Source organism: Paenibacillus sp. OV219, assembly GCF_900110075.1.
GTDB lineage: Bacteria > Bacillota > Bacilli > Paenibacillales > Paenibacillaceae > Paenibacillus_Z.
The window spans coordinates 230,687-288,357 of the sequence record NZ_FOCJ01000005.1 but is presented as its reverse complement, the minus strand read 5'-3'; the positions used below and the strand labels follow the sequence as shown (position 1 = coordinate 288,357).

The 57,671-nt window shown below is 49.1% G+C and carries 54 protein-coding genes, 1 tRNA gene and 1 riboswitch (2 of these 56 running past the window's edge); of the genes, 43 read left to right on the top strand and 12 right to left on the bottom strand.

The features are described from left to right. From BMY11_RS15145 to BMY11_RS15090, 12 genes are all read left to right on the top strand, one after another. A protein-coding gene (locus BMY11_RS15145; RefSeq protein ID WP_090577566.1) for a 1,4-alpha-glucan branching protein domain-containing protein crosses the window boundary here: on the top strand, positions 1-1,016 show its 3' end. 1,855 nt of this gene lie to the left of the window's left edge; the window shows 1,016 of its 2,871 coding nt (coding positions 1,856-2,871); the start codon falls outside the window, past its left edge; it ends in the stop codon at positions 1,014-1,016. Beyond that, positions 1,013-3,427: a sugar phosphate nucleotidyltransferase gene (locus BMY11_RS15140; RefSeq protein WP_090577563.1), complete on the top strand. Its 2,415-nt coding sequence runs from the start codon at positions 1,013-1,015 to the stop codon at positions 3,425-3,427. The genes BMY11_RS15145 and BMY11_RS15140 overlap by 4 nt, the downstream gene beginning before the upstream one ends. 187 nt (positions 3,428-3,614) lie before the next feature. After that, a complete protein-coding gene (locus BMY11_RS15135) occupies positions 3,615-4,319 on the top strand; it encodes a Na-translocating system protein MpsC family protein (protein WP_090577560.1) in 705 nt (234 codons plus the stop codon). A 112-nt stretch (positions 4,320-4,431) separates the two neighbouring features. Continuing rightward, positions 4,432-5,619 carry an ATP-binding protein gene (locus tag BMY11_RS15130; RefSeq protein ID WP_090577557.1) on the top strand — a complete coding sequence of 396 codons (1,188 nt, stop codon included), beginning with the start codon at positions 4,432-4,434 and terminating at the stop codon, positions 5,617-5,619. Positions 5,620-5,665: 46 nt separating this feature from the next. Continuing rightward, a riboswitch (TPP riboswitch) is annotated at positions 5,666-5,775 on the top strand. A 109-nt stretch (positions 5,776-5,884) separates the two neighbouring features. Continuing rightward, positions 5,885-6,697 carry a hydroxyethylthiazole kinase gene (thiM, locus tag BMY11_RS15125; protein WP_090577553.1) on the top strand — a complete coding sequence of 271 codons (813 nt, stop codon included), beginning with the start codon at positions 5,885-5,887 and terminating at the stop codon, positions 6,695-6,697. Then, complete coding sequence (thiD, locus tag BMY11_RS15120; protein WP_090577550.1) at positions 6,694-7,506, top strand: bifunctional hydroxymethylpyrimidine kinase/phosphomethylpyrimidine kinase; 813 nt, start codon at positions 6,694-6,696, stop codon at positions 7,504-7,506. The genes thiM and thiD overlap by 4 nt, the downstream gene beginning before the upstream one ends. Beyond that, a complete protein-coding gene (thiE, locus tag BMY11_RS15115) occupies positions 7,503-8,204 on the top strand; it encodes a thiamine phosphate synthase (RefSeq protein ID WP_090577547.1) in 702 nt (233 codons plus the stop codon). Before thiD ends, thiE begins: the two co-directional genes overlap by 4 nt. After that, a complete protein-coding gene (locus tag BMY11_RS15110) occupies positions 8,204-8,407 on the top strand; it encodes a hypothetical protein (protein ID WP_177182660.1) in 204 nt (67 codons plus the stop codon). Before thiE ends, BMY11_RS15110 begins: the two co-directional genes overlap by 1 nt. Positions 8,408-8,729: 322 nt before the next feature. After that, positions 8,730-9,779: a Gfo/Idh/MocA family protein gene (locus tag BMY11_RS15105; protein ID WP_177182659.1), complete on the top strand. Its 1,050-nt coding sequence runs from the start codon at positions 8,730-8,732 to the stop codon at positions 9,777-9,779. Between the two features lie 16 nt (positions 9,780-9,795). Next, positions 9,796-10,566, top strand: coding sequence for a sugar phosphate isomerase/epimerase family protein (locus BMY11_RS15100; RefSeq protein ID WP_090577541.1), 771 nt, complete (start codon positions 9,796-9,798; stop codon positions 10,564-10,566). A 167-nt stretch (positions 10,567-10,733) separates the two neighbouring features. Continuing rightward, a complete protein-coding gene (locus BMY11_RS15095; RefSeq protein ID WP_090577538.1) occupies positions 10,734-10,952 on the top strand; it encodes a hypothetical protein in 219 nt (72 codons plus the stop codon). Between the two features lie 317 nt (positions 10,953-11,269). Beyond that, positions 11,270-11,881 (top strand): TetR/AcrR family transcriptional regulator, encoded by a 612-nt coding sequence (locus BMY11_RS15090; RefSeq protein ID WP_090577535.1) that lies wholly within the window; start codon positions 11,270-11,272, stop codon positions 11,879-11,881. A gap of 84 nt (positions 11,882-11,965) precedes the next feature. Here the strand turns inward: BMY11_RS15090 and BMY11_RS15085 are convergent. Beyond that, a tRNA-Asp gene (locus BMY11_RS15085) sits at positions 11,966-12,042 on the bottom strand. Positions 12,043-12,185: 143 nt separating this feature from the next. On the opposite strand from BMY11_RS15085, the gene BMY11_RS15080 reads away from it, so the two are divergent. Continuing rightward, positions 12,186-13,388, top strand: coding sequence for a methyltransferase domain-containing protein (locus BMY11_RS15080; RefSeq protein ID WP_090577532.1), 1,203 nt, complete (start codon positions 12,186-12,188; stop codon positions 13,386-13,388). 19 nt (positions 13,389-13,407) lie between these two features. Here the strand turns inward: BMY11_RS15080 and BMY11_RS15075 are convergent, their stop codons facing one another. After that, on the bottom strand, positions 13,408-13,806 hold the full coding sequence (locus BMY11_RS15075; protein ID WP_090577530.1) for an SdrD B-like domain-containing protein: 399 nt from the start codon (positions 13,804-13,806) through the stop codon (positions 13,408-13,410). A gap of 275 nt (positions 13,807-14,081) precedes the next feature. On the opposite strand from BMY11_RS15075, the gene BMY11_RS15070 reads away from it, so the two are divergent. Continuing rightward, positions 14,082-15,584, top strand: coding sequence for a malate:quinone oxidoreductase (locus BMY11_RS15070; protein ID WP_090577527.1), 1,503 nt, complete (start codon positions 14,082-14,084; stop codon positions 15,582-15,584). A 58-nt stretch (positions 15,585-15,642) separates the two neighbouring features. Here the strand turns inward: BMY11_RS15070 and BMY11_RS15065 are convergent, their stop codons facing one another. Genes BMY11_RS15065 through BMY11_RS15050 form a run of 4 tightly spaced genes read right to left on the bottom strand, consistent with a single transcriptional unit; the run spans position 15,643 to position 20,607 of the window. Beyond that, complete coding sequence (locus BMY11_RS15065) at positions 15,643-16,383, bottom strand: aminoglycoside 3'-phosphotransferase (protein WP_090577524.1); 741 nt, start codon at positions 16,381-16,383, stop codon at positions 15,643-15,645. A 60-nt stretch (positions 16,384-16,443) separates the two neighbouring features. Further along, complete coding sequence (locus BMY11_RS15060) at positions 16,444-18,507, bottom strand: glucosidase family protein (RefSeq protein WP_143069279.1); 2,064 nt, start codon at positions 18,505-18,507, stop codon at positions 16,444-16,446. A 24-nt stretch (positions 18,508-18,531) separates the two neighbouring features. After that, a complete protein-coding gene (locus BMY11_RS15055; RefSeq protein WP_090577519.1) occupies positions 18,532-19,815 on the bottom strand; it encodes an MFS transporter in 1,284 nt (427 codons plus the stop codon). A gap of 42 nt (positions 19,816-19,857) precedes the next feature. Further along, positions 19,858-20,607: a PIG-L deacetylase family protein gene (locus BMY11_RS15050; RefSeq protein WP_090577516.1), complete on the bottom strand. Its 750-nt coding sequence runs from the start codon at positions 20,605-20,607 to the stop codon at positions 19,858-19,860. A gap of 735 nt (positions 20,608-21,342) precedes the next feature. On the opposite strand from BMY11_RS15050, the gene BMY11_RS15040 reads away from it, so the two are divergent. The 8 genes from BMY11_RS15040 (at position 21,343) to BMY11_RS15000 (ending at position 30,210) form a co-directional block, all read left to right on the top strand. Continuing rightward, positions 21,343-22,140 (top strand): ABC transporter permease, encoded by a 798-nt coding sequence (locus tag BMY11_RS15040; protein WP_090577512.1) that lies wholly within the window; start codon positions 21,343-21,345, stop codon positions 22,138-22,140. Between the two features lie 7 nt (positions 22,141-22,147). Further along, positions 22,148-22,960, top strand: coding sequence for an ABC transporter permease (locus BMY11_RS15035; RefSeq protein WP_090577509.1), 813 nt, complete (start codon positions 22,148-22,150; stop codon positions 22,958-22,960). A gap of 17 nt (positions 22,961-22,977) precedes the next feature. Next, the gene (locus BMY11_RS15030) at positions 22,978-23,955 is read left to right on the top strand and encodes an ABC transporter ATP-binding protein (protein ID WP_090577506.1); all 978 of its coding nucleotides are present in this window, start codon (positions 22,978-22,980) and stop codon (positions 23,953-23,955) included. Between the two features lie 152 nt (positions 23,956-24,107). Beyond that, positions 24,108-24,440, top strand: coding sequence for an NUDIX domain-containing protein (locus tag BMY11_RS15025; protein ID WP_177182658.1), 333 nt, complete (start codon positions 24,108-24,110; stop codon positions 24,438-24,440). A gap of 689 nt (positions 24,441-25,129) precedes the next feature. Beyond that, positions 25,130-27,409, top strand: a complete 2,280-nt coding sequence (locus BMY11_RS15015; protein WP_090577497.1) for a glycoside hydrolase family 3 N-terminal domain-containing protein — start codon at positions 25,130-25,132, stop codon at positions 27,407-27,409. A 136-nt stretch (positions 27,410-27,545) separates the two neighbouring features. Continuing rightward, entirely contained in the window at positions 27,546-28,739 is a 1,194-nt protein-coding gene (locus tag BMY11_RS15010) for a glycosyltransferase (protein WP_090577494.1), read from the top strand. Positions 28,740-28,859: 120 nt separating this feature from the next. Beyond that, positions 28,860-29,267, top strand: coding sequence for an NUDIX hydrolase (locus BMY11_RS15005; RefSeq protein ID WP_090577491.1), 408 nt, complete (start codon positions 28,860-28,862; stop codon positions 29,265-29,267). A 97-nt stretch (positions 29,268-29,364) separates the two neighbouring features. Further along, on the top strand, positions 29,365-30,210 hold the full coding sequence (locus BMY11_RS15000) for a phytanoyl-CoA dioxygenase family protein (RefSeq protein ID WP_090577486.1): 846 nt from the start codon (positions 29,365-29,367) through the stop codon (positions 30,208-30,210). A gap of 60 nt (positions 30,211-30,270) precedes the next feature. Here the strand turns inward: BMY11_RS15000 and BMY11_RS14995 are convergent, their stop codons facing one another. Continuing rightward, positions 30,271-31,005, bottom strand: a complete 735-nt coding sequence (locus BMY11_RS14995; RefSeq protein WP_090577483.1) for a class I SAM-dependent methyltransferase — start codon at positions 31,003-31,005, stop codon at positions 30,271-30,273. A gap of 152 nt (positions 31,006-31,157) precedes the next feature. Here BMY11_RS14995 and BMY11_RS14990 point away from each other — a divergent pair, with 152 nt between their 5' ends. Beyond that, a complete protein-coding gene (locus tag BMY11_RS14990; protein WP_090577480.1) occupies positions 31,158-31,565 on the top strand; it encodes a MerR family transcriptional regulator in 408 nt (135 codons plus the stop codon). A gap of 16 nt (positions 31,566-31,581) precedes the next feature. On the opposite strand, the gene BMY11_RS14985 is transcribed toward BMY11_RS14990, so the two are convergent. The 3 genes from BMY11_RS14985 to BMY11_RS14975 are packed head-to-tail and all read right to left on the bottom strand — an operon-like array spanning position 31,582 to position 35,060. Then, positions 31,582-32,652: a Ger(x)C family spore germination protein gene (locus tag BMY11_RS14985; RefSeq protein ID WP_177182657.1), complete on the bottom strand. Its 1,071-nt coding sequence runs from the start codon at positions 32,650-32,652 to the stop codon at positions 31,582-31,584. An 11-nt stretch (positions 32,653-32,663) separates the two neighbouring features. Beyond that, positions 32,664-33,752 (bottom strand): hypothetical protein, encoded by a 1,089-nt coding sequence (locus tag BMY11_RS28890; RefSeq protein WP_177182656.1) that lies wholly within the window; start codon positions 33,750-33,752, stop codon positions 32,664-32,666. Between the two features lie 27 nt (positions 33,753-33,779). Next, complete coding sequence (locus tag BMY11_RS14975; protein ID WP_090577471.1) at positions 33,780-35,060, bottom strand: spore germination protein; 1,281 nt, start codon at positions 35,058-35,060, stop codon at positions 33,780-33,782. Between the two features lie 130 nt (positions 35,061-35,190). On the opposite strand from BMY11_RS14975, the gene rpiA reads away from it, so the two are divergent. From rpiA to BMY11_RS14920, 11 genes are all read left to right on the top strand, one after another. Continuing rightward, positions 35,191-35,859, top strand: coding sequence for a ribose-5-phosphate isomerase RpiA (gene rpiA, locus BMY11_RS14970; protein WP_143069285.1), 669 nt, complete (start codon positions 35,191-35,193; stop codon positions 35,857-35,859). Positions 35,860-36,170: 311 nt separating this feature from the next. Then, positions 36,171-37,700 (top strand): histidine ammonia-lyase, encoded by a 1,530-nt coding sequence (gene hutH, locus BMY11_RS14965; protein ID WP_090577465.1) that lies wholly within the window; start codon positions 36,171-36,173, stop codon positions 37,698-37,700. Positions 37,701-37,721: 21 nt separating this feature from the next. Then, positions 37,722-39,395 carry a urocanate hydratase gene (gene hutU, locus BMY11_RS14960; protein WP_090577462.1) on the top strand — a complete coding sequence of 558 codons (1,674 nt, stop codon included), beginning with the start codon at positions 37,722-37,724 and terminating at the stop codon, positions 39,393-39,395. Between the two features lie 23 nt (positions 39,396-39,418). After that, positions 39,419-40,705, top strand: a complete 1,287-nt coding sequence (hutI, locus tag BMY11_RS14955; RefSeq protein WP_090577861.1) for an imidazolonepropionase — start codon at positions 39,419-39,421, stop codon at positions 40,703-40,705. A gap of 5 nt (positions 40,706-40,710) precedes the next feature. Further along, on the top strand, positions 40,711-41,721 hold the full coding sequence (gene hutG / locus BMY11_RS14950; protein WP_090577459.1) for a formimidoylglutamase: 1,011 nt from the start codon (positions 40,711-40,713) through the stop codon (positions 41,719-41,721). Positions 41,722-41,822: 101 nt separating this feature from the next. Continuing rightward, entirely contained in the window at positions 41,823-43,337 is a 1,515-nt protein-coding gene (locus tag BMY11_RS14945; RefSeq protein WP_090577456.1) for a spore germination protein, read from the top strand. Next, the gene (locus tag BMY11_RS14940) at positions 43,337-44,539 is read left to right on the top strand and encodes a Ger(x)C family spore germination protein (RefSeq protein WP_090577453.1); all 1,203 of its coding nucleotides are present in this window, start codon (positions 43,337-43,339) and stop codon (positions 44,537-44,539) included. The genes BMY11_RS14945 and BMY11_RS14940 overlap by 1 nt, the downstream gene beginning before the upstream one ends. A gap of 7 nt (positions 44,540-44,546) precedes the next feature. Then, a complete protein-coding gene (locus BMY11_RS14935; RefSeq protein WP_143069278.1) occupies positions 44,547-44,783 on the top strand; it encodes a hypothetical protein in 237 nt (78 codons plus the stop codon). A gap of 17 nt (positions 44,784-44,800) precedes the next feature. Beyond that, on the top strand, positions 44,801-45,937 hold the full coding sequence (locus BMY11_RS14930) for a GerAB/ArcD/ProY family transporter (protein ID WP_177182655.1): 1,137 nt from the start codon (positions 44,801-44,803) through the stop codon (positions 45,935-45,937). Between the two features lie 32 nt (positions 45,938-45,969). Beyond that, complete coding sequence (locus tag BMY11_RS14925; RefSeq protein ID WP_256217499.1) at positions 45,970-46,965, top strand: zinc-binding dehydrogenase; 996 nt, start codon at positions 45,970-45,972, stop codon at positions 46,963-46,965. A gap of 105 nt (positions 46,966-47,070) precedes the next feature. Continuing rightward, positions 47,071-48,375 (top strand): homocysteine synthase, encoded by a 1,305-nt coding sequence (locus tag BMY11_RS14920; RefSeq protein WP_090577444.1) that lies wholly within the window; start codon positions 47,071-47,073, stop codon positions 48,373-48,375. An 81-nt stretch (positions 48,376-48,456) separates the two neighbouring features. On the opposite strand, the gene BMY11_RS14915 is transcribed toward BMY11_RS14920, so the two are convergent. Continuing rightward, positions 48,457-49,437: a LysM peptidoglycan-binding domain-containing protein gene (locus BMY11_RS14915; RefSeq protein WP_090577441.1), complete on the bottom strand. Its 981-nt coding sequence runs from the start codon at positions 49,435-49,437 to the stop codon at positions 48,457-48,459. Between the two features lie 387 nt (positions 49,438-49,824). On the opposite strand from BMY11_RS14915, the gene BMY11_RS14910 reads away from it, so the two are divergent. After that, complete coding sequence (locus BMY11_RS14910) at positions 49,825-50,595, top strand: DUF817 domain-containing protein (protein WP_090577855.1); 771 nt, start codon at positions 49,825-49,827, stop codon at positions 50,593-50,595. A gap of 17 nt (positions 50,596-50,612) precedes the next feature. Further along, the gene (locus tag BMY11_RS14905; protein ID WP_090577439.1) at positions 50,613-51,320 is read left to right on the top strand and encodes a DNA alkylation repair protein; all 708 of its coding nucleotides are present in this window, start codon (positions 50,613-50,615) and stop codon (positions 51,318-51,320) included. Positions 51,321-51,413: 93 nt separating this feature from the next. Here BMY11_RS14905 and BMY11_RS14900 read toward each other — a convergent pair whose 3' ends face one another. Beyond that, a complete protein-coding gene (locus BMY11_RS14900) occupies positions 51,414-52,529 on the bottom strand; it encodes a GerAB/ArcD/ProY family transporter (protein ID WP_090577436.1) in 1,116 nt (371 codons plus the stop codon). 29 nt (positions 52,530-52,558) lie between these two features. Between BMY11_RS14900 and BMY11_RS14895 the strand changes: the two genes are divergently transcribed. The 7 genes from BMY11_RS14895 to BMY11_RS14865 form a co-directional block, all read left to right on the top strand. Beyond that, the gene (locus BMY11_RS14895; RefSeq protein WP_143069277.1) at positions 52,559-53,032 is read left to right on the top strand and encodes an MFS transporter; all 474 of its coding nucleotides are present in this window, start codon (positions 52,559-52,561) and stop codon (positions 53,030-53,032) included. Between the two features lie 471 nt (positions 53,033-53,503). Then, positions 53,504-54,076, top strand: coding sequence for a TetR/AcrR family transcriptional regulator (locus BMY11_RS14890; RefSeq protein WP_090577430.1), 573 nt, complete (start codon positions 53,504-53,506; stop codon positions 54,074-54,076). Between the two features lie 93 nt (positions 54,077-54,169). Next, positions 54,170-54,493 (top strand): NIPSNAP family protein, encoded by a 324-nt coding sequence (locus tag BMY11_RS14885; protein WP_090577427.1) that lies wholly within the window; start codon positions 54,170-54,172, stop codon positions 54,491-54,493. A gap of 24 nt (positions 54,494-54,517) precedes the next feature. Beyond that, positions 54,518-55,057 (top strand): NAD(P)H-dependent oxidoreductase, encoded by a 540-nt coding sequence (locus BMY11_RS14880; protein ID WP_090577424.1) that lies wholly within the window; start codon positions 54,518-54,520, stop codon positions 55,055-55,057. 92 nt (positions 55,058-55,149) lie between these two features. Beyond that, positions 55,150-55,641, top strand: coding sequence for an SDR family NAD(P)-dependent oxidoreductase (locus BMY11_RS14875; protein WP_371262840.1), 492 nt, complete (start codon positions 55,150-55,152; stop codon positions 55,639-55,641). Between the two features lie 30 nt (positions 55,642-55,671). Further along, positions 55,672-55,995 (top strand): NIPSNAP family protein, encoded by a 324-nt coding sequence (locus BMY11_RS14870; RefSeq protein ID WP_090577419.1) that lies wholly within the window; start codon positions 55,672-55,674, stop codon positions 55,993-55,995. Between the two features lie 371 nt (positions 55,996-56,366). After that, positions 56,367-57,671: the 5' portion of a spore germination protein gene (locus tag BMY11_RS14865; protein WP_090577416.1), read on the top strand. It continues 219 nt past the right edge of the window; the window shows 1,305 of its 1,524 coding nt (coding positions 1-1,305); it begins with the start codon at positions 56,367-56,369; the stop codon falls past the right edge of the window.

Genomic DNA, 57,671 nt, shown 5'->3' with positions numbered 1-57,671 from the left:
TGCAGCTGAATCTCGCCATGACCGATTATGCTTCGCATTTGATCAGCCATTATGGCGTGTTCCAACTGATTCATGCCCATGACTGGCTGGTGAATCAAGCGGCGAAGACTTTGAAGCACCAATTCGGCTTGCCGTTAGTTGCAACGATCCATGCGACCGAGCATGGCCGCAATCAAGGGATTCATACGGAGCTTCAGCATCAGATTCATCATCAGGAGTGGGAGATGACGTATGAAGCATGGCGGGTCATCGTGTGCAGCGAGTATATGGAGAGGGAATTACAGGGGCTCTTTCAACTGCCAGCGGATAAGCTTAATGTCATCCCTAACGGTGTAATCATAGACGACTTCCAAGTCTTATCAAATCCATCTGAACCTGCTGCCCAAGAGCCTTTCGCGCTGCCAGACGAGAAGATCATCTTCTATGTTGGCAGAATGGTGCGAGAGAAAGGCGTTCATGTCCTGCTCGAAAGCATTCCTGCTGTGCTTGCGGTATGTCCAGAAGCGAAGTTTGTACTAGCGGGCAGAGGACCGATGCTTGATGAGCTGAAATTCCGCGCATTCGAGCTTGGTATTAGCGATAAAGTCTTCTTCCCTGGATTTATAGACGACAGCGCAAGAAACCGACTGTTCCGATCAGCCTACGCCGCCGTTTTCCCGAGTCTATACGAGCCGTTCGGCATCGTCGCGATTGAGGCGATGGCAGCACAGCTCCCGGTTATCGTGTCTGGTGTCGGCGGGCTAGCGGAAATCGTCCAAGACGGTGAAGATGGCTTCACGGTGCTACCAGGCGATGTGCAGTCATTAAGTTCGCGGCTCATTATGATGCTGCAAGATGAGTCCAATGCCGAAGCGATGGCGAGGAATGCATTCCATAAAGTGCTTGATCACTATGATTGGAATACGATAGCACGCGAAACAATCGGCACGTACCGCCAAGTTCGACTGGAGCAAGCACAGCTGCAAGCCAGCAAGGAAGCGGCTGCCACAATTGAAATTACAGGAGGGCTACAATGAAAGCTGTCATTATGGCTGGTGGAAAAGGAACCCGACTTCGCCCATTAACGAGCAATACGCCGAAACCTATGGTTCCTCTCTTGGACCGTCCGGTCATGGAATACACGATTGCACTACTGAAGAAGCACGGCATCACGGACATCGCGGTAACGGTGCAGTTCATTCCTGAAGCGATTCGAAATTATTTTGACGATGGCTCGGATTTCGGTGTCCGTCTTCATTATTTCGAAGAGCAAAGTCCGCTCGGCACAGCCGGCAGTGTGAAGAATGCAGAGCAGTTCCTAGATGAGACGTTCGTGGTCATCAGCGGTGATGCGCTCACGGATTTCGACCTTACCCGTGCGATTGAGTATCATCGAGAGAAGAGCTCTGTAGCAACGCTAGTGTTAACGCAAGTGGACAGCCCGCTAGAGTTCGGCGTAGTGATGACCGATGAGAACGGCCTCATCAACCGGTTTTTGGAGAAGCCAAGCTGGGGTGAAGTGTTCAGCGATACGGTCAACACAGGCATCTATATCTTGGAGACGGAAGTGTTCCAGTATTCGGAGAAGAATCAAGAGTTCGACTTCAGCAAAGATCTATTCCCGATGCTAATGAAGAATAATCGTCCGATGTATGGCTATGTAGCGGATGGTTATTGGTCGGATATCGGTAACTTGAACCAATACAGGCAGACGCAGTTCGATATGCTGGATGGTAAAGTCGCGATTGAATTGCCAGGACATGAGATCGCGCCTGGCGTATGGGTAGGCGAGCGTGTGAAGATTGATCCAACCGCTTCGATTATCGGTCCAGCCTATATCGGGGAGCGCAGCGTCATCGGGAAACAGGCTATGATTGGCGAATATAGCATTATTGGCGGCGGGTCTATGATTCTGGACCATGCATCGGTAGAAAGAACCGTGCTTTGGAAGCACAATATGCTGGATAATAACGTGGAGATCAATGGCGCTACGCTATGCCGCAACGTGATTTGCCGTTACGGCGCTTCGATTCGAGAAGACGCAGTGCTTGGCGACAATTGCGTCGTAGGCATTCATAGTGTTGTAGCCTCAGGTGTGAAAATGTTCCCGAACAAGTCAGTCGAAGACAATGCCGTCTTGAAACACTCGCTCATCTGGGGTGAGCAGGCGGCGAAGACAATCTTCGGACAGTTTGGCGTCAAAGGCGCATGTAACGTCCATATGACGACCAGCTTCGTGAATCGGTTGTCGATGGCGCTCAGCACTGCGCTGCCGCCGGGGGTTACGGTCGGTATCGGCTATGACTCGGCGCCGTTCGCTGAATTAATGGCGGAAGCTTTCACTTCCGGACTTCATGCTTCGGGTATCCATACGTATCATTTTGGCGCAGTTACTTCCTCCATTGCCCGCTATGCGGCATGTCATCTCGATTGTGCTGCTGGCATCTATGTACGAATGACGGAGGAAGATGGAGAAGAGCAAGCGGTTATTGAGTTTCTGGATGAGAAGGGCTTGCCGATTACGAAAGCGATGGAGCGCAAAGTCGAGAACGCCTACGTGCAGGAGGACCAGCGCATCATCAAATTAAGCGAGGTCGGGCGTAAGCGTACTTGTCCGGAAGTGGGGCGTCTATATCGCCGCGATCTGCTCGAAGCCGTGGATACACAGCTCATCGCAAGCCGTTCGTATAAAGTAGTGACGGTATATAACGGACACAATCTGAATCATGTGCTGCCGGAGTTTCTACAGGAGCTGGGCTGCCGCGTCATTCAGCTGAACAGTGTCGTAACGGAACCGGCGGAGCTTGCACATTGGGTGCGAGATAACGGTGCTGATTTTGGTGTCATGCTCGACACGAACGGGCAGCGGATTCAGCTTGTCACGGAGCAGGGAGAGCTTATCTCGGATGAGCTTACTCATATGCTTCAGATGCGCATCCAGCTGCAAGCTTCCAAGGACGACGTCATACAGGTGCCGGTTCATTTTCCAGAGATTGCAGAACTGATGGTTGCGCAGAGCAATCGTAAGGTAGCACGGACGAAGGCGGACACGCGTTCCATCCTGGAGAGCTGTCAGCAAGGCGGCTTCCATGTCTATCTCGACGGTATCTATACACTCGTACGCAGCATGGAGATGATGGCGTTCATGGGGGCCACACTATCCGAGCTTGTCCAGACGATACCTGCTTTTGCACTGCTGAAGGAAAAGGTCGATTGTCCATGGTCAGAAAAAGGGAAGGTTATGCGCTTTTTGATGCAGGAGACGAAGGGGAAGCATGTCGAGCTTATTGATGGAATCAAGATCTTCCATGACGAAGGCTGGACGCTCATTCTTCCTGATCATGAGAAGCCGATTTTTCAGGTGTATGCGAATGCACAGTCCCAGCTGGCAGCCAAGCAGTTGGCAGCGTCTTATGCGGATAAGATTCGAAAGTATCGGAGCAGTTAATAGAGGCGGAAACAACAAACAACCACATCCTTATCGGGTGTGGTTGTTTGTCTATGATGATCTATGAATAGAAAAAGCGAAAAATATAGATAATTGATAAGAATAGTTGTCTAACTCTCGAAGAATCATTAAAATACAGGTAGGGTAGAGGATATGATGCTTCTGCCTACAGATAAGAGTGAATGTTATGGAAACAAATGACAAACAGATTCAAGCAGAGCTAACAAGCCACATTGGCAGATTGCTAAGGGATGCTTTCGGTAAAGGACCACAGTCCATTTTCGTTAGCATTAACCGGCCTTTCGTGATTATTTATTTGCGGAATTTCCTTTCACCTACGGAAAAGATTTTACTTAAGCAAGATCAAGTCTATGCGATCCAGACTACGAGAGATCTGTTAATGAAATCGTTATTTCCTGAGATGAAGGCATATATACTACTGCTCACAGGCATGAATATTCAAGAATTCTATTATGACTGGGGCTTGCACAATCAATCCGGCGTCATGGTCGGCATTGACTCCGAGGAGGACCATCCGTTCTCCACAAATGTACATGGGACGTACGCAGGCCAAGAAGAGCTTCACCAAGAAATTGACTTGATCAGTCATAATGTGGAGAAGAAGCCGGAGAAAACCTACTCCTATAAGATCAATGAAAGAACTATACTCGTTATGCGCATCGGGATTCTGATTAGTATTGAGAAAGAATTGATTCGTATCGGACAAGAAGAGACGTTGAAGCTGGCTAAACGCAATTTGGAGAAGGGCCATCTTCACCGGAACAATCGCTTCCAGAAGATACTTCATGCAGGCGTCGTTGATGCTTTTGTCGATTGGGATTTTCATCTCGATAAATCCATCATCGTCCTCATCCTGCATCCAAGTCCATAAGAGGTCTTAATGGGCCAGACACGGCGCTGGACATAAGCCTAAGTAAGAGCCAGCGAGAGCGGCTTTTATTTAGGCTTTTCTCATTTCAAACTATTCAGAAGGAGTGCTATCTTTGTACAAGAACCATTCATATGAATCTGGGCAAAATACGAGCTATACCAATAACCATATCCCGGATGAATACTGGCAGATATTCGATATCTCTCCAGGCGGGGTATCTATCGCTACGGATCGTAACTGTACATCAATCCTGCATAATCGGAAAGCGTCGCGAATGCTGCGCATTCCGGCGGGTGGTGTCTTCTCCCACTCCTCACTCAAGCCGCCGAGTGTCAAAGTGTTTCGAGAAGGGATAGAACTACTAGCGGACGAAATGCCGATGCAACGCTCCGGCCGCGACAGAGAAGAAGTGCAGGATGAAGTATTGGAATTTGTATGGGATGATGGGCATCGCACGATTTCCGTCTGGAATTCCGTTCCTATACTTGACGAGGCAGGTCAAATTCTCGGCGTGCTTGCGACATCAGAGGAGATTACGCGGTTCGTGCTTCGGGAGCGGGAGATCCAATTGGATAAAGAATATCTTGAGCATGTCGTTACGGAGAAGATCGAAGAACAAACGAGACTCCGCAGCGAGGTGGAGCGGTTGGATCGGTTCAGCCTCGTCGGTCAGATGGCAGCTAGCATCAGTCATGAGATTAGAAATCCAATTGCCACAGTTAGAGGGTTCTTGCAGTTAAATCAGCGGAATCAGACTTACAATGCCTACTATAACAATCTTATCATCAGCGAACTGGATCGAGCCAACGAGATTATAGGTAATTTCCTATCTCTCTCGAAGCAAAATGATTCCTCGGTACGAGAGATGCAGGACTTGTCGGAATCATTGGGAGTCGTGCTCCCTTTATTGGAAGCAGATGCAACGATGATGGGCAAGAACGTGGTGTTTATCGAGAAGTCCGTATCGCCGATACCGCTTAACTCGAAAGAAATTCAACAGGTGCTCATTAACTTGGTGAGGAACAGCCTCGAGGCATCTGAAATTGGCTCGACTGTCATCGTGGAAATATTCGAGGATGAGGAGCGATTAGGCTTCTTCGTTCAGGATGAAGGATCTGGTATTCCTAAGTCAATCATCGAACAGATCGGCACCCCATTCTTGACGACGAAAGAGAAGGGGACAGGTCTTGGTTTGTCGATTTGCTATGACATTGCAAGACGTCATTCCGCGGAGATTCAGATTGAAAGTGCGCCTACGGGCACTATATTTACGTTTGTATTTACCAAGTCATCGCTCTAAAAAATGTAGTTGCATTTTACGAAAAGGTAGACTACACTTGTCACAATTGAATACTCGCGGGAGCTTGCGGAATGCAGGCTGAGAGTACGGCTAACCTGTCGTAGACCGTTTAACCTGTTGGGTAATGCCATCGTAGGAAGGTACAGCTAAAGCATGCGTTAATTAATGCGCTCTGCCTGCGACTAATTTGTTGCGGACGGGGCGTTTTTTGTTGCTCAGGCATGTTAATGCTTGAACTATATCATGTGAGGGAGATGTGGGTCAGATGAATAATCAAGAAGTGGTACAGATTTGGTCGAAAATGAAACAAGTGAATCCACTCGTTCACAACATTACGAATGTGGTTGTTACGAATTTCACAGCAAATGGGCTGCTCGCGGTTGGAGCGTCGCCAATTATGGCTTACGCCAAAGAAGAAGTCGCTGATGTTGCCTCGTTCTCAGGCGCGCTCGTGCTCAATATCGGCACATTGAACAACACAGAGATCGAGGCGATGAAGTTAGCTGGCGCTTCCGCCAATGAACACGGAGTTCCTGTTGTGTTTGATCCAGTTGGTGCAGGCGCGACAGCTTACCGTACAGAGACGGCAAGAGATCTTATGAATACGCTTCGTGTTGATATAGTGCGCGGTAATGCGGCGGAGATCGCTAATGTGGTCGGTCGTGAATGGAGCATTAAAGGCGTGGACGCAGGCGTTGGAAACGGCGATGTGCTAGAGCTTGCGAAGCATGCGGCGGAGCAATTGAACTCCGTTGTCGTTATAACTGGCAAAGAAGATGTAGTCGCTGATCGGACATCCACTTACGTCGTTCGTGGCGGCGACGTGATTCTAACGCGTGTTACTGGCACGGGCTGCTTGCTCACCTCGGTGATTGGCGCATTCGCAGCGGTCGAAGCTGATTTCGCGAAAGCAGCGGTCGCAGCGCTTGTTATGTATAGTGTAGCTGCGGAACTCGCAGCAGCGAAGACGGCGGAGCAAGGGCCAGGCAGCTTCCAGATTGAGTTCTTGAATCAATTGGCCCTCGTATCGGCTGATGATATTGAACGACTTGGTCAGGTGGAGCGAGTTAACGTATGACGATTGCACGCGCTCTAACAATAGCAGGGTCAGATAGCGGAGGCGGCGCTGGCATTCAAGCCGACCTCAAGACGTTCCAGGAGCTGCGCGCATTCGGCATGTCGGCGATTACAGCCGTGACCGCACAGAATACGCTTGGCGTGCAAGGGATTTATCCGATGTCGACTGAGGCCGTGGCGAAACAGATTGATGCCATTGGTGAAGATATCGGAGCAGATGCCGTGAAGACAGGAATGCTCTTCTCCAGCGACATCATCATCTGTGTAGCTGAGAAGCTGCAGCAGTATAAATGGGAGAAAGTCGTCGTCGATCCCGTTATGATCGCCAAAGGCGGCGCGGCGCTGCTGCTTAAAGAGTCGATTCGCGCCTTGAAGCAATCGCTATTGCCGCTTGCATATGTGGTCACTCCGAATATTCCAGAGGCGGAGCTTCTCACAGATATGCAGATTATCTCTCTTGAGGACCGCAAGGAAGCAGCTAAGAAGCTAGTGGCTTATGGCGCGAAGCATGTAGTGATGAAAGGCGGGCATGATCCGGCCGAAGCAGATGAAATTGTCGATCTGCTCTATGATGGCCGCGATTTCTACGAATTCCGCAGCGACCGCAAGGCGACGCGGCACACGCACGGGACAGGGTGCACTTTCGCAGCAGCAATCACCGCGGAGCTTGCGAAGGGCCAATCGGTTCTCGATGCTGTACCGGTTGCCAAAGCATTCATCCAAGCGGCAATTGAAGATACGCTGCATCTCGGACATGGACATGGTCCAACGAATCATTGGGCTTACCGGGAGAGAAGGAATAACAGATGAATGAACATACATGGCACGATGCGGCGATCCGAGAGGCGCTGCAGGTGTATTTCATAATGGGCAGCAACAATTGTTTGAAAGATCCGCTACTTGTACTGGAAGAAGCCATCGAAGGCGGCATTACGCTGTTCCAATTCCGTGAGAAAGGAACAGGTGCGCTGAAGGGCGAGGCAAAGGTGGAGATAGCTTCTCGGATGCGTGAGCTGTGCCGGTGGCATGGTGTTCCTTTTATCGTGAATGATGACGTGGAATTGGCTATTACGATAGACGCGGATGGCGTACATGTCGGGCAGGAGGACGAAGGCGCAGCAGCGGTTCGTGAGAGAATCGGCGGTAAGCTGCTCGGTGTGTCGGCTTATAACGTTGCAGAGGCGGAAGCTGCCATTCGATCTGGCGCTGATTATATTGGCGTCGGTCCATTGTTCACGACGCAAACGAAGGAAGATGCCAAGGCTGCTTCAGGGCTGCTGGTGCTTGCTGAGATGCAAGGCAGTGATATCCGCATTCCAATTGTCGGCATCGGCGGCATAACGGCTGCGAATGCGGGAGAGGTAATCCGCGCTGGAGCAGACGGCGTTTCCTTCATCACCGCGATCTCACATGCGGAGGATCCGACTGGAGCTGCGCGAGAGCTGCTGCATGCTGTCCAATCTGTACGGGGGACTAGCGGCTATAACTTGCGAGCAGGTGAGCAGTGATGACAGCAGATCCCGAAGAGAGCAAGCTTGAAGTCGAGCAGCAAGTCGGCAAAATCCAAGGTTTATTGCTCGGTCTTCAGCATGTGTTTGTATCGAATGTATGGCTGGATCCGCTATTCATTGCAGCGATGATCGGCATGACTCCGATAGCAACGACTTCTTTTATTAATACGGTATTCGTCGTAGATTGCACTGCCTTCTAACCTTGCATCGCTGCCTGGCTTCTGGGGAACGCTGCTATCGAATGCGATTCTAGTAGGTGCGGTCAGCGTGCTCTTGCTTCAATTGCTTCTTGTGAAGCTGCCTAGATGGATCAAAGCCATAGGCCAAATAACGTAGATGGAGACGAAGAAAACCCGCTGCACCGATTGGTGCAGCGGGTTTTTCTATCGTAGTTTGTCTAGTTTTGTCAAATCTCAATTCATGTATTGAAAGCGCTATAATAATTGAGTATTCTAGTAGAGATGTTGAAACGTTTCAATTGGTTGGTTCCAGTAAATCCAGATTTAGGAGAGGATTATTGAAGTGAGCAATTCATCTATCTATCGAGTCGCTTTTATCGGCTGTGGGAAACGTGCGCATGAGCACGCCATCGGCATTAAAGCCGACAGCAGACTTGAGGTTGTTGCCTTATCGGATATCTCAGCAGCTTCTGCAGAAACATTGAGTACGGAATTTGGATTCCAAGCTAACATTTATACAGATCACAAGGAAATGCTTGCTAAGGAGAAGCCGGACGTCGTTCTGATTTGTCTTTGGACACCGCTTCATCTGCCCGTTTTCCGGGATTGTGCAGAAGCAGGCGCAAAGGCTGTTCTCTGCGAGAAGCCAATGTCGGCCACTTGGGGCGAGTGCCAGGAGATGAGCCGTATCGCGGAAGAGACAGGCTGTCAGCTGACATTCTCGTTGCAGCGCCGCTTTGCCAAAGGCAACCAAACGGTACGCCGACTCATTGGGGAAGGCCGTATCGGTCAAGTTATTCGCATGGATCTATATTCGCCGCCAAATTTACTGGACTGCGGTATTCATACATTCGATCAAGCAATCAGTTATATGAACGAGACATCGGCCAAATCGGCACTCGGCGCTGTTGATACAACGGAGATTTACAACTGGTTCAACGTACCGTCTGAGTGCGGCGCGTCTGGTCAGGTTGTTTTTGCCAATGGCGTTCAAGCAAACCTCTATTCTGGTGCCATCGATACATGGGAACCGGATGGCGACGTGTCGAAGATCTGGGCAGGTGTTCGCGTAATTGGCTCAGAAGGCTTCATCGAAGTGATGTGGGATGGCCAAATCGTCAGAGGCGTGAACTATGCTGATCCGTCTTGGAAACCGGAGATGGAGCTGTCTTCCATGTCAGATCAAATGATTGGATATGTCAGCCAGACGATCGACAGTCTGCAATCTGGTGAGGAGCCGGAAGCTTCGCATCGCAAGGCGCTTCGCGCTTCAGAAATTATTTTCGCCGTGTATGAGTCGGTACGCCGGAATGCGCGCGTCATGCTGCCGCTAGCCGATGTGACAGACAGCCCTTTCATTACCATGCTTGAGAACGGCCAATTTGCCAAATAGGAGCGTGTAATTGACGATGACTAGACCAAAGCTCGGATTAATCGGTATTGTTCATGAAGAAGCGAAGCAGGATTTCTGGGGTACGATGGAGCGTGTAGCTGCAATCGGCTATGAAGGCATTGAAGGCGGCTCAGAGCTGCTGAATGGGGATGTGAAGGCGAACGTTGCACGGTTCCACGGACTGGGACTTCAAATCGCAACGCACAGCGTGAACAAGGAACAGCTTCGCGATCAGAAGCTGCTGGATAATGTCATTCGTGAAGCCCATGCGCTGCAAACGAAAGATGTAACTTACTGGTGGGAAGTTGCCGAGTCACGGGATCAACTGCTGCTCGACGCTGAGCTGTATAATGCAGCAGGCGCGCGTTTCACTGCTGAAGGTCTGCGTTTCTGCTACCACAACCACGCGCATGAGTTCCAGAAGACATTCAATGGTCTGTACGCGCTCGATATTTTGGCAGAGCATACCGATCCGCGAAATCTGTACTTTAGACTCGATGTCGCTTGGATTACGCTTGGCGGCGCAGAGCCGGCGCATATCCTCCGCAAGATGGCAGGCCGTGTGCCAGCGATTCACTTGAAGGATGTCTACGGTACAGATGAGATTGGCAAATGGACGGCAGTCGGAACCGGTGTTGTACAGATAAAAGAATCCATCGAAGCAGCGCAAGAAATCGGTGGTGTCGAGTGGATGACAGTCGAGCAGGATCAGCTACGCAATTTGTCTGGTCTAGAAACGGCAACTGTGAGTTACTTGAATTTGAAAGAAAAAGGCTTGTTGTTGTAAGCTTCAGCTTTACCCAAAAACCCGCCAACAAATGGCGGGTTTTTAATTGTTCACACCATACCTACCGGTTATCAGTTAAGATAAAATTAATACCTGGTTTACATTTCGTTTAGATGGATTCGTTATGCTGAAGATGCGATGGAACTGCAGTGAAGGAGGCGTATGCCGTGAACCTGTTCAGGTGGAGATTCATAAGGACGCTTGGGCTTTTTGCGCTCGGAATCGGGATGTATCTATGGACTTTTACCTTAGGCGATCTGATCTTCGTCAAAATCATCTTGGCAGAGGCAGGATCCGTGATGCTCTTCTGTAGTATTTGGTTGATCTTGAATAGCTTCAATGACACGTCCACTATTGTGGTGATCAACGACGAGCTCGAAATGTAAGTGTTATTCGTCTATTCGATATATGGAGGCGGGAATTCCGATTCTGCGGGTGTCGGTTGTTAATTGTGAGGAGAAAAGGGCTATCCCGATGTCATTATTGATGACCTCTGGAATAGCCCTTCATTGTGTTTGCGCAGCGCTCACGACGGTTTGATTCAGAGGACGGAACTGATTTCAACTGATATCTCTCCTCGTAGTGGTCTACTTGCTCCATCTTCTCCGAAATAGTAATATACTTAATTAACAATGTGTAAGATAATAAACATTGTATGAATTAGATAATCGTCATAGTTCCACGACTAGGGAAGGAATTGGTTATGACTGAACCTACGAAGCCACGGACAGATCCACGAATAGTACGGACACGTCAGCTCCTCAAGGATGCGCTGATCGATCTGCTGCAGGAGATGGAAATGGAGAAAATATCCGTCAACAAAATCGCAGAGAAGGCGACCATTAATCGTGTCACATTCTATCTACATTACCGCGACATTCCCGATATGCTTGAGAAGATGGCGGACGATATGATTGAAGAAATTAAAGAAGCGATCGATAAATCGCTCGTCGAAAAACGGAGCGCGGAGGATGCGGATTCGCATAAGTTCATCAGCTTGCTCGAGCATATTGCGGCGAATAAGAAGTTTTACAAAGTGGTATTGGGTACGAGGCGAACGCCGATCTTTACGGAGCGGTTATTGAACATGTTAACGGAATCGGTAGCAGCTAGAGTGGATCAGGAAGGGCCGAATTCTTCCATTGCGAAGGCGGGCATTCAGAAGGATATCGCCATCTGGTACGGTTCCTCTGCCTTAATTGGCACGATCGTATCTTGGATCAGGCATGATATGCCGTATTCACCTGCCTATCTGGCGAGGCAGTTCACATTGCTGCGAACGCATCAGTTTATCGATCAACCCGCACAGGAGTAATGAAAATAGACAAAAAAAAGAGCAGCAGCGCTGCTCTTTGGCGTTCGTTCATTTAGGTTCAGAACTGTTAGATCTGAAAAGGAATGGCGGAGCCGACGGGATTCGAACCCGCGGTCTCCTGCGTGACAGGCAGGCATGTTGGGCCACTACACCACGGCTCCGCATTTCAAGCTGTGCTCTTAAGCACAGGATGTATCGTACCACGAATATGAAGATAGGTCAATGCTAGCGAACAAACACATAGTCCACTAGATTGCGAGATGAATAGCTTAATAGTAACAGGAATGAGAAAGTGGGAATTGGCATGAGAATCGATTTGGGCTGCGGAGCCCATAAATTCCACGACAGTTACGGAATCGACAGGATTGCGTATCCTGGGGTCGATCTTGTGCATGATTTCAATGAGCGGCTGCCGATGAAGGACCATTCGGTTTCTTTCGTCATGGCTTCGCATAGCTTGGAATATGCAGATAACTTGATGGAAGTGATGAAAGAGCTGTACCGCGTCTGCCGTCACAAAACGATAATCTGCATGGTGGTTCCTTATGCACATGTAAGCAATCATATGGTAAATCCTCAATTTAAGCAGCTATTCAATGAGCATTCACCACGCTATTGGACAACGAGTCCTGATCGTATTTTGAACGAGGATGAGTATATCATTTCACAAAATATGTCGTGGTCCGCACCTGAGATTGAAGCCGAGAATGAGCAGCCGCTGATAGATTTTCGTCTGATACGCATGGAGTTTTTTTATTTTCCAGCTTACAATAGCGGCTTCGATCAGCAGGAGCTGTCGCTGCTTCGGCAATCGCAGCTTAATGTAGCAAATCAGATGATGATGCATCTGCTCGTTGTGAAGCAGCCAATTACGCAAGCGGAGCTGCAGCAGATCAACGATTCGGAGAAATTCGAAGAGCCAGATGTGATTACAGAGCTTAGAGAGACAAGCGCGGCGAAGGAGAATAAGGAGCGGCTATTCTATCTGGATCATATGCAGCCGATTATACGCCAGCAAACGAAGAAGAAGGTTGATAAGAAGGTTGTTGCTAAGAAAACAAATGCAAAGAAAATGGATAACAAGAAAACAAATGCAAAGAAAAATGATCTAAAGAAAACAGATGCAAGGAATACGGATGCGTTGAATGAAGATATTTTGGATCCAGATACTATGAATATAGATAACTTGAATACAGAAACCGTGAATACAGATACCAAGCAGACAGATACCAAGAATAAGGATATCAAAGATACAGATAACAAGGATGCAGATATCAAGGATTCAGAAGTTATGAGATCGGCTGCTAAGAAAACAGATACCAAGTTAACAAATACCAAGATAACAGATATGAAGAAAACAGTTACAAAAAATACGGCTCGAGCGAAGACAATGCCGAAGCAGCAGTCGGCGCTCACAAGCAAGATAAATAACAACAAGAAAGCGGAAGCACCGCTGAAGAAGAAATCGCATCGATCGCTAAAAGCAAACAATACCCGGTCCGTCTAAGCGGACCGGGTATTTGTATTTAACGGCGTGCATCCGAGCGAGTTCGTATTCGTATCGTGCTGAAGTTATTATTCCCAAGAACGGCATTTCCGACGATCTGCACATTCGTGATCGTTAAAGTAAGCTTGCGTGGTCCATTGGACATCGTAAATCCAGCGGGCCGTGTGAAGACGGTGGGGGGACATGTCAGCCCTGGATTGACAACCGTCTCATAGGTTGTGTACGTTCCAGGAGTTACAATCGTGAAGCTGTAGTTGCCGCCGGCGTCCGTCTGCACAGGCGTACATGTGCCTCCTGCATGGCTGAACAACACGACAAATACATTCGGGATGCCAGACTCGCCAGGATTGAATACGCCATTATGGTTCAAATTATTAAATACGATGCCTGTTATCGTTGCTGCATATTCAGCAATCAAGGGGAATAGTCATGTCAGGTATGTTAAACTTCGGATGAATTGGACAGTATCTCACATGTTAACAGCTACAGGATTTTGTCACAGAAATTTACCGACTTTTAAATCACAACTAACTATCATATAATAGTATTTAATTAATAGCGCTGACCGACGAACGACTGGTTATGAACCGAGAAAAGTACGGCTGCAGGCACAGCTAGTTGATCAGCTTGGGCACATTTCGTAACGCGCCTACTTCTTTTCTTCAAAATATTAGCATGTAAGGGAAGGTAGAAATGAGTAACAGACAATCCAAAACAGACGTTATCTTAATTGGTGCTGGAATTATGAGTGCGACTCTAGGCGCCCTACTGAAAGAGCTTAATCCACAATGGGAAATTAAAGTGTTCGAGAAGCTTGCGAGTGCAGGCGAGGAAAGCTCCAACGAATGGAATAATGCGGGCACCGGTCATGCGGCTTTATGCGAATTAAACTATACAGACGAGAAGCCGGATGGATCCGTCGATATTACGAAAGCGATCAAGATTAATGAACAGTTCCAAGTCTCCAGACAGTTCTGGTCGTATCTGATTAAGAAAGATCTGATCAGCAATCCGGAAGAGTTTATTATGCCGATACCGCATATGAGCTTATGTCAAGGGACGAAGAACGTTAGCTTCCTGAAGAAGCGGTTCGAAGCGATGTCCAGCAATCCACTGTTCCAAGGCATGGAATACTCGGATGATCCGAAGAAGCTGGCAGAATGGATACCGCTCATTATGGAAGATCGCGATTCGAATGAACCGATCGCGGCAACTCGCATCGCTACAGGAACAGACGTAAACTTTGGCACTCTGACACGTGTTATGTTCGAGGCTTTGAAGAAGAAGAATGTAGAAATAAATTATAACCACATTGTGAATAATATGAAACGTACGCGTGATGGCGAGTGGGATTTGAAGGTTCGCAATATGGGAACTGGCGCGGTAGAACGCCACACAGCGAAGTTCGTCTTCATCGGCAGTGGCGGCGGAAGCTTGCATCTGCTTCAGAAATCCGGCATTCCAGAGGGTAAAGGGATCGGCGGCTTCCCGGTTAGTGGACTATTCATGGTCTGTACGAACCCGGAAGTGGTCGAACAGCATCATGCCAAAGTATACGGCAAGGCGCCGCTTGGTGCTCCGCCGATGTCCGTCCCGCATTTGGATACACGCTTCATTGATGGCAAGAAATCGCTGCTCTTCGGTCCGTTCGCAGGCTTCTCGCCGAAGTTCCTGAAGACGGGCTCGATGTTCGATTTGATCACGTCGGTGAAACCGAGCAATGTTGTTACGATGATGGCAGCCGGCGCGAAGAGTATGTCGCTCACGAAATATCTCATTCAGCAAGTTATGCTCTCCAAAGAGAAGCGTATGGAAGACCTTCGTGGTTTCATTCCGACCGCGAAGAGCGAAGATTGGGATCTTCTCGTAGCGGGTCAGCGTGTTCAAGTTATTAAGGATACAGAAGCAGGTGGCAAGGGTACGCTTCAATTCGGAACAGAAGTTGTTACTGACGCAGATGGTACTCTCGCGGCACTGCTCGGCGCATCGCCGGGTGCTTCAACAGCTGTTTCCGTTATGCTTGAAGTTTTGAACAGATGCTTCCCGCAAGAGATGAAAGCATGGGAACCGAAGATCAAAGAAATGATTCCTTCCTACGGAGTGTCTCTAGTGAAAAATCCGGAGCTTATCAATGAGATTCATTCCTCAACATCGGAGTTGCTCGGACTGAACCGTGAATTGGAAACTGTAGAGTAATATAGATAGTCTGACTGGCCCTCGTCCCCTTAAACACAGGACGAGGGCTTTTTCAATGCTACCATGCCATCAGCTCCATGAGCTTCGCGAAATAAGCAATTCCGTTCTCGTGAATCTGATCTCTTCCATAGGCATCCAAGAATAGATCATCATATTGGTCGGTTTTCAAATTATAATGCAGTGTCCATAGTCCCCAATACAGATCATGATGCCTGTCGCCGATTCCACCATCACCAAGATCAATAAAGCTTTGCAGCTCGAAGTCTTTCATTATGATATTAGGGAGACAGTAGTCTCCATGTGTAAGCGTATCGTTGGATGGAATGTACTTGATCGGATCGAGCACAGATAAATCTTTGTCTTTGCTTCTTGCGATGGATAAGAAGTCTTCCGTTTTATTCGAATAAGGGCAGCCATCCGTCGGCAGCGAATGGAGCTTGCGCAAATAATGACCGAATACCGTCGCCAACCGGTGCGGATCATTCAGATGAAGCGGCTCTGTACCGTCGTCACCGTTAATGGCTTCTGTCAGCAGGTAGTCATGTTGTTCGTCCGAATGATATGCGATTACTTTGGGAGCCAACTGATGGTCATGAATGAACGAGGTCATGGCTGCTTCTCGCTCTAATACTCCTCGTCGGTTGATCTTGAGGAAGGTATGGTTTGAATCCATTTTCTCTATAAAATAAGTTTTGGCATCCTCTGAGCAGCTGCTGTCGTAGAAGGAAGCTCCTTCTAAATACGGCTGCATGACAAGCGGCACGGATTCGATCTGGAATGAAACCGCTGTTCTTTTCATAATGAGTTCCTCCATTCTGTGAAACGACCGCATTCTCTATTGGAGAGTGCGGTCGTTCTATTACTCCGTTATGAATGGGTGCTCGTGCGCTGGATCGTCCTCACACTTTACTTTCCACACGCCGTCTGTAACGGCTAGCGTATACCGATGTCCGCGAAACTGGATATGCTTAAAGGTGCAGTCTCCCCAAGGCGGGAGGGAGAGCCTAACCTTCTGCTCTTCCAGGCTAGGCATGAAGCCGATGCCTCCCATCAACATCGCTGCAGCGGGCATGGCGCTCCAACCTTGCAAGTTAGACCCTTTCCCATAGACAGGTCCATAGTATTCAACAGGCGTTAGCCAGCCATTATCGAGCGAGACTTGGAACCAACGCGTGAGCGGGTAACGCCAGCCATCATCGTTGTTGCGAAGCTTTGCAAGCGCATAGATACCGTCCAAATACGGCCAATCGCTGCCGTTATGATAACGATAGGGAGCCATGCTTTTCTCAACCTGGTGATGAACAGCAAGGTAGAAGGGGAAGACGGTCATGACGCCCCAGTCGCCGTACTGCTGTTCGTTATTGTTTCGCGTCTCCAGCTTAGTCGTGAGGAGCTGCATGATTGCCGCAGTTTCGTCCGCCGAGCAGAGGTCGAATAAAGGGAGTAGCGCCAGTTCAATCGACGTATTCGACTCAACGAAGCCGCTAGTGTTCATGTAGTTGAAATAACCGTGCACTTGGAGCAGCTTCCTCAGACTGTTTCTCGAAGTCTCATATTCCGCAGCGTATCGCTCTGCACCAGCCTCATCGCCAGAAGCTCTGCATACCGCAGATACTGCATACAACGCCCGGCAATACAATGTCAGATCATAGGTTACATAGCCTTCGCGGTAAACATTATCCACCCAGTCGCGGCGATGGTCAGGCTTCAGTGCAAGCCCCGGATAATCCGCGGATGTGCGGCTGCTCAGATACGCAATCGCTTGCTCCATATGTACTTTCACGGTGCGGCCGTTCACTTGCTCCGAGAGCACGCCATAATCGTTCGTCCAGCTCAAGTAATCATGCACGATAAGCGCGAAGAACGATGGCGAGTCAAAGTGATCCGGCCAGAATGGTTCATACTTACCACTATCCTGATTGTAAATGACTGCGCTCGGGCACTGTCCATCTACGCCGATGCCGTGAGCGAGTGTAACAATTTGTCCGCGAACCCATTCGGGACGATAGGGGAGGCTAGCGAGCAGCGTCCAATAGCCGTCACGGAAGTACGTTCTTGGCGGGCTTTGATAGTCGATGCCGGCAAAATAACCCTTGAAGCTCTCTCCTAAATCTTTGTATGAGGAGAGAGAGGCGCTCAGACAATACCCGTACATCGCATTCAGCTCAGCGTCTTGAGATTCGAACGTCTCGCGAAGCCACTGATTCTCTTCGTCAACGACTGTTGCATGGTGCTGCCAATCCGCAATATCTGCTTCCGCCTGCGCAAGCGTATAACTGCCGCATGCTCCGCTGAGCAGCCAGACGAAACGCTTCTTCTCGCCGGGCTCTACGGATAAACGAACACGCAGCTGGAACCGGTTGTCTTCATGCTCAAAGCTAGTTAATGGATCATTTGCAGCAAAATAGACGGTGTAATCCTCCGCGAGCGAGTAGGTGAAGAGGCGCTCATCAGAAACGTGAAGTTGAGGTGTTAGCGTTGCCGTATGGCCTTCTGTGCGCAGCTTCTCCATATGATAGGAGGCGGTGTCAATCTCGAAGCCAAAATGCAAGTCAATCTGGACTGACGCTGCCTGCTCATTATGAAATTCATAGACCGCGAATAAGGCATTCTCGCTTAGGTGGCTAAACAGCTCCGCCGCAACTTGGACCTTAGCGTGATCATCATATTCGATGCGCTGCTTCTTCCCACAGCATGAGACAATTTTGCGCTGCGAGAGTGGTGCAGGCTTACCATTGACGGTCCAGCCGGTATACCAGGAACCATCCTTCAGTACCTTCCACCTGCCTGCGACCGAATAGCGGTGGACTCCGCCGACACCGTCGAATTGAGCCATCAGTCGATTGTTGGCAATGTCATACATAACAGGGGCACAGCTATCTCCTTCTGAACGGGTACCGCCCCACATAGGCGAATGCTTCATCGCAAGATCAACCGCCTTTCTATTCTATAGATTAGTCCCTCTTAACTGCTTCTCTCTTCTGCCGTATTGACGTAAGTACCATACAGTGATTAGCAAAATAATAAACGGCAAGCCCCCGATCAAGAAGCGGAAGCCGTTAATCGCGCTGTCTGGCTGCGATGCGGCATTCTCGTCAAAGCCGCTGGTCGCGAAGAAGATGCCCATAATGGCGTATTGAATCGACATGCCGATACGGATGATGAAGCCGTTGATGCCGTAATACATCCCTTCGCGGCGACGTCCCGAGCGCTCTGCGTCATAGTCAATAACGTCCGAGATCAAGACGTGCAGAGATAACATGAAGCCGGAGACAGGAATGCCTAGAAGTGCGCCAATGACAATAACGGCAGACGGTGAATGCGCGAACAGAAAGCCGAGTGAGATGATGGCGTATAGAATGGAAGAGAGAATTGCAGCTTTCACTGTCGCGATACGGAGGCCGTTCTTCGCCCAGATGAACGACATCGGGATGGCCACAATGAAGACAGCCCCCAGGAATATCGAGTTCTGCGTTGCTGTCAGCTCCACGACATACTTGGTGTAGAAAGCAGTCAGTGAGACGAACATCGTCGTTGTTAGCTGGATGAGCAAATTCGCAACAACGTAGGACGTAAATAGTTTATTTTTGAGCGTGGTGATGGCTGCTTCCTTGAACCGGAGCGGATTCTCAGCGTATGTCGGATTCTCGAAGGATCCGTAAAGTGAAGCATAGAGTGTAATAATACCGATCAAAGCAAATATTCCTGCGGTTAAGCTCCAGCCGAGCGATAATCCGAGCGATTTTGCAAGCGCAATCCCGAAGATCATGCCGATAATGCTGAACATTTGCTGATAGGCAGACACTTGATAGCGGTCTTTCTTTGACTGATACATCTCTGGGAACAATGCGCCTGTGTTAAGACCGATGAATGAGTAGAGTAGATCAAAGATTAACGTAATTGCGAAAAAATAGACAAGCAGCATCGTCGAATCAACCGCTGGCGGACTGAAGAGGAAGTAGAAGACAACGCCGAACGGGAGACTGCCGAATAAGATATATGGAATCCGTCTGCCGAAGCGGCTGCGCGTGCGGTCGCTGACATGGCCTGCCAGTAGATTGAAGAGCGCGTTCAAGATACCGTAGACGATCATGCCGATAGAAATGGAAGTGCCGGAGACATGGAGTACGTCTACGTAGTAATAGACGGCGACAGCGCTGAAAGCTTGCCAGAGGACGCTTAGTCCAATCTGGTTCAGTGAGTAAGCTAGCTTCTTGGAAGTGGATGCCATAGCTGAAATGCCTCCTAAGTAGGGTGGATGACTGGTTTGAATTTAGCTGTACAAAGCTGCCGGGAAGAAGTGCAGCTGCTGGCTCGCGAGCACCTTGAACGCTTCTGCGAAACCTGCTTGATCAAGGTTCAGCTTTCTGTGGAGCTGCGAAGCTTGATACTCGAAATACATACGGAGCATGGGCCATTCCTCATTATCAAACTGGCTCTTGTGCGCAAGAATCGAAGCCAGCTTGGTCTCCCAATGCGTAGTAATGTCAATAAACGTATTCGGATGCGAGGTCGCATAGAAAGCGATTTGCGGAACCGCATGCGGCTCACCTTCAGGGAAGCGAACCTTGTTCGCAGCGAACAGCATTGCTGTTGCGACTGCTTTGCCAGTTTTGATATGATCCGGATGGGCCTCGTACGGCATCCACGGATCAACTGTCATCAGCATGTCCGGCTTTTCTGCGCGAATAATTGGGATCAGCTGCTTCAGAAGATCATCTTCGGAGTAGTCACCCATATCATGGAAGCCAAGATCAATCTGCTTCGATACACCAAGCAATTGGCCAGCTGCTTGCTTCTCGTACTCTCGAATGCGGACAATCTCTTCAGTGGTGGGGGCTCCTGTCGAGCCGCTTGCACTGCCGTCCGTGACGGTGATGTAAACGATTTCACAACCTCGCAGCGCAAGTGCACGCAGCGTGCCTGCGGCGCCAACCTCATTATCATCAGGATGCGGCTGAACGCAGATGATTTTCTTGACGTCCAGTAAGTCTGGTAAGCCTAATAACTGTTTAATATCCATTGTTATAACCTCCAATACGACACATTTTAACATAATCCGACGCGAACAAACATGTGATTTTTTAGTTTGTATCGCAACATGTAGGATCTCCTTTGCGTACAATTAGGCAGAGGTGATAGCATGTTTAATCCGAAGGCTAACTTCTACTAGCTGTGTCGTAAGTCTGGCTTGAACGATGAGCCAAAAGCTAACCCGGCGCAGCGGGGATGTAGTTGTTTTCGAAGCAAAAGCAAAAGCAAAAGCTGAAAGATCCAAGAAGAGAGAAGCTCAGAGATTTCCGCAAGGGGATCAAGTGCGTGCATTACCGTAAAGAGTGCACTTCCGCCAGAAGAAGTGATTATCGCAAGTACAGAACACAGATGAAGTGTCTCATGAGCAAAGAGCGATATGAGTTATTGCATGGGTATCAACGGACTGGTGGAAGGATTACTTGGTAGTTAATAGGATATTCGAAAGGAACGGCAGCCTGGAGAGGGCTGTCGTTTTTTGTGTAGAACTGGAAATGATCCTGAGTCGTTCTGGGTCACTTTAGGGGAGGCTTTTCTATCTGGAACAAGTTAGGATACATGCAGAACACTGGGATTTAACCGTAGTAACTACCAGAACGATTATAATAGAAGTCGCCCAATGGCGGCTTCTTTTTTTCATCAAATCCAATGACAATTTCCAGAAAGTAGTGGTAATATATGGTGAATTGGTCGCGTTTACAATAGAGATAGAGAAGAGGGGGCATCTATGTTTCAAGCGTATTGGTATATGACGAAGCTAAGAGTGTTGACTGGACTCGCTTATCGGTTTGAAGTTTTCGCGTCTGTCGGCACGAACCTCATCCTAATGGTGGCGTCCGTCTTCCTATGGAAAGCTGCCTACAGCGGGGGTTCAGGTGGTAGCGCCGGAATGACCTTGCATGACCTGGTTACATACACCATCGTATCGATTCTGTTGGCATCACTGTTCGTCACTGACGTTCAGGACACGATCTATTACAAGATTCGCGAGGGCAAAATTGTCACGGATTTCTACCGGCCTGTTCCGCTGCTAGCCTGTTACCTCGCAGAAGACATCGGGGCGATGCTAAGCTCCTTATTGAATAAGGTGCTGCCTCTGTTTATAGTGGCATCTCTCTTGTTCGGTATGCCTCTGCCGTCAACTGCAATCGGGATGCTGTTGTTCTTCCCAAGCTGTCTGTTAAGCTATGCCATACTCTGGCTGCTGAGCGCACTTGTCGGCTTGGTCGCTTTCTGGGTGATGGAGCTTGGCAACATGGGGAATGTCAAAGACGCCATCGTTCGCATCCTCTCGGGCAGTCTTGTTCCTCTATGGCTCTTCCCACAATCTGTTCAAACCATATCCGCATACTTGCCATTTCAATACACGTACCAAACACCGCTTGGTATCTATATCGGAGCGACCGGACCGGTTGAAGCATTGCGAGCAATGGTGATTCAAGGTGTATGGATCGCCATTCTATTTGCCTTACTCGCGCTCTTCTGGCGCCACACCAAATCCAAAACACTAATCCAAGGAGGGTGACGATTAGATGGCGACGATCCGTCACTATTATTCAGTTGCAGCTTGCTTCGCCCGGCTTGCGATTCAGCGTCAGCTCGAATATCCGCTGTTTCTGTTCAGTTGGTTGCTCATGATTCCAATCCAATATTTCTCGGGCATCTGGGTGCTGAAGATTATTGTCGACAGGTTCCAGCCGCTCAATGGATGGGATTTTCCAGAGCTTGCTTTCATCTATGGACTAGGATTGTTGAGTCACGGCATTAATGTCGTACTGTTTATCAATACATGGCATATGGACGGCATGGTCATTGACGGTGCATTCGACCGACTGCTGCTTAGGCCGATGAATGTGTTCTTCCAGCTCATCGCAAGTTATTTCAACTTTATTGGACTTATTGACCTCATTCCTGGCGTACTGATCTTTGCTTATGGCTGCCATCTTGTTGGCTTCGAGTGGACGATTATGAATATTATCAAAATCATCCTTGTTATCATCGGCGGTGTTCTCATCCGTGCGGCGTTGTTCATCACACTCGGTACGATCGCGTTCTGGACGAAGAGAAACGCATCTATGGTAGGCTTCGCGCTCTCGATGCTGGAGAGAGGAACGATGTACCCGCTGAGTATTTTTCCGAATTTGATCCAGCTATTGTTCACCTTTCTTATTCCGATCGGTTTCATTACGTTCTATCCTGCGATTGAGTTTCTTGGGAAATCAGGGGAATTCGGGCTGCCCGTGCGTATCGCGCTATGGACGCCGATTATTGGCATTCTCTGTTTCTGGTTGTCTCAACGGATGTTTAAGTTCGGGCTTAAAAATTACGAGAGTGCAGGTTCATAAGCGGGAGGTGTGCAGCGATGCCAGTTATTGAAGTTACAGATTTGGTTAAAGAATATGTCATTGTCAAGAAAGAGCGGGGACTTCGCGGAGCACTCAAAGGGCTCTTCTTTCCCGAAAAAACAAATGTGCGCGGCGTGGACGGCATCAGCTTCTCCATCGAACGCGGTGAAATAGTTGGCTATATCGGACCGAACGGCGCTGGTAAAAGCACGACGATCAAGATGCTTACCGGCATTCTGCATCCGACAGAAGGCACGATTCGCGTATGCGGCGTCTCTCCTCAAGCAGACCGGAAGGCAGTTGTTCGCAAGCTGGGGGTAGTCTTCGGACAGCGGACACAGCTGTACTGGGATTTGCGCCTCGGAGAGTCGTTCGAGCTGCTCAAACGAATCTACCAGATTGATGATCAAACCTATGAGGACAATATGAAGGTGCTTACCGAAGTGCTTCGTCTGGATCAATTCATAGACACGCCTGTCCGGCAGCTATCGCTTGGTCAGCGGATGCGCGGTGATTTGGCTGCCGCGATGCTTCACTCGCCGGATGTTCTATTTCTGGATGAACCGACGATCGGTCTTGATGCGGAAGCGAAACGCTCGATTCGCGGTTTTATTCAAGAAATGAATCGTAAGCGAGGCATCACCGTTATTCTGACAACGCATGATCTGGATGATGTTGAAGAGCTGTGCAGCAGGCTTATTATCGTCAACCACGGTAAAGTCGTCGAGGATGGACCGATTGATGAGCTGATCGGCAAGCTGACGCCGAAGCGGCTGCTCGTCGTCGATCTCCAGCGCCCGTGCGCAGATGTTGAACATCCATTCGCGCAAATTATTAAGCAGGACGGACTGCGGCTCTGGTATCAATTCGAGAAAGCTAGCATTACAGCTGCTGAATTAATCGCCGACTTATCGCAGAAGCTGCCAATTCAGGATCTTAGCGTTCAAGAGCCGGATATAGAGGATGCGATTCGGGAAGTGTACGCAACTACTTAAGGGATGAGGGGGCGGATCAAAATGGGAATCGTATCCGATCAGAAAGGGTTACCGATTTCATTGCGATTCAGGAACATGAGCTCGAAAGCTTCGATTTCGATGCGCCATTCACGCATGCCTTAATGGTAGTAAGCTATGAAAGTAAGTATTTAATGATGTTTAATAAATGGAGTAGAAGCTGGGAGCTGCCAGGTGGAGTCATCGAATCTGGCGAGTCAGCACGTGAGTGCGCGATTCGTGAACTGTACGAAGAGACGAATCAAATTGCAGCAGATGTCGCTTTAATGGGCTTGATGAAATTTGATCTGCAGCCGAGCTTTCACGGACCGGAACGTACGGAGTACGGCGCCTTATACTATGCAAAGCTAGATGTGGTGAGAGACTTCGTGGAGAACGATGAAGCAGCAAAGATCATTTGGTGGAATGGGATTACTGATATTGGGGACATCGCAATCATTGATCGCAAACTAATTGAATTTGTTTGATTTATTTAATGACGTTAATTATAACGAGGTGACTTGTTGGTTTTTCGACTTCCTATTTGTTTAATCACATTAATTACTGTTCTTTGCAGCTGCTCCAACGTTGAAATGCAGAAGCTAAACTTTCCAAGCGCGCATGTCGATTATTTCAAGAGCTTTGAATCAGGTTACGACCTTGGTGAAGCGGTCGGACCATACAACGATGTGATTGGTTATGTTCTAGAATGTGAGGGCAAGGTTATCGGGGGCTATCTGACGCTACAAACAGAGACCTTAAATGGGGATATATATAACATAACGAAGGGGCCCTCTGTTCCGATTGTGAATCGGAAGGATGTATTGACGGGCGGCTCATAGTGTAAACCCGCATAGTTTGCGGATTAGAGTGTCGAGAGAGAAGTCATTGGGACTTCCTCTCGACACTTTCTTTGTGTAGCTTTCTACTCTCGCGAGCGCTCGTGGACACAATTAGAAGCTTCCGGGCACACTTGGACGATAGCAAAGGCTAACGGACTACAGAAGCGTTATTTGGTCGAAATGACTCGATTATTAATTGTAACGGGTCCAAGGCATTGACGTGAAAGCGAGCATCAAGCGAGAGCCAGAAGTCAGCCGTGATCGGGATATCGCAACTAACCCAATCTCCTCGCGTCTAACTTAGCAAAAGAGTTCATCAGGAGTGGGGTAATTCAATGGGATTCAAAACGATTGCTATATCAGGAGCTGTGCTTGGCACTTTGCTAATTGGGGCTGGATCTGCAGCAGCAGCAGCAGCATCGTCGGTGAAAGAACAACAGTTTGCTGACTTAACGAACGCGAAATGGGCAGAGGACGGCATTCATTATATGGCGCACCGCGGGACGGTGGCGGGGTATGGAAACGGCACCTTTAAGCCAGAAGGGCTTGTTACTCGTGCACAAGCAGTCACGTTCTTGGTGCGGGAGCTTTATCCGGACAAGATGGCGAAAGCGGGTCAGACTTACAAGGATGTTCCGCGGACTCATCCGTTCTATATAGAAATCGCGGTCGCCGCTGAGATGGGGCTGGCAGGCGGATTCCCGGACGGTTCGTTTCATCCGGACGATCCAATTAGCCGCGCAGAAACGGCAGCGATCCTATCCCGGGCTTATCAGCTGAAGAGCGGAACGCAGCAGGTCAGCCTCTCGGATACGATAACGCATTGGGCGGCTGCGCCAATTGCGATTATGAGCTCGAACGGTCTGATAGGAGGGTATGCCGATCAAACGTATCGGCCAGATCGTCCGGTCACGCGAGCGGAGTATGCTGTATTCATGGCGAGAGTCATTCGTTTCGAGCGGGCAGCTGCTATTCATTCTCATGATTGGGACAAGCTCATCTCTTATATGACTGTTAGTGAGCAAGTAGGCCAAATGCTAATGCCGGACATCCGGCAGTGGAACGGTCAAGTGACGACCACCGTGAACGAAGGCATCAGGGATCAGCTGCATAATCAGGATTTGGGGGGACTTATCGTATTCGACAAGAACATTGTCGATGCGAAACAGCTGACGACCTTAACGCATGATCTGCAAGCTGAAGCAGGCGATATCCCACTGTTTCTGAGCACCGATCAAGAAGGTGGAGTCATCGAGCGTATTCCTGGCGGAACGAATTTGCCTGGGCAAATGGCGCTAGGAGCAACTGGCGATGCAAAGCTCGCGGAAGCCGCAGGCAAGCTGACCGGCGAGGAGCTGAAAGCGCTCGGACTGCAGTTGAATTTTGCGCCTGATCTGGATATTAACAGCAACCCGGATAATCCAATTATCGGAATACGCTCGTTCGGTGTAGCTCCAGACTTGGTGACGCGTCTCGGTTTGTCTACGATGAAGGGGCTCAAGGAATCAGACGTTATTGCAGCGGTGAAGCATTTTCCAGGTCATGGTGATACGGCGGTCGATTCCCATCTTGGCCTACCAGTGCTGAATTACGACCGCGAGCGGCTCGATGCGGTGGAGCTGAAGCCATTCCGCGCAGCGATTGACAGCGGCGTCGAGATGATTATGACCGCGCATATCGCGTTTCCAGCAGTCGATAACGAGCGTGTAACTTCACTGAAGGATGGCAGCAGCATACCGCTCCCAGCGACTTTGTCGAAGAAGGTGCTTACAGGCATGCTTCGTGGTGAGCTGGGCTATAAAGGCGTCATCATCTCCGATGCTTTCACGATGAACGCCATTGCTGAGCATTTTGGAGAAAATAAATCGGTTGAACGCGCGGTCGCTGCCGGTGTAGATATCATTCTCATGCCACAAAATATCGAAGGGGCACATCAGACGCTAGTAGAAGCGGTGAAGAGCGGCAGGTTATCGGCTTCGTCAATTCACGCTTCGGTTAAACGAATTCTGGAGCTCAAGTCAAAGTATGGGTTGTTCGACCAAAGTGAGAGCCTTACTTCACAGCTCGCAGCACTGAAGACCGTAATCGGTTCCCCAGAGCACCGAACTGTTGAGCGCGAAATCGCGGCCCGGGCAGTCACCTTGCTTGTCGGTCGTGATAAAGTTCATCCGGATCTCATTCATCCTGGAGATCGGGTGGTCATTGCTGCTGCCGATGAAGGGCAGGCGAATCAGCTAAAGGAACAGCTCCTATACGTGGCTTCATCGCTAGAGTTGCAGGTTGATACGGTCTTGATTAAGCCGGGGCAGGCGTCTGAAGCGCTTCAGCTACTTGCGAAGGCAGATTATGTCATCACTGCATCCTATCAATTCCGCAATGTTGCTAGCGAATTCAATTGGAGCGATACACAGACGATCATAAATGAGTTGAACGGGCAGAAGAAGCGGTACACATTATTGTCTCTCGGAAATCCCTACGAGCTTCTGTACGTGCACAATGTACAATCCTCTTTGGCCGTGTACGGCAAGCAAGAGCCGAATACAGCGGCTGCGATTCGTGTTCTGATCGGTCAGAAGGAAGCGCTCGGAACACTGCCAGTCAAGTTAGAGCCATAACGTAGTCAACAAGCACGCCTATACGAATAGGTGTGCTTGATTATTTTTACGAAGAGTTGGACAAAATGTGCTCTGACTAGCTCGCTCTACGTACTATTTTCATAGATTACAATAGAAGGGGGAGGGATGTGCAGGTATGGCGAAAGTCGGAGTTGTTATGCCCGTTTATTATCAGGATGAAGCTTTTATCCGTTTGGCGATTCAATCCGTCCGTCATCAAAGCTATCGCGAATTTACCTTCCTGATTGTAATCGACGGGGCGCCGGAGCTTCTGCCGCTCATTCAGGAATGTACGTATGGGGATCCGAGAGTGACTATCGTATCTTATCCGGTCAATCAGGGTGTTGCGTTCGCGCTTAATTATGGCTTCGAAATCTTGATGGACCAAGGTTATGACTATTTGACATGGGTATCGACGGACAATGTGTATTATCCTTATTTTCTAGGTACGTTGGTTTACGAAATGGATCAAGCGAGTCCTAACGTGGGCATCGTCTATAGCAGCTTTAACCAAATCTTCGAGAACGGCACGAATGCGCATACACCTGAGTTTCTTCAAACATTACGGGACTGGCAAAATCGCCCGAAAGAAGCGCTGCTTGACGGTTGTATTATCGGCCCTTCCTTCATCCACCGGACGGAATATTGTCGGAAGTTAGACGGTTATCGGATGCGGTACATCCAAGATTATGATTATTGGCTGCGTATGACGGATTACTGTGATATCAAATATGTGGCCATTGAGCTGATGGATTACCGAATCAATTCGCCATTCAGCTTATCTACGCACATCGCGAATGAGTCGTCCAAGTACCGAATGTGCTGGAATGAGGTGCATCATTCGCATTTTGAGACTCGAATGAGGCGAGGGATGCCTCTCTTATACAGCGCTTTGTTCGTCGTGAAGCCGAATGAGGTGGAGAAAGCGAGGGTTGCACTCGGTAATATTATTGATCAATACGAGACGAACTGCGAGATCCTTATCGTAAGTTTAACGACGCAGAAGGAGGTCGAAGCTATTATCGAGTCTTATCAAGATCCGCGCGTGCGAGTCTTGTATTATGTGAAACATACGATCAGTTATGCGCTGCATAAAGCGCTGGCTAGAGCAAGGGGAGATTGGTGCATGATCTTCGACAGCCAGTATGCGCCAGCTGAGAAAAGCTTCGTGCGGACAATCAAAGAATCGGGGCTGATGGACCCGAACGTAACCTCCGCGATATCATGGTATAACGGTGAAGTTACCTCATCGAAGGCTGTGCACTATCTTTACCAGACGATGACGGTACGCTCTCGGATGCAGGCATTCGTACTAGGGGCATTGAAATAAGTGTGAGATAAGTGATCAATATGTGACTTCTTAGAGAGCCTAATAGAGGCTCTTTTTCTTTTTTAGGAAGGAAAGCTGTTGCTTCTGGAGAACTCTTCCAGTACGGAAAGGGGGATGAGTATGAATAAATGGTACGGAGCGGCTGGCGTGTGTATGAATGAGCAGGGGCAGCTATTGATGGTGCTGCAAGGCAAGCGGGAGGAAGAGAAGTCATGGTCGGTGCCATCTGGCGGGATGGAGAAAGGCGAAACGCTGGAAGATTGCTGCATACGCGAGGTGTATGAAGAGACCGGCTATCGGTGCGAGATTAAGCAGATGCTCCGAGTGAAAGAAGGCGGATTCGAAGAGTCAGCGTTCCAAGTGACGTATTACGAGATCGAAGTGACAGCAGGAAGTCCAACCATTCATGATCCTGATGGGCTCATTCATGCTATTTCGTGGCATAGCGCGGACATGATTCGCGAGCTGCAATTGTCTTTCGAAGAGGATCGGTCATTTCTATTAGAATATATTTCGAAGAAGATATAGGTTACTTATTTTAAGAAAGAACTCGTCTAAACTTGTCCTAAGCTGCATATTGTACGAGTGATTCATTATCCATGAAACGAAAGAGGGGCTTATCTTAATGAGAACAAAGTCGGTCCAGCCTTCGAGAGAGGATATTCTCGCACACTATAAGGAGAAAGGCTTCGCGGTCATTCCGAACGCACTTTCTGCGGAGGAACTTGATTATTTGAATCAGTTGGTGGAAGCTTCCTTACAGCAGCATCCGGACCAGTGGCATCAGCCCCAATCCGGTGCAGTTGGCACGGTGAGTTTGCTTCAGACGCATCCGCTGGACATGGATCGCTTCATCCGTCATCCGGTTACGTTTCCGCTCGTACAAGAGGTTTTACTTGGCGAGGCTCGGTTTGCCCAGTTTGATTTTCGCGATGTATCTCCTGACCTTGCAAGCAGCAGCGAGATGCATTTTCACCGAGACATTAGCTATTATGGGACGATGGGCGGGAAGATCTATGATCCAGACAATCCCTACATCAGCACGTATACATGCGTCATCTATTATCTGTCGGATGTCCACGACTGCTGCCCGGCGTTCTGCCTCGTGCCAAACAGCCACACGTATGATTCTCTTGATGATGCGAAAGCGAAGCTTGGTAATGCTTACGAGGAAATTCCGATTCGGGGGCAAGCTGGCACAGCCGTATTGTATAACATTACAACCTATCACACACGCAAAGGCGGAAGGGAAGGCTGCACCCATGGCCGGCGCACGATGCATAATTACCATTCGCGAGCATCAAGCTATCCGCTGACGAACTGGGCAACAGTGCCTGAAGTGCTTGCACTAAGCGACGATCATGAGACTCGCTTATTCTACTCGCAGTGGACGCCGAACCAAATTAAGTTCGCGAGAGAGAATTACACGCAGCCGATTCCGTCCTATTATCCTGTGCAGATGATTAAATAGGTGTTAGAATGAGAAAGGCCGCTGATTGGAGCGGCCTTTTTATTATTTAAGCATATAAAATTAAATCTTAACCGCAGCGATTAAGAGGAACATCGGCCTTCGAACTTCTTCATGCCAAGCAGCGTTGCTCTCTAGCATCTCCTTCGTTGGCCTGAGCTCAGACTGTTTCGTCAGGCTGAATCCAGCTGCCAGCAATCCGTTGATATATGTTGCAACTGTGCGGTGGTACTTGATGACATCGTCGTTTAGAAAGCTCGCTTCACGAGCACCCTCAGCATGATAATTATCCACCGGCCAGTGCAGCTTCTCGCCTTGAGGACCGTAATGCCAATCTTGCGCTGCGAGTGCAGTGAAGATCGGATGCTCCACGGAGAATACGAAGCTTCCGCCAGGAACAAGCATGTCGTACGCGCTCCGGCAGATTGCGTCATAATCCTCAACATAATGAAGGGCGAGAGAGCTGAGTATGACATCGAAAGTCGCGCCTGGCAAATCGATATCTTCAATGGCCATTTGTCGATATTCGATCTGCTGGTCATTCGTCATCTCTTTGGCGCGTTCCAGCATGTTCGCGGAAAGTTCGATCCCAAGCACGGAGCTTGCTTGCTGCTCGCGAGCATACCGGCAATGCCAGCCAAATCCACAGCCTAGATCAAGCACCCTCACGCCCCGAAGATCCGGGAGCATTGCGCGAAAAGTACTCCATTCTCCAGCAGCTTCCAAGCCTCCGATCGAGCGGGGCATCTGACTGTATTTGGCGAAAAAGCTGGAATCATCATATTTATTCTGTTTCATATTGGTGGCAGACCTCCTAAGCAATAAGGTATAGTCTATCAGTAATTGAATGGGCTGAGCAATCTAATTAACGATTGACTTGGAGTTAACTCCAGAGGTTACACTACGTTTATACCATCAAAGATCGTAGAGAAACGAGGAGGAAGCTGCACATGTTAATTGCTGAAGTGAGCGAGAAGTTTGAGCTATCTCAGGATACGCTCCGCTATTATGAACGCATCGGACTCATCCCACCTGTAAATCGGAATAAGAGCGGAATCCGGGATTATACGCAGGAGGATTGCAACTGGATTGATTTTATTAAATGTATGCGGCAAAGTGCGGGGCTTCCGGTTGAAACGTTGATTGAGTATGTGGCATTATTCCAGAAAGGCGATGACACGCTGCATACCAGGAAGGACCTTCTGATTGATCAACGCGAGAAGCTTGCAGCCAAGCTCGAAGAGATGACGGGCACGCTAACACGCCTCGATGATAAAATCGCAAGATATGATCAGACAATTCTGAGAAAAGAAAACACGCTCCGAGTCCAGCAAAAGCAGGAATCAACAAGCCGCTGAAATGCGGCTTGTTGTGCTAGCTGTCCATGTTTTTGACACTCACACGTACGTCAAATTTCAGTCGTGGATAGATTCCGTTCCACTCTTCAGTCTCCTTCGCATGATGGAATTTCCTTGCACGATAGCGCAAGCCGAAGCCAAGCGGGTCGACGCCTTCATCTCTCATCTTGATCAGAAGCTTGCGAACCTGCGATTCGATCTGTGCCTTCGTTTCCTTCATAATTGGCAGCTTCACTTCCTCCGTTACAGCTTCTGCGTTGCCCAATCTCTCGATTAAAGTTCCTCGCAGCTTGATGTCTACAATGGCTGTAGCGCCACCGTTCCCAATGGCTAACTGATAGGACGACGTCCCTTTCTCCGTAGTTATGGAATAAGAGCCATTCTTCGTCTTCAGTGCAAAAGTATCATCGCGGAAGCCCGTAGTCATGAGCTTAAGCAGCTTCGATTCGTCGGAAGTGAGCTCCAGCTTATACTGCTTCTTGTGAAAGAGAGCAATGCGGTCAACATGCAAATTTCCTCGTTCATACTCCATAACCGGCAGCGTCAGATCGAGTCCCGGCGTCAATATCCGGCGGCTCGCATCATAGAGAGGAACCGCATACACGTAAGGCGATTGCGTACGGCTTCGTTCGAATGAGTAGAACAGATAGCTGCTCGCTACCGCTTCTTCCTTGGGCTTGAATTTCAGCAGCTCATACGCACTTGGTTTGCCGATACCCATATAGGCGATTTTCTGGATATCCGCACGTTTCATGAAATATTCGACTGGTTGGGAGATGTCATCCTTCACGATGGCCTCGCCGAACATGAGTGCCTTCACATGACCATACTCCAGCTTCTTGTCGCTCATAGATCGCAGCTTATCGAGCCCTTCTGAGATCGAATTACAATTGACATGCAACAGTACGAAATCACTGCCAATCGACTCTGGATCACCTTTTGCCAAAGAAATCTTGATCGTCAAATTATATTTGCTGCCAGCGGCCTTCGGTGGATCAAGCCCGATTGAAGTTACAAAAGCACGCCGGTCAATATCTTCAAACGCGCAGCCGCAGAGCAGAAACAGCATCAGCAGTACCAATGACAAACTACAGACTGCTATTCGTCTAATGCTGCCTTTCCGCGCTGTGCACACCATACGAGAACACCGATCATGGCGAGGTCGAAGGCCAAGTTGATGTTCAGAAACAAGCTGATGCTGTGCCGAATCGCAGCGGCATCTATAAACTTCCATAGCATGTACGATACGACTAGCAATAGTGTGAACGAGATCCATTGGTGCTTTCCACCGTCCATCTGAAATGCGAATTTGAGAAATTGCAGTGACGAGTGCCAGCAGATGATGACGAACATGAGGGACACACCGATTTGCATCATGAGGAAGACGACGATAAATCGCTCAATGAAGAAATACGGCAGCTTCATGCTGTTCATCGTCGTGAACCATACATTATCATCGCCCTTGATCCCGCCAAGTCCTAAATATCCGATGGGGATGAAATAGTAAGCAAGTATTAGCAGAAGCCCAATGGATACAACAACAAGATGCCATTTCTTCGGCTTGCTTCGCTTAAGGTGCTCATTAAACACGATGCGCGCCATATAGCCATTGAACAGAAACGCTCCGGCAGCAAGCATGGGATAGCTCGGCCAACTGCGGATGTAAGTAGCTGCTTCTAGGATGAAGTCGATTCGGATGTTGGGGTCGAGCGTGAAGACCAGGATGAGAATCGCGAGAACTGGGATGGAGAACACAACGACAATTTCTAACATGAAGAGCGTGCTCTTCGAATCCATTAACGAGGAGAAGCCGGCAAGCAGAAGAAATACCATAAACAGAGAGCCCGCTGAAAGCTCGGGACTTATATATTTATGAGCAATCTGTGCAAAAGAAATCAGGTAGATGAATCCGATCCAGTAGGATAGGATGAGGGAGCAGACGAACAGAAGCTTTTGTAATATAGGCGTTATTGCGCCTTTCATAATCTTCGAGATGGATTGACCTTGGAACCGATTCAGCTGCATCTCGAACACGAGGATCATTATGCCAGCTAAGAGTAGAGCGGCAAGCAGACTGATCAAGCTGCTCTTGTAGCGGCCTGCATAAATGAGAGTTGGTGTGAATTCGATCATGCTGACGATAAAGTTCAGATACATAAGAAAGTAGTAGTAGCGGCTTTGAAGCATGGCAATCACCCGAGTTAGTTAAAGTTGTTATAGAAGCTTCATATATGGCTTGCCCAAGCTCTTCAGGCTGCATAAATAGGCGACAAGCGCGAGTAATCCGACCACAACACCGATCGTGCCTAGGAAACTGGCGAGAATAATGAGCGGGTAACGAATAATTCGGATTGCTTGGTGCATGGCATTGACAGGGACTACGAAGTTAGAGATTGCAACCGCGGAGATGACGATGATCATCACATCCGCGACAAGTCCAGCCGACGTAGCCGCTTGTCCCAAGATTAGACCGCCAACCGTCGTTGCGGTGGGGCTGATCGTCTTCGGCAGACGGATACTCGCTTCAATCAGAAATTCCGTCATGATGAGCATGAACATGATCTCAATATACGAGGGGAACGGTACGGACATTCTGCTTCCCGCAACGAGCAGTGCAAACTGAACTTTGAGCAAGTCCGGGGAATAGGAGATGATCGAAATATATAAAGCTGGGAGCACCAGCGTAATCATGAGCGCGATATAGCGGATGGACACCAGAAATTGACCGATGATCGGCATCTGGACCGGGTCATCCATCGATTTGAAGAAATCAAAAAAGGTCACCGGGCCAATTAATGCCCACGACGACCCCTCCAATAGAAGGATGATTTTGCCCTCAGATAAGCTCTTCACCACACGGTCAGGACGCTCAGTCGTCAGGAAGAGCGGAAACAGGTTCAGCTTGTTTTGGATAAGGCACTTCTGCAGCTGTCCGGCGGATTGCACAATATCCACTTGGACCTTCGCAACCTTCTCCTTGAACAAAGCAAGATCGTTAGGTTCAACGAGCTGGTCGTCGTACATCATGATCAGCTTCGTATTCGATTTGTTGCCAGCATAGTGGCTTTCCGCATGTAGAGCCTGACTCTTGTACCGGTTGCGGATCAAATTAATAGACGTATCCAAATTTTCACTAAGGCCATCCTTCGGCCCTTGCAACACGTTCTCCTCGGTCGACACTTCGACAGCTCGAGCGATGAAGTTCTTCATCTCGATCATGAAGAGCTTCTCATTCAGCATGACCGCGACGCTTCCGTCGAGCAAACTCTGGATCGCATCGGCATCACTGGTTATCAAGGTCCAACTAGGGAACGATCTCACATACAGCTCGTACGCGTCCGCAGATTCCGAGTTATAGAACGCGGAAATCAGTTTTTTGAAAATATCGTCCTCGTTACAGACAGAGGTGAAGTAATATAGACTGATGGCATAATTGCTCTTCTCGAACTTCCGAGTAAAGAAGTCCTCGTTGCTTCGCAAGCTTTCGAAACGCACAGCACGGTCACCTCACAGGGATATATTTCCCGTGTTTCCAGTTTTTCATCCGAGCGGAGTTCTATAGGCTTTAATTTAGAGAAGACGAACTGTAAGATATACATGATCGGAGACTACAATGGACGCGAGAATCGAAGCAAAACGAGCTGCAGCTGAGAAAGCGGCTGAATATGTACGTGACGGGATGATCGTAGGATTAGGTACAGGCTCCACAGCTTATTGGGTGATCCAGAAGCTAGGGGAGATGACGAAGAACGGCCTCAGCATGAAGGCAGTTGCAACTTCAACGCCGTCGGAATTACTGGCGGAGGAGCTGGGGATTACGTTAGTCCGATTATCGGAGATCGATGAGATCGATCTTACCATTGATGGCGCTGATGAGATCGATGGGGAGTGGAACTTGATCAAAGGCGGGGGCGGCGCGCTTCTGCGGGAGAAAATCATAGCATCAGCCAGTAAAGAGTTGATCATTATTGCCGACGAGAGCAAGGTCGTACAGCAATTGGGACGATTTCCACTGCCTATTGAGATCGTACAATTCGGACACGAGCTTACGCTGCGTAAGCTGGCCTCTTATGGGTGTATCCCTCGTTTGAGAATGCAAGGCGAAGAGCCGTTCGTGACGGATAACGGCAATTATATTGTTGATTGTGAATTTGGAAAGATCGATCAGCCGAGGGAGCTGCATACGGAGTTAAACATGATCCCTGGAGTCGTTGAGAATGGTATGTTTATCAATCTCGCGTCGAAAGTGATTATCGGCGCTCTTGATGGGTCAGTTAAAGAATTGGTGAGGTGATTTGCGAAACTGGAGATTAAAGTAGGACAATAGGGACAAGCTCTCTCAAAAAGGACAAGTTCTCATAGGCGAAACGATATTGACTTGGTCAAGGACAGCATGCAACAATGACCTTGAAACCTAAAATAGATTAGGGAATGAGTGATGGCGATGTATTGGCGTAAAGCACGATACTGGACAATCGCATTACTGCCCTTCATAAACTGGGACCGCGTGGAAGCGAACAACTTCCGCACGGTCCCTTTCTTATGGTAAAGCAAGAAAGGAACTGCATGTTCTCGTCCATTCGTGGTCGTGGGAGGAGTGTTGACATGAAGCCAATCGTACTGGACGGAGAAAGCCTCACTCCTGAAATAATAGCGGAGGTCTCGTATCTTAATCGACCGGTTGTCCTAAGTAGCGAAGCAAGGAAGCGTGTAGCTGCCTGCCGGAAAATGGTGGAAGAGCTGGTTGCAGGGGGGCAAGTGGTATATGGGGTGACGACAGGCTTCGGGAAATTCAGTGACGTCGTCATTTCACCTCAGCACGCAGCGCAGCTCCAGATGAACTTGATTCGCAGCCATGCGTGCGCTGTCGGCAATCCGATGAACGAACCGGCGGTACGCGCGCTCATGCTGCTACGCGCTAATGCACTTAGTAAAGGGAATTCAGGTATCACGATGGCAACGCTTCAGCTATTGATTGATTGTATCAACAAGCGAGTGCATCCGATCGTACCCGAACAAGGATCATTAGGCGCTAGCGGTGATTTGGCGCCGCTCTCGCATCTTGTCCTCGTGCTGATTGGCGAGGGCGAGGCGTATTATCAAGGTAAGAGGCTTCAAGGTGCACAGGCTCTAGCGAGAGCAGGACTTGGACCGATTACGCTGCAAGCCAAAGAAGGGCTCGCGCTTATTAACGGGACTCAGATTATGACCTCGATTGGCACACTTGCTTATGTGAAAGCGCTGCGGCTGGCGAGAATCGCGGATGTGATCGCTTCGATGACGCTGGAAACCCTGCATGGCATACCGGAAGCTTTCGCCGAGGATGTGCAGTTAGTACGCCCATATCCCGAGCAGATTGGTGTTGCGCGCAACTTGCGAACGCTCCTTCAAGGGAGCGCTCACACAACCCGCCAAGGCGAGCTCCGGGTGCAGGATGCCTACTCCCTGCGCTGCTTACCGCAAGTGCATGGCGCTACACGGCAAGTGCTCGGTTACACGCTCGATAAGCTTCTGGTTGAGATTAATGCGGCAACGGATAATCCGCTCCTTTTTCCAGAGAAGGGGCACGTCGTTTCAGGCGGCAATTTTCACGGTCAACCGATCGCTTTTGCCATGGACTTCATGAAGATTGGCATGAGCGAGCTTGCGAATATATCGGAGCGTCGGACAGAGCGGCTAGTGAATCCGGCGTTGTCGGGAGGATTGCCGGCATTTCTCAGCCATAATCCCGGTCTCGGATCGGGCCTCATGATCTTGCAGTACGTCAGTGCGTCACTCGTCTCAGAGAATAAGGTGCTGGCGCATCCAGCCAGTGTCGACTCGATTCCGTCGTCTGCGGGCCAGGAGGATCATGTGTCGATGGGTACGACTGCTTCAAGGCATGCAGAGCTGGTGATTAGCAATGTGGCAAAAGTATTGGCGATCGAGCTCATCTGCGCGGCAGAAGCGGCTGAATTCGTCGGTGCGAGTGGATTAGCTCCTGCAACAAAGGTGTTATATGACCGCTTGCGGGCTATCGTTCCGAGAGTCGAAGAGGATCGCTCGACTTCAGCGGATATTGAGCGAACGGCGACCAACCTGTTAGCTGGTGAATGGCTGAAATGTGTTGAAGCGGTGTCTGGTCCATTGTATTAACTGTGAAGGAGGTTCTCTTCCATGAATGAGAATCAACCGATTGAGCCAAAGCGCATCATTCGTGCCCCGCGCGGCACAGAACTGTCTTGCAAAGGATGGGTACAGGAAGCCGCCATGCGAATGCTCATGAACAATCTTGATCCTGAAGTTGCTGAGCGTCCGGAGGAGCTTGTTGTGTATGGCGGGATCGGCAAGGCAGCGCGGAACTGGCCTTCATACGACGCCATAGTGCGTGAGCTTCAGCGCCTGGAGAGCAATGAAACGCTGCTTATTCAGTCTGGCAAGCCGGTCGGCGTCTTCAAGACACATGAACGCGCGCCGCGTGTACTGCTGTCGAACTCCGTGCTCGTGCCGAAATGGGCAACATGGGAAAACTTCCGAGCGCTCGAGCAGAAAGGTCTGATGATGTATGGGCAGATGACAGCAGGCAGCTGGATCTACATCGGTACGCAGGGGATTTTGCAGGGGACCTATGAGACATTCGCTGAAGCGGCGCGTCAGCATACAGGCGGCACTTTGCGCGGTACGCTCACGCTGACAGCTGGACTTGGCGGTATGGGCGGCGCACAGCCATTAGCTGTAACGATGAACGATGGCGTTGTCATCGCCGTCGAAGTTGATCGCGCGAGGATTGAGAGACGAATACAAACGAGATATTGCGATGTGTTGGCAGAAACGCTTGACGAAGCACTTACGTTAGCGAACCATGCGGTGGCCGCAGGGAAGGCGCTCTCAATTGGACTGCTTGGCAACGCCTCTGAGATTTATCCAGTGTTTGTTCGGCGCGGAATTAAACCGGATTTCACAACGGATCAGACCTCGGCGCATGATCCGCTCATTGGGTACGTGCCAGCGGGCTTGACATTGGAGGAGGCGACCACGCTACGTTCACGAGATCCAGAGCAGTACGTGTTACTCGCCAAAGCAAGCATGGCAGTCCAAGTGCAAGCAATGCTCGATCTGCAGCAGATGGGATCTGTCGTGTTCGACTATGGCAACAACATTCGGCAGGTTGCGTACGACGAAGGTGTGACTTGCGCGTTCGACTTCCCAGGCTTCGTCCCTGCATATATCCGCCCTTTATTTTGCGAAGGGAAAGGGCCATTCCGCTGGGTAGCATTGTCTGGTGATCCGGAAGATATTCGGAAGACGGATGAGCTCGTGGTTCAGCTTTTCCCAGGCAATAATCGGCTTCGAAAATGGATCGAGATGGCAGGGGAGCGCGTTGCCTTCCAGGGGCTGCCGGCCCGTATCTGCTGGCTCGGCTACGGCGAACGAGAGAAGTTCGGCCTCGCGCTGAATGAGATGGTTCGCAGCGGTGAGCTGCGAGCACCGATTGTCATTGGCCGCGATCACCTCGACTGCGGCTCGGTCGCTTCCCCTAATCGTGAGACAGAAGCGATGAAGGACGGTTCCGACACGGTCGGAGATTGGGCCATTCTGAATGCGCTCATCAACACCTCGGCGGGCGCCTCGTGGGTATCCGTCCACCATGGAGGCGGCGTCGGGATGGGTTACTCGCTGCATGCAGGCATGGTTGTCGTTGCAGACGGGTCCGATGAAGCGGCGGAGCGGCTAAGCGCAGTACTGACCTCAGACCCGGGCATGGGCGTCATTCGCCATGTGGACGCAGGATACGACGAAGCGATCGAAACAGCACAGAAGCACGGTATCTGCATCCCGATGAGGGAATAGGAGGTGGCGCTATGAGTACGAATATGGAGCGAATTGACTTGCTTGTTACAGATATTGGCTTGCTGGTCACGCCGCCATCAGGCATTGTTCCGCGTTACGGTGCAGAGATGAGTGTGATTCATGAGATTGAACATGCAGCCATAGCGATTCGAGGTGAGCGGATTGCGTTGTTCGGAACGGAGAGTGATGTACGGAGTCAGCTCACAGGTATTGAAATCGGGGAGACGGTTAGTGCAAAGGGCAAGCTTGTAGCGCCCGGATTCGTCGATCCGCACACGCATCTTGTCCACGGAGGTTCGCGGGAGAATGAGCTGTCGCTCAAACGATCGGGCGTGCCGTATTTGGAAATTTTGGCGCAGGGCGGCGGCATACTGAGTACGGTTCGAGCGACCCGAGCAGCAAGCGAGCAGCAATTGTTAGAGAAAGCGCGCGGTAGTCTCAACATCATGCTGCTGAATGGTGTTACGACCATCGAAGCAAAGAGCGGGTACGGGCTGTCGCTCGAAGATGAGCTCAAGCAATTGCGCGTAGCCAAGCAGCTTAACTCGCGGCATCCGGTCGATCTCGTCTCCACATTCATGGGCGGGCATGCTGTGCCAACGGAGTATACAGGCAGAGCGGATGAATATGTGGAGCTTCTCGTGAGCAGGATGCTGCCGGAAGTGGCAAGTCAAGGGCTTGCGAAGTTCTGTGATGTGTTCTGCGAGGCAGGTGTCTTCAGTATTCCGCAATCCAGGCGCATTCTGCAAGAAGGCAAGCGATATGGGCTTATTCCGAAAATCCACGCAGACGAAATTGTTTCGCTCGGCGGAGCGGAGCTTGCCGGAGAGATCGGAGCCATATCTGCGGAGCATCTGCTTGCAGCTTCAGACCAAGGTTTGAGCTCGCTCGCTGCAGGTGGTGTTGTTCCAGTACTGCTGCCCGGAACATCATTTAATTTGGGGCTGAAGCAGCATGCACGGGCACGCGAGATGATTGATACGTTCCGGTTGCCCGTGGCGCTCGCGACAGACTACAATCCAGGCTCTTGTCCAACCGAGTCGATACAGCTCATTATGATGCTGGCATCCTTGAACCTGAGAATGACGCCTGAAGAAATCTTAACCGCCTGCACCATCAACGCGGCAGCTGCAATTGGCCTAGCAAGCGAGATCGGTTCGATAGAGCTCGGGAAGCAGGCGGATATAACAATACTTGATGCGCCGAGCCTAGCATATTTGCCCTATCATTTTGGCATCAACCATACGTTTGGTGTCATCAAAAAAGGCAGAGTAGCCGTCTGGAATGGCCAGCTTGCATCGGGGGAGTGAGGGCTATGAGCGGAAGTGAGAGCAGTAGTGAGAGCAGTAGCAATAGCGGCAGTGGCGGTATACCTTTTCTGAAATCACCTGATCAGGCAGCATTTCGTGACCATTTGGAGACCAGGCTCTCGCATTGGATCCGTCGATGGGATGGGCAAGAGCAGCTAATAGCAGGGATCATCGGCATCCCTCTCTCCAAGTCTTCGATCTCGCTCTCCGGCGCTTCGATGACGCCTGCGGCTGTGCGGGCTGCATTCAAATCCTTCACGACTTACTCGTTGGAATACGGCGTTGATCTGCAGCATATGGCGGTCCGTGATCTTGGTGATATTCAGATGCATGTGACAGATATCGGAGAATGCCATAGTCGTATCGAAACATGTCTAACCAAGCTATATGAGAAGCAGCCATCGATAGTGCCAATCGTAATCGGAGGAGATCATTCGATCAGCCGCCCATCGGTCAAAGCGTTCTCCGCGCGATATCCCGGTAAAAAGGTGGGCATTATCCACTTCGACGCGCATCATGATGTGCGAAATTTCGAGGACGGCGGTGTTACGAATGGGACACCATTTCGCGGCATTCTAGAATCTGGCGCTGCCTTAGGGAACAACATCGCGCAGATTGGCATTCGCGGTTTTATGAATTCAAAGCCTTATCATGACTATGTGCTCAGCAAAGGCGTACATGTATTTACCTCGCGAGATGTGAGGATTAGCGGTATGGACGCTATACTCGCTCAAGCGATTGCTGCCGTTGGTGACGGGACAGATGCGATCTATGTAAGCTTTGACGTCGATGTCATCGACCAAGCTTACGCCCCAGGCTGCCCTGCGATTGGAACCGGCGGGTTGAATCCGTGGGACGCGCTTGATGCACTTTATCTTCTGGGAGCACTGCCGCAAGTAAGGGGGATTGACTTCGTCTGTATTGATCCGACTGTAGATGTACGTAATGTAACCTCGCGCCTTGCGGTGCAATTTATGCTTAGCTTCTTAGCTGGAATCGCGAGCCGTCCGGATTGAATTTAGTTGGTTTTCTAGCAGCCCGCCACATTTTGGTTTAAATGCCCAGTGTCAAGGAAATAATTGTTATTACTTGATGAAGGGCAGGATGGTGTATGCAGATGAATCATAACCCGAGCATTGATACCGGCCTTCATACCAATATCGTGGCATTGAAGCAACGATTAGGGGATAGCGACGACCTCATCGTCCGAGAGCTTCAACCAATGGTGGGCGGTGTCCAGCGGGACATGGCCCTTTTGTTTATAGATGGGCTGGCTGAAGATACAGCTATCCAACAGTTTATAATTGAACCTCTGCTTAAAGCCGGTACGACACCTGATGGCAACAAGCTCGAACAAGAGCATCTGCTTCGATATCTGGTCCAATCCGTGTTGACCGCGAGTCAGGTGGCTAAGGAAGACAATTGGGAACTCGCGGTTGATGCACTTATCAATGGCAGCGTGCTGCTTCTCGTAGATGGCTGCGATTCGTCACTCACCATTACGATGACTCACTGGGAACAGAGAGCAGTAACTGAACCGACGAACCAGGCCGTTATCCGAGGACCAAAAGAAGCTTTTACAGAAAATATCCATGTCAACACTGCACTTATCCGGCGCATTATCAAAAATCCGAGCGTGATCCTGAAGAGTCAGAAAATCGGACAAGTGACAAAGACCAATGTGTCAATCATGTATGTGAAAGGCATTGTAGATGAAACCGCTCTTCAAGAGGTCAATCAGCGTCTCTCCCAAATTAATACCGATGCCATACTGGAAAGCGGTTATATCGAGGAATTTATTCAAGATGAGACATACACCTTGTACCCGACCGTTCAAAATACAGAACGACCGGACGTGGTCGCTGCAGCAATACTGGAAGGGCGCATCGCCATTCTTATTGACGGTACCCCGCATGTGCTTCTAGTACCGGCACTGTTTGTACAGTTTCTGCAATCCGCGGAGGATTATTATCAGCGCGCCGATATCAGCTCTCTGCTACGGATACTCCGGTATTTCGGTTTGTTTATCGCGGCATTGGTACCTGCACTTTATATTGCGATCACGACGTTTCACCAAGAAATGCTGCCGACACAGCTGCTTATCAGCCTGGCTGCCCAGCGCGAAGGCGTGCCGTTCCCCGCATTCATTGAAGCGATCATCATGGAAGCGACCTACGAAATATTGAGAGAGGCCGGCATCCGTATGCCCAGAGCCGTTGGACAAGCAGTCTCCATTGTCGGCACGCTCGTTATTGGACAGGCTGCCGTAGAGGCGGGGATTATCTCAGCGAGCATGATTATCGTTGTATCCATTACAGCGATTTCGAGCTATGTCATTCCTGAATTCGATATGTCGATTGCGGTGCGGATTACACGGTTCTTGTTCATGGGACTTGCAGCCGCATTCGGCATGTATGGCATTTTCATTGGCATTTTGGCGCTTCTGCTGCATCTTTGCAGCCTTCGTTCATTCGGCGTGCCGTATATGTCTCCGGTCGGCCCCTTGTCCGTCCAAGATCAGAAGGACGTCTTGGTGCGAGTTCCCCATCCTGGGTTGACACGAAGACCCAGCATGTTCAGCAAGTTGAATCCAATACGCCAGCGCAAAGCTGCGAGAAGGAAAGGTAAGTGATGGCGCTTAAACGAATCGCGGCCGCACTCATCTTGCTGCTGCTCATACTGCCGATAACAGGGTGCTGGGACCGTCGAGAAATGAATGAGCTTGGCATCGCTCTCGCGATGGGGATTGACCGTGTAGGCAAAAATTATATAGTGACTGCACAAATTGTCAAACCAGGTCAAGTCGCCGCAGCGAAGGGCAGCGGCAGTCTAGATGCGCCTGTCGTCATGTATAAGGCAGAAGGAACAACAATATTCGAGGCGATTCGTAAAATGACAACTACCAGTCCTCGTAAAATATATGCCGCCCATCTTCGTGTACTCTTATTAGGTGAAGCTATGGCTAGACAAGGCATCGGCAATGCCCTAGATCTGCTCTCAAGGGATTATGAGCTTCGTACAGACTTCTATCTGCTGGTAGCCAGAGGAGCGACTGCAGAGAAAGCATTGAACATAGTATCGCCGCTTGAAAGAATTCCGGCTAACATGCTGTTTCGATCGATTGAAACCTCCGAGAAAGCATGGGCGCCGGTCGTTTCGATTACACTCGATGATTTTGTCAATGACATCGTAAGCAATGGGAAAAATCCGATCATTAGCGGCATTCGTATCGTTGACGGTGACGGAGATGGATCGTCCACGAATATATTGAAAGAGATTCGTCCGAGAGCGATGCTAGAGAGCGACGGTATTGGTGTATTTCGTAATGACCGATTAATTGGCTGGATGAGTGAAGAGGAGAGCAAAGGCTACAATTACATTACCAATAACGTGAAAAGCACCGTTGGTCATATCAGTTGTCCGGGCGGAGGTCACGTTGCGCTTGAGGTTGTTCTTGCCAATTCAAAGATGAGCGGCAAAATGGTTGGAGGCCGTCCTCGTCTAGCAGTTGATCTCCGCGTTGAGGGATCGGTTGGTGAAGTGGAATGCCGTATCGATTTAACGAAGATTAGTACGATTCAGGAGCTTGAGAGACGGGCTAAAGAGACGCTAACACGAATACTCCGCAGTTCACTGAATGCAGGGCAGAAGAAATTCAAATCGGATTACTTCGGGTTCGGCAATGCCATACACCGCAGCAATCCGCAGGCATGGAAACAGGTGCAGAAGGACTGGGACGAGCATTTTGAGGATGCTGTCATTGACCTCCATGTGCAGGTGAAGATTAAACGAACCGGAACGATTACGAATTCGTTTATGGAACAGGAGGAGTAGCTTGATCATGTGGACGCTTGTGGGAATCATCCTTGTATCGGGCTTATGCGCTGCGATTGAATGGCCTTCAATCAAAGGGCATAAGAAAGAGCAGGTTGTATTTTGGATTCTTCTTGTACTTGGCACCGCCCTTTGTATTGGCTATGCCTTAAAGCTCCCACGTCCGACCCCGCTTGAACTGATTGCGATACTATTTAAGCCGATCGGATACTGGCTCCATAACACCCTTCCGCCGGCGAAGTAAAAGGAGTGATGAGAAGGATGTCTGAGAACGGGAAAATCAATGGGCTCCAGCTCATGGTACTCACTTTTCTTTATACGATCGGGACAACAGTATTGGTCGTCCCAGCCGGGCTTGCTGCAACCGCGAAGCAGGATGCATGGATCGGAGCGATATGTGGCGTTCTGATCGGCGCAGTAATTCTCGCTCTATACTTGGCACTCTGGGTGGCCTATCCTGGCCAGACGTTCGTCGGTATTTGCCGCAGCGCATTAGGCAAATGGGCAGGCACGGTGCTCGGTGTTATCTATACGGGCTACGGGTTTATTGGTGCAAGTACCGTTCTGTTCTATGTTGGCAATTTCTTTCAAACGCAGTTCGTTCCGCACACACCGCTCTGGTGTACGATCATACTCTTTGCTTTTGTTGTCGTGATGGGGGCGCGTCTCGGACTGGAAACAATAGCTCGGGCCACGGAGCTAATGCTTCCATGGTTTCTCATGCTGTTTGTTCTGCTGGTGATTACGCTTGTTCCGACGGCCAAATCAGCCAATGTGCTGCCTCTGTTTGAAGCTGGCTGGAAGCCGTTATTCTCAGCGGGCCTATCATTTGCCGGGACAGCATACATGCCCATCGTATTTCTGTTTTCGGTGCTCCCGAAAGTACAGGCTCCAGAGAAGGCGAGGATCGGCATGTATATCACCGGACTGCTTGGCGGTGTCTGTGTCATACTGATCACGCTGCTCTGTATCTTAATTCTTGGCCCGAATATAACGGAGAGAAGTATGTACCCCAGTTATGCCCTTGTCAAAAAAATCAACATCGGAAACTTTCTTCAGCGGGTTGAGGCGATACTGGCAGGTTTATGGTTCATAACCACCTATGTCAAAACGACTTTTTACTACTATGCCAGCGTGACTAGCTTAGCTGAAATTGTCGGCATCAAGCAGTATCGGGTGCTTACGCTGCCATGTGCGATGATAATGATTGTGTTCTCTCTCATCGTCTATCCCGATGTCATCTATATGCACTTCTGGGACTCCATTGTATTCCCGCCCTATATCATGGTCATAGGGGTTGTAATTCCGTTGCTCCTATGGATTATTGGTATAGCTAAACAGAAACCTCAGCAGGAGCCTTCGACCTCCGCGCAGAATCAATTGGATAAGGGAAGCTAGAATAGCTGAAGACCTGAGAGAGGGAGCAAACTATGGAACGAATGAAAGCAATCGTATTAAACGAGCCAGGAAAGCCCGAACAATTCGTACTGTCTGAAATACCTGTTCCTGCTGTGAAGGCCGGGGAAATTCGAGTGCGCGTACAAGCTGCCGGACTGAATCCGGTTGATTACAAGGTGGCGATGAACGGCCATCCGAATTGGCAGTATCCTCACGTAAGTGGTGTTGATGTCGCGGGAATCGTTGATGCCGTAGGAGAAGGCGTAACACAGTGGCAAGTTGGCGACCGTGTCGTTTACCATGGAGATTTCTCAAAGCCAGGAGGCTTCGCGGAGTACAGCACGACCGTAGCGCATACAGCAGTGGCGATACCTGATGGCGTCTCATTCGTCGATGCCGCAGCATTCCCATGCGCTGGTTTGACCGCGTATCAAATTCTCGTTCGCAAAATGCACATGCAGCGGGGACAATCCATCCTGATACATGCAGGAGCAGGCGGAGTAGGCGGATATGCGATTCAATTGGCTAAGCTGCTCGGCGCTTCAACGATCATCGCAACTGCTTCGCCGATCAATGCCGACTATGTGCGCGGCCTTGGCGCAGATTATGTGCTGGATTATAACCAAGAGGATGTACACGCGAGAGTGATGGAGATTACAGCAAATGAAGGTGTCGACCTGATCCTAAGCTCCGTTAATCGTGCCACCTCGCAGAAGGATCTGTCCACACTATCTTTCGGCGGTCAGCTCGCTTGTATCGCTGGCGCTCCTGAGACTGTAGCAGACTTTCAGCCTTCGACGAAGACATTCACGCTTCATAAGCTGATGCTAGGCGGAGCCTATGGCTCCGGACGGAAAGCCGAAGAGGAGCTCGCAGCAATGGCAGCCGAATTCCTTCAATTAATCGCGGAGAAGAAGATCGACCCAGTTGTGAATAAGGTAATTTCGTTAGAAGAGATTCCACAAGGGCTGAAGCTGCTGTCAGAGCGGCATGTACAGGGGAAGATTGTTGCGAAGATAGGAGGCTAAGCGCCTCCTGAATAGAACGAATCTATTATACCGCCGAAGACGACTATGTTATATTGGAAGAGTATGACAGTATGACAAAACTTGAACTTTGGAGGATGAACGTCAATGGCGAATCAATTTTCAGAGGAAAGACGTTTTCTGGAAGAGACGCTTGCCGTGCATGGCGGGCAGCAGTTGGATGCATCGACATACGCGCGAGCAGTTCCCATTTACCAAACGACATCATATGGCTTCAGAGACACAGAGCATGCAGCTAACTTATTCGGTTTGAAAGAGTTTGGCAATATTTATACACGCATCATGAATCCGACGACTGACGTTTTCGAGCAGCGGATTACAGCACTCGAAGGTGGAATTGGCGCTCTCGGCGTCGCGTCCGGACAAGCAGCGATTACATATTCGATCTTGAACATTGCCGAAGCAGGCGATGAGATTGTATCTGCAACGAGCCTATATGGCGGTACTTATAATCTATTCTCGTATACACTCAAGAAACTAGGCATTACGGTGCGCTTCGTCGATCCAAGCAACCCGGAGAATTTCCGTGCGGCGATTACGGATAAGACGAAAGCGATCTTCGCCGAGACAATCGGAAACCCGAAAGGCGATGTGCTCGATATTGAGGCTGTCTCGGGGATTGCCCATGAGAATGGGATTCCGCTGATCGTCGATAATACGTTCCCAAGCCCTTATTTGCTTAAACCGATTGAACATGGCGCAGATATTGTCGTTCATTCTGCTACTAAATTTATCGGCGGGCATGGCACGTCCATCGGCGGCGTCATTGTCGACAGCGGCAAGTTTGACTGGGCTGCCAGCGGCAAGTTCCCAGGTCTGACAACACCGGACCCGAGCTACCACGGTGTCGTTTTTTCGGAAGCGGTCGGGCCGATTGCTTATATTATTAAGGCACGTGTACAGCTGCTGCGTGACATGGGCGCGGCGCTCTCGCCATTTAACTCCTTCTTGCTGCTGCAAGGCCTCGAGACGCTTCATCTTCGGATGGAACGCCATTCCTCCAATGCGCAGAAGGTAGCGGAATATCTAGAGCAGCATGAAGCTGTCGAGTGGGTTAGCTACGCTGGACTTGAGAGCCATCCATCGTATGAGCTTGCGAAGCAGTACTTGCCGAAAGGGCAAGGTGCGATTCTTACGTTCGAGATTAAAGGCGGCGTAGAGGCAGGCAAGAAGGTCATTAACTCCGTTAAGCTTTTCTCGCATCTGGCAAACGTTGGCGATTCCAAATCACTTATTATCCACCCTGCCAGCACGACGCACCAGCAGCTTTCCCAGGAAGAGCAGCAAGCGACTGGCGTTACACCGGGTCTCATCCGGTTGTCCGTCGGTACTGAGGCGATAGATGACATCATCTATGATCTTGAGCAGGCAATCCGGGCAAGCAGAGAATAGATTGGCGAATCGCCTAAAGTTCAAATACAGCCCCGCGGTTCGCAGTCTTCTAACAGACGCGAGCCGCGGGGCTGTATCATTTTATTGCGTATCGAGCTGAGGTAGTGAAAGATCATCGCCGATTCTGACAATATCGTGATCTTCCAGCTGATTATAGCTAGCAAGTGCGTTTGCGTATTTGCTGTCGCCGTAATAAAGTCTGGCAATGCTGGTTAGTGTCTCGCCTGTTTTCACTTTATGCTTCGGCAAAGCAGGAATGAGGAGTGACGTTCCAGCCTTCAATCCTTCGTTCACGTCCAACTTATTATGCTTCGCAATCATTTCCATGTAATCGTCCGAACGATAGAACTGCTTCGCTATATGGTATAGCGTGTCACCAGATTGCACGAGATAGGTTGCGGGAAGTGTGACTTTCGAGTAATCCAAATCTCGTTGTTTCCCAGTCGATGAGCCAGCGGACCCAGAAGGTGCAGGGATGGTAATCGTCTCACCTTCGACCATATCATTGATAAATAGAATATGGTTTGCTTCTGCGATACGGTTTACTTGCTGTTTGGAATGGTAGAACTTAACCGCAATCTTCGACAGCGTATCGCCTTTCTGGATCACATACTTCTTGGGATAATCGGATGACGACGATGCCGGTGCTTGCGCTGAAGCCGTGCTTACAGGTCTTGCGTCTTTAACGGTTGTTGTCGGCTTCGAAACGGATGAGGAAGCCGTTGATGAGCCAGATGTAATTGATGTGCTAGTCGCGCTGGTAGAGGTAGATACACTCTGACCGCCCTTCACCTGAGATGGCTTCACCGGTTTCTTCGTCGTCGTACCTACCCGGATGTCAATCGGCTTCTCGCTCTTAGCATCAGCTTCTGTTGCCGTTGTGCCGCTTGGATTCGAAGCCAGCGGTTTCTTCTCGAAGTGTGATTGAGTTGCATAGATACTATACAATACAACACTCATAAGCAGCAGCCCTACAGAGACTTGCAGAATTGAAGCGATCCGCTTCTTCCTGGTTCGCATCGCTCTAGGACCATATTTAGCATTTGTCGAATTCGGTTTCAAAGTTGAATCTTCCTTTCATGGCAGGATCGGTATAGACCATATTACATGAAGTTGTACGGAAGAAAAGGCAATTTGCCATAATCAGGTGATTCGCACTAGGTATCATCGCGATCGGAATAGGCATCTCCAAGATTCTCATCTGGGTGGAGGGGCTGCGGACATGGATAGATCCGGTATTATTTAGCTAGTGCTGGATCAGGATTGCAGTCGCATGTACGACCTAAGCAGGAGTGCTGGACTAAGGCTTATTGCGTTCTTGATCCCTCTGTGCGTGTAAATACGAAATCCTTGCAATCCAAATTTCTCTTTATTGTTCTGTTGTTTCTTGTATGCTAGGGGAAAGGAAGGTCCTAGAATGGAGGTTACGGATTGAACGTGAAGTGGTCGATGGCGCCAATCATACAGCTGCTAATCTTCGGCTATAACCAGGCGATGAGCTGTATATTTCCAGTTGCGATCTTCGGTACGCTTGCAATGTCAAGCGTTATCGAATTGCCCTTCATCCACCGGTATGATGCCATTCTTCTCATTCTCATAGGCGTGCAGGCACTCATGTACTTCAGTGGACTCGAAACACGCGATGAAATCAAAGTCATCTGTGTCTTCCATGGGATTGGCTTGCTGCTGGAAATCTACAAAGTTAGCGTTGGGTCGTGGTCCTATCCGGAGCCTGCGTTCACGAAGCTTTTCCATGTACCGTTATACAGCGGATTTATGTATGCAAGTGTGGCTAGCTTTATGTGTCAAATCTGGCGTAGACTAAGGATGGATATGACTGGTTGGCCGGGGCTGATTCCTGCGGGACTCGTGGGTGGAAGCATCTATCTGAACTTTTTTACCAATCATTATATCGTTGACTTGCGGTGGTGGCTGACGGGACTTGTCGTCATTGTCTTCTGGCGAACGTGGATTATCTACAGAGTGCGGTCCAAGACGTATCGGATGCCGCTCACGGCTGCTTTCTTCATCGTCGGTTTCTTTATTTGGCTGGCGGAGAATATCGCGACGTTCTTAGGTGCTTGGAAATATCCGAATCAGCACCATGCGTGGCATGTGGTTCATGTAAGCAAGATCAGCTCATGGTTTCTGCTGGTCATCATTAGTGTCATCATTGTTGCACAGCTCAAACATGTGAAAGCAGATATGAAATCTAGGTAGAGAGGACGATTGAATCCATGCAAGCAGAAACAGTGATGCAGGAGCTTGAAGCGCTCGGTAAGGAACGATTGAAAAAAATGTATCTATCAAATGGTGCGACAGAACCGGTGTTTGGCGTAGCGACGGGTGAAATGAAGCCGATTGCCAAGAAGATTAAGAAGGATCAGCACTTGGCTGATCAGCTGTATGACACGGGCAACTATGATGCGATGTATTTTGCAGGTGTAATTGCAGATCCGAAGGCGATGACTGCGGCGGACTTCGAACGATGGATCGCTGGGGCTTACTTCTATATGCTTTCAGATAATGTGGTGGCTGTTACGCTCGCTGAGACGGACATCGCGCAGGAAGTTGCTGATCAATGGATTGCAAGCGGCGATGAGCTGAAGATGTCGGCAGGGTGGAGCTGTTATTGCTGGCTGCTTGGGAACCGGAAGGACAGTGAGTTCGACGAAAGCAAGCTTGCCGGGATGCTGGATCAAGTCGCGCAGACGATTCATGATGCACCGGAACGAGCAAAATATGCGATGAATTACTTTATTTACACGGTCGCCGTATCGTATTTACCATTGCATGAGAAAGCGGTAGCGACTGCAGATGCGGTAGGTTCAGTCGAAGTGAACAAGGGCAAGGGACCAAGCAAGCTGATTAACGCGGGCACGAATATCCAGAAGGAAATTGAACGAGGCAGAATTGGATTTAAGCGTAAATATGTCAGGTGTTAAGCCATTTAAAAAAGCAGCTATCGTCTTGGTACTTCAGGGCAATAGCTGCTTATTATTTGTATCTCTAAAAATGCCACTTTATCGAGAAAGGTGTCAACTTCGGTGGTGCAGCCCCTTACTAAACTTTTTACTAACCATGGTAATGACAAACATAATCGGAATGTAGATATAGGCAAAATAAAAGCCAACATTCGCATGAATCATTTTCACAATTGTTAACTTCTCTGGGTCATTGATAAACAACTGAAATAGAACAAAAAGGATAAGTATCATGATTAAGTTGTTACTTGGTTTTGTCCTCCAGGACGTTTTCAAACTATGACAAGCAATCCATAAACCGACGGAGACGCTTGCTAGCGTTTTGATCACCCATATCGATAGCACAAGGTATTCAACTCTTTGCAACAGCGGTAATTCAATGATTCCGATCCCCTTCAACGTCGGCCACATGATGCGAAAGAGTTGAGATTGGGGGAAGTACATCAGAGACATAATCAATGCTACTAAAAAAAACAATCCAGAAGTAGCTATCGCAATATGAGCCCATTTTTGCGCTTTCGCTTGCGTCTGAATGTATGGATAAATCCCAAGTAACACCTCTGCTCCCAAGAAGCTAAACGCAAACTGATGAGATGACTTCAGGATTTGCATCGGTGTATGGTTGAAGAAAGGCAATATGTTTTGTGGATGCAGATTAGGTATTGCAGAGAGAAGAAGTGGCGGGAAAATAATGATCACAACAAGGAACGCCCAGAAACATATTCCTGCAACGGTTTGAAATCCGCCTGAGACCGCGTAGTAAAAAAGCACGAGAAACACGATACTGATTGGCCATAAATTCATCGTTGGAAATAGGAGCACTAATATCGACTCCAGGTAACTTCGATAAGCAACAAGCGCTCCTAGTACGAAATACAGAATAATCAAATGATTGATGCATGCGCCAATGAATTTACCGAAATAGGTAAGATTGATGGAAACGAAATCGGCGCGTTTGGGATTCTGATTGGATAGGATCTTGAACATCATCCACACTAAAATATGCGAACATAGCCAGACAATAATGGCAGCGACCCAAGCATCTTGGCCAGCCTCCCTTACAACTTTGCGTTGAAAGTTCAGAAAATTTACGTCTACGATACATACGTACATTAAAAAAAACAGATGAATAGGAGAAACGGTAAATTTATCGCTGATCTTGCTGCTCATAAACCTTTCTCCCTTTCCTTATATGTTTATTGGTTAATACGGGTCTGAACAATGTTAAGATCAATCTTTATCTCCGCACGAAGTCGCCTAGACCAATCGGATCGACTTGCTGCAATAGAGGACTGATCCGAATCGCGCCGTTCATGCTGCTTGGCTCGATTATATTGATGGCGCTGACCGCAACGTATTCTTACTTCGAGGTAGCTGTCGTCTATATCCTGATCAGCGTCAGCTTCACAGCAATAAGCAGTGCCGTATCGAATGAGCTATCGCGTATGCTTCCGAAGGAGCGAATCGGTTCTGGAATGGGTCTGTTCCAGCTGCTACAATTCTTCAGCGGTGCGTTCGGTGTTGCACTTTCGGGCAGCGCACTTGTATGGCAGCAATCGCTGTCGCAGGTTCGCGCCTTCGATAATATCATTTGGGGTTTAACAGTTATTGCACTGTTCTCCATCGTAAGCGCATGGTTGTACCGTAAATACGCTGCCGTTCAAGCTGCATGACGCTTGCACAGGATGGAACGATATTCGAGTAAAGTCCGCGGTTTCCGTGGGCTTTTTTGTTGTTTCGCACAGAATAAGTTCTTTTGCCCAAGGGGAAAATGACGTATCAGTCGATGCAAGTTGAAGTGCGGAGGTAGACATGAAACGGTTGAGCAAAAGAATGATCCGTTCACAGCCTAGACATCCCGTAACCAAGGAGCTAGCTGCCTTATGATTTCGGTTATAGCGGCTGGCAGCACGAACAACCAAGCATCCTGCTTGGCGAACATCACCATTTGGCGGGCACAGTTAAGTTAATTGTGGAGACGACAAAAGTGAACAATATCAAGCCGAGCTGAGTTCCCGTAATCTTTTCAACTGCTGGTATCACCATGAGATCTCCTTGCCGCATGGAAATATTCCCAAGTATTAGCTTCACCGAATGGCTTAATATGAGTTGACATACTATCTACTAAAAGGTAGAATAACATCATGACGAAAACAAAAAACACATCTGAGTTGATCTTGGATACAGCTCAAGCAATCGTTCAGGAAGTCGGATTTAACGGATTCAGCTACAAGCACATCGCTGAGAAAGTGGGTATTCGTACCGCGAGCATCCATTATTACTTCCCGAATAAGGAGGATCTGGGAGAAGCGTTAATTGCTCGATATCTCAAGGGATTTCATGCTGCAAGCGCCCAAATCGACGCGGACACAACGAATCATTTGGAGAGGCTCTATGAGTTTACACGCATCTTTAGCGCACCGGTGCAAGATAACTGTACTTGCCTAAGCGTTATGCTTTCATCGGACCTCGCCACTTTATCGGAGAAAGTTAGAGAAGGGCTGGCTGTCTTCTTCAACGCTAACTTAAGCTATCTCGAGCGTGCTCTTGAAGAAGGGCGACAAGCAGGTCACCTGCAATTCGAAGGGGAAGCGCAGGCGCAGGCCCATCAGTTTCTTGCTTCGCTGCAAGGAGGCCAATTGCTTGCCCGAGGATTCCGCGATCCAGGCCGTTTCGAAATGATTGCAAAAGGCTTAATATCCGCTTTGAAAGTGTGAGGGCGGATATTTTTACGAAATAAATCTACCTTTTAGTAGGTAGTTATTGAAGTGTGCGAATGATTCAAATTCACCTTAAAAGGAGGTGGGAAAGTGATATACGAGCTGCGAGTTTATGATGTAAATCCTGGCAAAATGAAAGCTATTCAAGAGCGGTTCGACAATCATGTCATTGCCTTATTCGCGAAGCACGGAATGAGAATCACTCAATTCTGGGCCGATCTCGAGGAAGAGAAGAACCGACTTTATTATATTGTGGAGCATGACAGCCTTACGCTGCGGAACGAGAACTATGAACGATTCCGGAACGATCCGGTATGGATTGAGCTTAGACGAGTAACGGAACAGAATGGTCCACTGGTACTGAAACAGGAGAGCTTCTTTATGCAAGACGTCGCCTTTTTTGCAAACAAATAAATCATAAGAATGGAGCAATCTAACATGAATACATTAGTCATCGTAACGCATCCGAACCTTGAGGCTTCCCGTGTCAATTCCGCTTGGTTGGAGGAACTGCGCAAGCATAACGATATTACGGTTCATGAGCTGTATGAAGCTTACCCCGATGAAAACATTGATGTTGCCAAGGAGCAGGCGTTGATTGAAGCGCATGACCGTATTATTTTCCAATATCCGCTCTACTGGTACAGCTCACCTATGCTTCTGAAGAAATGGTTTGATTCCGTGCTTCAATACGGCTGGGCGTACGGTCCGAATGGATCGAAGACAGCAGGCAAAGAATTCGGCGCGGCAATCTCGACCTACGGCTCGGAAGCATCGTACCAGCCATCAGGATCTAGCCGATCCACGTTAGCTGAGCTATTGCGGCCAGTTGAAGCGACTACGCGCTTTATCAGTGGTGAGTATTTACCACACTTTGCAGTAAGCGATGTGTCTAATCTCACTGATGAACGGCTCGCACAGAGCACGGCAGATTACATCAAACATATTCGTGCAGCACAACCAGTAACGGTAGCGTAATCTTTCGATAAGCATTGTCTATCTATTAATAGGTAAAATAATAATGGGGGATATAATCATGAAATTTCAAAATAAAGTCGTCGTTATCACAGGTGGAAGCAGTGGCATTGGCAAAGCTGTCGCGATTGAATTTCACGGAAATCACTGAGGGAGAATTCGCTTCTGCGCTATCCACTAATGTTGTTGGTTTGTTCTATCTGACGCAGCTGACTGCGAGAGAAATGCTGAAAGCAGGTACCGGGCATATTATCAATATTACTGCAAGCGGGGCTGCTGATCAGCCGATCAAATCTGTACCTGCTGTACTTGCGGCATTAACCAAAGGCGGCGTAAGCACCATGACGAAGTCACAAGCAATTGAGTTTGCTGACCGAGGCGTTCGAGTGAATGCAGTCGCCCCTGGCGTCATTAAGACTCCGATGCATGCTGTCGAAACGCATGATTTCCTTGCAAAGCTGCATCCTATGGGCAAAATGGGCGAAACGAAGGATATCGTAGATGCTATTCTTTATCTGGAATCAGCGCCGTTCGTCACAGGTGAAGTGCTGCATGTCGATGGCGGACAAAACGCGGGACAGTGGTAACAATCGAGTAGGTGGAGGAGGAAAGTTGCTATGCTATATGAACTGCGAATTTACCATGTCGTTCCTGGTCGGATGAACGAATTGCTGGATCGTTTCCGTGACCATACGCTGAAGCTGTTCGAGAAGCATCAACTGAAGGTGACGAACTTCTGGCTCCATATAGATGAGTCAAAGAATCAGTTCTATTATGTGTTTGAGCATAAGGATTTAGCAGCGCGACAGAAGAACTTTCAGGCATTTCTAGATGATCCCGAATGGCTAGAGCTGCAAGAACGCACGGAACGAAATGGACCGCTATATGAGAAAATTGATGAGATCTACATGAGCAACGCACCTTTCTTCCAATCTGCTTGAAGAATAAGCACCTCCGAAGCAGCCGGCCTAGCGACCGGCTGCTTCGGCGTTCGCTGCAACGACAACCTAACGAATTCCAGACGCGCTATTTGGCGATTATAACCTGTTTTTGAAATGTAACGAATCACAGCAACGTTATTCCGTTGAAACCAGCCTTATCTGGCTGTAATAGTGGCGAATAGCGTTAATGAGGTTCGTTACATTTTTTTATGCGCAAATTTTGAACGAATAAGGTGCATACGATTCGTTAGCATGGTGTGGCGTGATGGGACAGGGTAGGGTGGTAGTAGTAGGTTTTTTCATAATTTCCATGCAGAATGCTCATAACTATATTGTTGTCATTCTTTACCTGCGGAGGGAGGGATTGTCCTATGCCGAAAGTGTACCAAGAAAAAGCGAACGACACGACGAGCCATGTTCTGACAGCCGCATTGGAAGAAAACGAAGCTGTTTTAAAGAACATGTTCCAATCTTGCTCCGACGTCGTTTTCCGCTCCTTTCAGATCAGCGGTCAGAAGGATGCTCTTCTTGTCTATATAGATGGATTAATCGAAGAAAAACAATTGGACGAATCGCTGCTTAAACCTCTTATGTTAAGCAGTTCATCCGAGCCGCTAGAGGCGAGGAAAGACATTCTTACATTTCTGCAAAATCAATTTATTACCATCAGCCAAGTGAAACGAGCTTCGGATATTTCCATTATCGTGCAAAATGTACTGAAAGGTTATGTCGCCATCATTATTGAGGCCGAGGCGGAGGCGCTCATGCTCAGCATTCAAGGAGGGAAGACAAGGTCGATCGAGCAGACTTCTTCAGAGACTACGATTCGTGGTCCGCGCGACTCATTCACTGAAAGCATTCGAACGAATACAAGTCTGATTCGCAGAAGAATACGCACCACTCGGCTGAAATTTGAATCGCTTACCGTCGGGGAGCTTACTCAAACCGATGTGGAGATCGCTTATCTTGAAGATATCGCAAATCCTGCCGTGATTCAGGAAATTAGGTCGAGAATCGAACGCATTCAAATTGACGGTGTGCTGGAATCGGGTTATATCGAACAATTTATCGAAGAACGATCGTTCTCTCCATTTCCCCAGTATCTCGTCACGGAACGGCCGGATTATGTCGTAGCTGCCTTATTGGAGGGGCGAGTTGCGGTCTTCACCGACGGAACCCCGTTCGTGCTTAGCGGCCCGATGTCGTTCTGGGGATTTCTGCAGGCGGGAGAAGATTATTACGACCGTGTTCTGTTTGCGAATTTGATCCGAATCATTCGGCTTGCGCTGATGATGATTGCCCTGTTCTTGCCCTCCATCTATGTGGCGCTGACGACGTTTCATCAGCAAATGATTCCTACAAACTTACTATTGAGCATATCCGCAGCGAGGGAAGGGGTGCCTTTTCCTGCAATCGTAGAGGCGCTAATTATGGAGAGCACATTCGAGGCTTTACGTGAGGCCGGCGTTCGATTGCCGAAGCAAATTGGTCAAGCTGTCAGTATCGTAGGTGGCCTTGTCGTCGGACAAGCAGCCGTGCAAGCCGGCATCGTATCAACCCCGATGGTGATCGTGGTGTCATTAACGGGAATCGCATCATTTGCCATCCCGCGGTACAATTTTTCGTTTGCTTTTCGAATTCTGAGGTTTCCCATGATTCTGCTTGCCGGCATGTTT

Excerpts from the sequence above, each read along its gene's own strand:
- BMY11_RS15015 (WP_090577497.1), top strand. The coding sequence starts at position 25,130 with ATGGGATTCAAAACGATTGCTATATCAGGAGCTGTGCTTGGCACTTTG.
- BMY11_RS15050 (WP_090577516.1), bottom strand. The coding sequence starts at position 20,607 with ATGGATATTAAACAGTTATTAGGCTTACCAGACTTACTGGACGTCAAG.
- BMY11_RS14990 (WP_090577480.1), top strand. The coding sequence starts at position 31,158 with ATGTTAATTGCTGAAGTGAGCGAGAAGTTTGAGCTATCTCAGGATACG.
- BMY11_RS15065 (WP_090577524.1), bottom strand. The coding sequence starts at position 16,383 with ATGAAAAGAACAGCGGTTTCATTCCAGATCGAATCCGTGCCGCTTGTC.
- BMY11_RS15035 (WP_090577509.1), top strand. The coding sequence starts at position 22,148 with ATGGCGACGATCCGTCACTATTATTCAGTTGCAGCTTGCTTCGCCCGG.
- BMY11_RS14890 (WP_090577430.1), top strand. The coding sequence starts at position 53,504 with ATGACGAAAACAAAAAACACATCTGAGTTGATCTTGGATACAGCTCAA.
- BMY11_RS15140 (WP_090577563.1), top strand. The coding sequence starts at position 1,013 with ATGAAAGCTGTCATTATGGCTGGTGGAAAAGGAACCCGACTTCGCCCA.
- BMY11_RS15055 (WP_090577519.1), bottom strand. The coding sequence starts at position 19,815 with ATGGCATCCACTTCCAAGAAGCTAGCTTACTCACTGAACCAGATTGGA.
- BMY11_RS14900 (WP_090577436.1), bottom strand. The coding sequence starts at position 52,529 with ATGAGCAGCAAGATCAGCGATAAATTTACCGTTTCTCCTATTCATCTG.
- BMY11_RS15135 (WP_090577560.1), top strand. The coding sequence starts at position 3,615 with ATGGAAACAAATGACAAACAGATTCAAGCAGAGCTAACAAGCCACATT.
- BMY11_RS15025 (WP_177182658.1), top strand. The coding sequence starts at position 24,108 with ATGATGTTTAATAAATGGAGTAGAAGCTGGGAGCTGCCAGGTGGAGTC.
- BMY11_RS15060 (WP_143069279.1), bottom strand. The coding sequence starts at position 18,507 with ATGAAGCATTCGCCTATGTGGGGCGGTACCCGTTCAGAAGGAGATAGC.
- hutG (WP_090577459.1), top strand. The coding sequence starts at position 40,711 with ATGAGCGGAAGTGAGAGCAGTAGTGAGAGCAGTAGCAATAGCGGCAGT.
- hutI (WP_090577861.1), top strand. The coding sequence starts at position 39,419 with ATGGAGCGAATTGACTTGCTTGTTACAGATATTGGCTTGCTGGTCACG.
- BMY11_RS14920 (WP_090577444.1), top strand. The coding sequence starts at position 47,071 with ATGGCGAATCAATTTTCAGAGGAAAGACGTTTTCTGGAAGAGACGCTT.
- BMY11_RS14940 (WP_090577453.1), top strand. The coding sequence starts at position 43,337 with ATGGCGCTTAAACGAATCGCGGCCGCACTCATCTTGCTGCTGCTCATA.
- BMY11_RS14945 (WP_090577456.1), top strand. The coding sequence starts at position 41,823 with ATGAATCATAACCCGAGCATTGATACCGGCCTTCATACCAATATCGTG.
- thiM (WP_090577553.1), top strand. The coding sequence starts at position 5,885 with ATGAATAATCAAGAAGTGGTACAGATTTGGTCGAAAATGAAACAAGTG.
- BMY11_RS15040 (WP_090577512.1), top strand. The coding sequence starts at position 21,343 with ATGTTTCAAGCGTATTGGTATATGACGAAGCTAAGAGTGTTGACTGGA.
- thiE (WP_090577547.1), top strand. The coding sequence starts at position 7,503 with ATGAATGAACATACATGGCACGATGCGGCGATCCGAGAGGCGCTGCAG.
- thiD (WP_090577550.1), top strand. The coding sequence starts at position 6,694 with ATGACGATTGCACGCGCTCTAACAATAGCAGGGTCAGATAGCGGAGGC.
- BMY11_RS15110 (WP_177182660.1), top strand. The coding sequence starts at position 8,204 with ATGACAGCAGATCCCGAAGAGAGCAAGCTTGAAGTCGAGCAGCAAGTC.
- BMY11_RS14905 (WP_090577439.1), top strand. The coding sequence starts at position 50,613 with ATGCAAGCAGAAACAGTGATGCAGGAGCTTGAAGCGCTCGGTAAGGAA.
- hutH (WP_090577465.1), top strand. The coding sequence starts at position 36,171 with ATGAAGCCAATCGTACTGGACGGAGAAAGCCTCACTCCTGAAATAATA.
- BMY11_RS28890 (WP_177182656.1), bottom strand. The coding sequence starts at position 33,752 with ATGCTTCAAAGCCGCTACTACTACTTTCTTATGTATCTGAACTTTATC.
- BMY11_RS14870 (WP_090577419.1), top strand. The coding sequence starts at position 55,672 with ATGCTATATGAACTGCGAATTTACCATGTCGTTCCTGGTCGGATGAAC.
- BMY11_RS14910 (WP_090577855.1), top strand. The coding sequence starts at position 49,825 with ATGGCGCCAATCATACAGCTGCTAATCTTCGGCTATAACCAGGCGATG.
- BMY11_RS15070 (WP_090577527.1), top strand. The coding sequence starts at position 14,082 with ATGAGTAACAGACAATCCAAAACAGACGTTATCTTAATTGGTGCTGGA.
- BMY11_RS14925 (WP_256217499.1), top strand. The coding sequence starts at position 45,970 with ATGGAACGAATGAAAGCAATCGTATTAAACGAGCCAGGAAAGCCCGAA.
- BMY11_RS15010 (WP_090577494.1), top strand. The coding sequence starts at position 27,546 with ATGGCGAAAGTCGGAGTTGTTATGCCCGTTTATTATCAGGATGAAGCT.
- BMY11_RS15100 (WP_090577541.1), top strand. The coding sequence starts at position 9,796 with ATGACTAGACCAAAGCTCGGATTAATCGGTATTGTTCATGAAGAAGCG.
- BMY11_RS15005 (WP_090577491.1), top strand. The coding sequence starts at position 28,860 with ATGAATAAATGGTACGGAGCGGCTGGCGTGTGTATGAATGAGCAGGGG.
- BMY11_RS14880 (WP_090577424.1), top strand. The coding sequence starts at position 54,518 with ATGAATACATTAGTCATCGTAACGCATCCGAACCTTGAGGCTTCCCGT.
- hutU (WP_090577462.1), top strand. The coding sequence starts at position 37,722 with ATGAATGAGAATCAACCGATTGAGCCAAAGCGCATCATTCGTGCCCCG.
- BMY11_RS15080 (WP_090577532.1), top strand. The coding sequence starts at position 12,186 with ATGAGAATCGATTTGGGCTGCGGAGCCCATAAATTCCACGACAGTTAC.
- BMY11_RS14935 (WP_143069278.1), top strand. The coding sequence starts at position 44,547 with ATGTGGACGCTTGTGGGAATCATCCTTGTATCGGGCTTATGCGCTGCG.
- BMY11_RS15000 (WP_090577486.1), top strand. The coding sequence starts at position 29,365 with ATGAGAACAAAGTCGGTCCAGCCTTCGAGAGAGGATATTCTCGCACAC.
- BMY11_RS15090 (WP_090577535.1), top strand. The coding sequence starts at position 11,270 with ATGACTGAACCTACGAAGCCACGGACAGATCCACGAATAGTACGGACA.
- BMY11_RS14995 (WP_090577483.1), bottom strand. The coding sequence starts at position 31,005 with ATGAAACAGAATAAATATGATGATTCCAGCTTTTTCGCCAAATACAGT.
- BMY11_RS14930 (WP_177182655.1), top strand. The coding sequence starts at position 44,801 with ATGTCTGAGAACGGGAAAATCAATGGGCTCCAGCTCATGGTACTCACT.
- BMY11_RS15030 (WP_090577506.1), top strand. The coding sequence starts at position 22,978 with ATGCCAGTTATTGAAGTTACAGATTTGGTTAAAGAATATGTCATTGTC.